We start from the raw sequence: 57,671 nt of genomic DNA on the forward strand, positions 1-57,671 counted from the left end.
TCGCGCAAACGGCCGATCGTCTGGGATTTACCGGCGTTCTCATCCCAACCGGTCGCTCCTGCGAAGATGCCTGGCTGGTTGCTGCCTCGATGATCCCGGTCACCCAGCGATTAAAGTTTCTGGTCGCGCTACGTCCAAGCGTCACCTCGCCGACGGTTGCCGCACGCCAGGCCGCCACGCTCGACAGACTCTCTAACGGTCGGGCGTTATTTAACCTGGTGACCGGTAGCGATCCACAGGAGCTGGCGGGTGACGGCGTATTTCTCGATCACACCGAGCGCTATGAAGCCTCTGCGGAATTTACTCAGGTCTGGCGGCGCCTACTGCAAGGTGAAACAGTGGATTTCAACGGCAAACATATTCATGTCCGCGGCGCGAAGCTGTTTTTCCCTCCCGTGCAACAACCCCGGCCACCGCTTTATTTCGGTGGCTCGTCCGATGTCGCACAAGACCTTGCTGCCGAGCAGGTTGATCTCTATCTGACCTGGGGCGAGCCGCCTGAACAAGTGAAAGCGAAAATTGAACAGGTACGGGCTAAAGCGGCGGCGCTCGGTCGCAAGATCCGCTTTGGTATTCGTCTACATGTGATCGTGCGGGAAACAACACAAGAGGCGTGGCAGGCAGCGGATCGCCTGATAGCCCATCTGGATGACGACACCATTGCCAAAGCCCAGGCCGCTTTCTCAAGAACGGACTCGATTGGCCAGCAGCGAATGGCTGCACTGCACAACGGTAAACGCGACAAACTGGAAATCAGCCCGAACCTGTGGGCAGGCGTCGGACTGGTGCGCGGTGGCGCAGGTACCGCGCTGGTCGGAGATGGGCCTACGGTCGCGGCGCGTATTAACGAGTATGCCGCGCTGGGAATCGACAGCTTTGTGTTGTCCGGGTATCCGCATCTGGAAGAGGCATACAAGGTTGGCGAGCTGCTGTTCCCACATCTGGATGTCGCGATACCCGAAATTCCACAGCCGCAGCACCTGCATCAGCAAGGCGAAGCGGTGGCGAACGAATTTATCCCGCGTAAAGCCGCACAAAGCTAAGGAGCTGGCTAATGGCAACACCGAAAAACAGGTGGTTATTGCGCCTCGCGCCCTGGTTTTTACCGCTGGGTCTGGTGGTGGTCTGGCAGTTCGCATCCACAATGGGCTGGCTCTCCACCCGCATCCTGCCCTCACCGGAGGGTGTTATTGAAGCCTTCTGGACGCTTTCCGCCAGCGGCGAGCTTTGGCAGCATCTGGCGATCAGCGCCTGGCGCGCGCTGGTCGGATTCTCCATTGGTGGATCGATTGGCCTGACGCTGGGACTGATTAGCGGCCTTTCACGTTGGGGAGAACGCCTGCTGGATACGTCGGTGCAGATGCTGCGTAACGTACCGCATCTGGCGCTGATCCCGCTGGTGATTTTATGGTTCGGCATTGATGAATCCGCCAAGATTTTTCTCGTCGCCCTGGGCACGCTGTTCCCGATTTACATCAACACCTGGCACGGGATACGTAATATCGACCGCGGGTTGGTTGAGATGGCGCGCAGCTATGGGTTATCTGGTTTTTCACTGTTTATACATGTGATCCTCCCCGGTGCCCTGCCCTCGATTATGGTTGGGGTGCGTTTTGCTCTTGGACTGATGTGGCTGACGCTGATTGTGGCGGAAACCATTTCAGCCAATGCCGGTATTGGCTATCTGGCGATGAACGCCCGCGAATTTCTGCAAACCGATGTGGTTGTGGTGGCCATTATTCTCTACGCCCTGCTCGGCAAACTTGCCGACGTCAGCGCCCAATTGCTGGAGCGGGTCTGGCTGCGCTGGAACCCGGCTTACCATGTGAAGGAGGCTACCGTATGAATACCGCCCGCTTGAACCAGGGCACGCCGCTGTTGCTGAGCGCCGTGACGAAACAATACGCCGCCAATACGGTGCTCAATCAGTTAGATTTGCATATTCCAGCCGGACAGTTTGTTGCTGTGGTTGGTCGCAGTGGCGGAGGTAAAAGCACGTTACTGCGTCTGCTGGCAGGACTGGAGTCTCCCACCTCAGGCGCATTACTTGCCGGAACCACCCCATTGGCAGATATTCAGGATGATACGCGAATGATGTTTCAGGATGCGCGTTTACTGCCATGGAAGACGGTTATCGATAATGTGGGCCTGGGTCTGAAAGGTCACTGGCGCAACGCAGCCCGAGATGCGCTGACCGCAGTTGGGCTGGAGAATCGTGCTCAGGAGTGGCCCGCAGCGCTTTCTGGCGGACAAAAACAGCGCTTGGCCCTGGCGCGGGCATTAATTCATCGCCCCGGTCTGCTTCTGCTGGATGAACCCCTCGGCGCGCTGGATGCCTTAACCCGCCTTGAAATGCAGGAGCTGATTGTCTCTTTGTGGCAAGAGCACGGCTTTACCGTACTGCTGGTCACCCATGACGTGAGTGAAGCGGTGGCAATGGCCGATCGCGTTTTGCTGATTGAGGACGGAAAAATCGGGCTGGATTTAACGGTGGATATTGCCCGACCACGTCGGATTGGTTCGGCGCGTCTGGCAGAACTGGAAGCAGAAGTGTTGAATCGGGTGATGCTGCGTGGCGAGGCAGAACAGTCAATCCGACTGCATGGATAAACATTCAGGACGTTGTAGGCCCGGTAAGCATGAGCGCCACCGGGCATTTTGCCGGATGACGGCGTTACCGCCTTATCCGGCCTACAACACTACAGGTCAACGTCTCAGGCTAACGCTTTGGTAATTTTCTCGAACAGATCGCCGGAGAGATTTTCCAGACCTTTCAGCTGTTCCAGCGCTGCCCGCATCTTCGCCTGACGTTTTGCATCATAGCGTTTCAGGCGAATCAGCGGCTCAATCAAACGAGATGCCACCTGAGGATTTCGGCTGTTCAGTTCGGTCAACATGTCGACCAGGAACTGATAGCCACTACCATCTTCCGCATGGAATGCCGCCGGGTTGCTACCCGCAAAGGCACCAATCAGCGAACGAATGCGGTTCGGGTTGCTCATACTGAAGGAGCGATGCTTCAACAGGCCGCGTACCGTCTCCAATACGTTATCTGCCGGGCTGGTAGATTGCAGGATAAACCATTTATCCATCACCAGACCGTCATGATGCCATTTGTCGTCGTATTCCTGCATCAGCGCGTCACGACACGGCAACTGTGCGGCGACCGCCGCAGACAGCGCTGCCAGCGCATCGGTCATATTGTTCGCTTCACGGTACTGCTTGCTCACCAGGACATCTGCCAGTTGGGATTCCCCAAAAGCCAGGAAGCGCAGGCAGGCATTGCGCAGCGTACGTTTGCCAATATCAGCATGCTCAACGCGATACTCATCGAGATGATTGGCGTTATAAATCGCCAGGAATTCATCTGCCAGTTCAGCCGCCAGCGTGCGGGTTAACGCTTCACGTACCTCGGCGATCGCCACTGGATCGATAATCTCAAACAGCTCAGCAATCTCGTTGACGGAAGGCAGCGTCAGGATCTCTGCCGCCAGTGCCGGATCGATTTTCTCATCGAGCAGAATCGCCCGGAAGGCGTCAGCAACGTGTACCGGCAGTGACAGCGGCTGCCCCTGCTGATGTCGGGCAACATTCAGCTTAATATAGGTCGCCAACAGGCTCTGAGCCGCATCCCAACGAGAGAAATCATTGCGGGCATGACGCATCAGGAAGGTCAGCTGCTGATCGCTCCATTTATATTCCAGTTTCACCGGCGCAGAGAACTCACACAGCAGTGCCGGAACCGGCTGGAAATAAACGTTATCGAAAACAAACGTCTGCTCTGCCTGGGTCACGTTGAGTACGGAATTCACCGGGTGACCGCCTTTTTGTAGCGGGATCACTTTGCCTTCGTTGTCATACAACTCAAGGGCAAAAGGAATATGCAAGGGCTGCTTTTCAGCCTGATCCGGCGTGGCTGGCGTACGCTGGCTGATAGTCAGCGTGTACTGTTCCGTCGCTGGATTGTAGTCATCTCGCACGGTCAAAATCGGCGTACCGGACTGGCTGTACCAGCGGCGGAAATGCGAGAGATCGACGTTAGACGCATCTTCCATCGCCTGCACGAAATCATCACAGGTCGCCGCGCTGCCGTCGTGACGTTCAAAATAGAGCTGCATTCCCTTCTGGAAATTCGCCTCGCCCAGCAAGGTGTGGATCATCCGAATCACTTCTGCGCCCTTTTCGTACACGGTCAGCGTATAGAAGTTGTTCATCTCAATGACACTATCCGGGCGGATAGGATGCGCCATCGGGCTGGCGTCTTCGGCAAACTGCAGGCCGCGCATGGTACGTACGTTACTAATACGGTTAACGGCGCGAGAACCGAGATCGGAGCTAAACTCCTGGTCGCGGAATACGGTTAACCCTTCTTTCAGGCTTAACTGAAACCAGTCACGGCAGGTCACGCGGTTGCCGGTCCAGTTGTGGAAGTATTCGTGGCCGATCACGCGCTCAATATCGAGGTAATCTTTGTCGGTGGCGGTATCAGTACGCGCCAGCACGTATTTGGAGTTAAAGATATTCAGACCTTTATTCTCCATCGCGCCCATATTAAAGAAGTCCACCGCGACAATCATGTAGATATCGAGGTCATACTCCAGGCCAAAACGCTCTTCATCCCACTTCATGGAATTTTTCAGCGAAGTCATCGCCCACGGCGCACGGTCCAGGTTGCCGCGGTCTACATATAATTCCAGCGCAACTTCACGCCCGGAGCGGGTCGTAAAGGTATCGCTCAGCACGTCGAAATCACCGGCGACCAGTGCGAACAGATAGCACGGTTTCGGGAATGGATCCTGCCACTGCACCCAGTGGCGACCGTTTTCCAGTTCGCCCTGCGCAACACGGTTACCGTTGGAAAGCAGGAACGGATACCGGGTTTTGTCGGCAATAATTTTGGTGGTAAAACGCGCCAGCACGTCCGGCCTGTCGAGATACCAGGTAATATGGCGAAACCCTTCCGCTTCGCACTGCGTACAGAGCGCATCGCCGGACTGATACAGCCCTTCCAGTGCGGTGTTAGCCGCTGGGCTGATTTCATTAACGATACGCAGCGTAAAACGTTCCGGCAGGTGGCTGATGACCAGAGCACCCTCTTCTTCTTTATACTCTGTCCACGGTTCATCGTTCACGTGGATTGACACCAGGGTCAGATCTTCACCATTCAGGCGAAGGGGAGCATCAGACGCACCATGACGGACAGCCTGGCTCACTGCGGTGACCACGGTTTTTTCAGCATCCAGGTCAAAGGTCAAGTCAATATCAGTAATCTGGTAATCCGGTGCACGATAGTCGTGACGGTATTTGGCTTGTGGCTGTTGTGTCATAAAAAACCTTTAGCATCTTTTGTAGAGTCTCGGCTTCAGTCTATTCCTGTTGCGTAAATCGCGCTACGCAGAATGTTCATCTTTTCAGGCACAAACACCCTTTTTGCTACATTTTAATAACACGCGGCACGAAATGCACTCGACCAGAAAGTCAGCTTATGGTGTGATCGGGGTTCAATAAATCGCTAAACAGGGTATACTCCAGCGGTTTTCTTAGTTGTTTATTGTACTAAACGCTCCCGCGAGAGGATGCTACTGCGCACCTATGACACAATTCGCTTCTCCTGTTCTGCACTCGCTGCTGGATACAGACGCTTATAAGTTGCATATGCAGCAAGCCGTTTTTCACCACTACTATGATGTACAAGTAGCGGCTGAATTTCGTTGCCGTGGCGATGACCTGCTCGGTATTTATGCCGACACTATTCGTGAGCAGGTTAACGCTATGCAGCACCTGCGACTTCAGGAGGACGAGTACCAGTGGCTCTCCGGCCTGCCTTTCTTTAAAGCTGATTACCTCACCTGGTTACGTGATTTCCGCTACAACCCGGAACAGGTTCGCGTCACCAATGACAACGGTAAGCTGAATATCCGCTTAACCGGTCCATGGCGTGAAGTCATCATGTGGGAAGTCCCGCTGCTGGCGGTAATTAGCGAACTGGTGCACCGTTACCGTTCACCAGAATCTGGCGTGCCGCAGGCACTGGCTGAGCTGGAAAACAAGTTAGCAGAATTCACTACATTAACGAAAGATGTCGATATGTCCCGCTTCCATCTGATGGATTTCGGCACGCGTCGTCGTTTTTCACGCGAAGTGCAGCAAGCTATTGTTCAGCGTCTGCAGCAGGAACCGTGGTTTGTTGGCACCAGCAACTACGATCTGGCCCGTCGCCTGTCATTAACGCCAATGGGAACCCAGGCGCATGAATGGTTCCAGGCACACCAGCAAATTAGTCCTGAGCTTGCGACCAGTCAGCGCGTTGCCCTGGCCGCCTGGCTGAACGAATATCCCGACCAGCTCGGCATCGCTCTGACCGATTGCATCACCATGGACGCGTTTTTGCGCGACTTTGGCGTTGAGTTTGCAACCCGCTATCAGGGCTTGCGCCACGACTCTGGCGATCCGGTTGAATGGGGTGAGAAAGCCATCGCCCATTATGAAAAACTGGGCATTGACCCGCAAAGCAAAACGCTGGTGTTCTCAGATAACCTCGATCTGAATAAAGCGATTGAACTCTATCGCCACTTCTCTTCTCGCGTACAGCTGAGCTTTGGTATCGGGACACGCCTGACGTGTAATATCCCACAAGTTAAGCCGCTGAATATCGTTATCAAGCTGGTCGAATGTAACGGTAAGCCGGTAGCCAAGTTGTCAGATAGTCCAGGTAAAACCATTTGCCACGATAAAGCATTTGTTCGTGCGCTGCGTAAAGCCTTCGATCTTCCGCATATTAAAAAAGCCAGCTAGCCTTCCCAGGGAGCCACTTTGGCTCCCTTTTCACGTTTATTTCCGAAATCTTTCACTCCAGCTACGAATTCTGCTTGTCTGATTGCAGATGCCAGGTAACATAGGTATCCCCCCATTACGGGTGGACATGTGTTTATATATCCGACTATTAACAGAGAGAATATTATGAGCGTTGTGCCTGTAGCCGACGTACTCCAGGGCCGCGTAGCCGTTGACAGCGAAGTCACCGTGCGCGGATGGGTGCGTACCCGCCGAGATTCAAAAGCTGGCATCTCCTTCCTCGCCGTTTATGACGGTTCCTGCTTTGATCCTGTACAGGCCGTCATCAATAATTCTCTGCCCAATTACAATCAGGACGTATTACGCCTGACGACGGGTTGTTCGGTTATCGTAACGGGTAAAGTCGTTGCGTCACCAGGACAAGGACAGAGCTTTGAAATTCAGGCAACGGAAGTTGAAGTTACCGGCTGGGTTGAAGATCCTGATACCTATCCCATGGCTGCGAAGCGTCACAGTATTGAGTACCTGCGTGAAGTCGCACACATGCGTCCGCGTACCAATATGATTGGCGCGGTTGCGCGAGTACGCCATACGCTGGCGCAAGCGCTGCATCGCTTCTTCCATGAGCAGGGTTTCTTTTGGGTTTCCACCCCGCTGATCACCGCTTCCGATACCGAAGGTGCCGGTGAAATGTTCCGCGTGTCAACGCTGGATCTGGAAAACCTGCCACGCAACGATCAGGGTAAAGTCGATTTCGATAAAGACTTCTTTGGTAAAGAAGCCTTCCTGACGGTTTCCGGTCAGCTGAACGGTGAAACCTATGCCTGCGCACTGTCCAAAATCTATACATTTGGACCGACTTTCCGTGCGGAAAACTCCAACACCAGCCGTCACCTGGCAGAGTTTTGGATGCTTGAGCCGGAAGTCGCTTTTGCCGATCTGAACGATGTTGCAGGCCTGGCTGAAGCGATGCTGAAATATGCATTCAAAGCCGTACTGGAAGAACGTGCGGATGATATGAAGTTCTTCGCCGAACGTGTCGACAAAGACGCGGTTTCACGCCTGGAACGTTTCATTGACGCTGACTTCGCGCAGGTGGATTACACCGATGCGGTAAGCATTCTGGAAAAATGCGGCAAACAGTTCGAAAACCCGGTTTACTGGGGTGTCGATCTGTCTTCTGAGCATGAACGCTATCTTGCCGAAGAACACTTTAAAGCGCCGGTGGTGGTTAAAAACTATCCGAAAGATATTAAGGCGTTTTATATGCGCCTTAACGACGACGGTAAAACCGTTGCGGCAATGGACGTGCTGGCACCAGGAATCGGTGAAATCATCGGTGGCTCTCAGCGTGAAGAGCGTCTGGACGTGCTGGATGCCCGTATGCTGGAGATGGGTCTGAACAAAGAAGATTACTGGTGGTATCGCGATCTGCGTCGCTACGGTACCGTTCCGCATTCCGGTTTCGGTTTGGGCTTTGAGCGCCTGATTGCTTATGTCACCGGCGTACAGAACGTCCGCGACGTTATTCCGTTCCCGCGTACACCGCGTAACGCCAGCTTCTAACGTTGTCGTTTTAATCTTAAAGGCCAGCACTGCTGGCCTTTTTACGTTCAGCGCATTGCTCCTTTTTTCGCCTTAGATGGACTCGCATCCCGCACTAAACTCAACCCGCAAATTCCCCCTTCCTGTTACGTGATGTTTCACTGCAACATTTTAGAACAAAAAATAATCACTATTTTTATTGTGGATTAGCACTTCATGATCAAATAGAGCATTTATTACCCATTCGCACGGCATTCTGGACGTCCAAAATAAGCATTTGTAAAAATGGTTATTTTAAGCAGGGTTAGATAAAAACGTCGTTAGCAAAATTAAGTATAAGAAAATCATATAAATAGATAATGTTGAGCAAAATTCAATCGCAGGGACAGCTGAAATTTGAAGTCGTTCACAAAGTTGCATAAAAATAACACTTTGTTACACATTTTTTCTTTTTGAAACCAAATCTTTATATTTGTAGCACTTTGAGAGTAGCGAAACGGTAGTTTGAATGGAAAGATGCCTGCAGACACATAAAGACACCAAACTCTCATCAATAGTTCCGTAAATTTTTATTGACGGAATTTATTGGCGGCAGTGGCAGGTGTCATATAAAAACCGATGAGGGTAATAAATAATGATGAAGCGCAATATTCTGGCAGTGGTTATCCCTGCTCTGCTGGTAGCCGGGGCAGCTAACGCTGCAGAAGTTTATAACAAAGATGGCAATAAAGTAGACATCTACGGTAAAGCTGTAGGTCTGCACTATTTTTCCAAGCACAACGGTGACAACGCTTACGCACCTAATGGCGATCAGACTTACGCCCGTCTTGGTTTCAAAGGGGAAACTCAGATTAACGACCAACTGACCGGTTACGGCCAGTGGGAATACCAGTTCAGCGGCAATAACTCCGAAGGCGGTGACGACTCTCAGAAAGGGAACAAAACCCGTCTGGCGTTTGCCGGTCTGAAATTCGGTGACGCAGGTTCCTTCGATTACGGTCGTAACTACGGCGTCGTATACGATGCACTGGGTTACACCGATATGCTGCCAGAATTCGGTGGCGATACTGCGGCTTCCGACCAGTTCTTCTCTCAGCGTAACGGTGGCCTCGCGACTTACCGTAACTCCAACTTCTTCGGTCTGGTTGAAGGCCTGAACTTCGCTGTTCAGTACCTGGGTAAAAACGAGCGTGATGACGTTCGTCGCTCTAACGGTGACGGCGTTGGCGGTTCTGTAAGCTACGAATTCGAAGGCTTCGGTATCGTCGGTGCATACGGCGCGGCTGACCGTACCGATGCCCAGCAAAACCCGCTTCTGCGCGGCCATGGCGACAAAGCTGAGCAGTGGGCTACCGGCGTGAAATACGATGCTAACAACATCTACCTGGCAGCGAACTACAGCGAAACCCGTAACGCAACCCGTATCTCTAACGGTTATGCGAACAAAACTGAAGACGTACTGTTAGTTGCTCAGTACCAGTTCGACTTCGGTCTGCGTCCGTCCATCGCCTATACCAAATCTAAAGGTAAGGATATCGAAGGTATCGGTGACGTAGATCTGGTGAACTACTTCGAAGTGGGCGCGACTTACTAGGGGTCCGCTTGGAAAACGGAATCTATGGTCACTCCCGTTTTTGCAACACCGATTTTGACGACAAGTTGGCTTGCTTGAATCTATCCGGCGTCTGAATGGGATTTTATTCCCGCGCCTCGATGAGTTCCGCGCCTGATGAACCTCCAGAAAATATACGGCTTCAATGAGCCTTTCCGTTTTACAGGTTCCTCAACAGGCCGGTGGGCCGTTAGTATCATCAATATCAGTATTCGCAAAACCAGATGAATGATTGTTTAAACTGGTGTATTTCTGCCTTTATGCTTCGTAAGTTTGCTGTCGCGCCGTCAGTGCCCAGGCTATTCTGGCCAGCTTGTTTGCCAGAGCACAGGTGACGACAAAGTTGCTTTTCCGACACAACAACTCCCTGACCCAGTCGGCCAACTTGCCAGACTGGTGTTCCAGTTTTTGTATGAATACCCTGGCACACTGAACCAACAAAGTTCGGATCTTTTTGTTGCCCCGCTTGCTAATCCCTAACAATGTCGTCCGACCTCCCGTGCTGTACTGTCGGGGTACCAGCCCTGTTGCCGCCGCAAAGTCACGGCTGCTGGCGTACTGCTTCCCGTCGCCAATCTCAGTTGAAATAGTACTGGCAGTCAGCGTTCCAACGCAGGGAATACTCAGCAAGCGCTGTCCAACCTCATCTTCGTCCAACTTTCGTTTCAACTGAGATTCCAGATCTTTAATCTGCTCAACAAGATAGTGATAATGCTGTTGTAATTTCAGCAGTAACTGGCTGAGATAAAGAGGCAAACTACTGTCCTCAAGAAGGGTACTCAGTCGACTAATAACGGCAGCACCTCGCGGAACGCTGATACCAAATTCCAGCAGAAAAGCATGCATCTGATTAGTTGTTTTCACCTTATCCTGAACCAGGGATTCACGGACACGATGCAGAGCTCGCATTGCCTGCTGAGATTCGGTTCTGGGCTGCACGAAACGCATAGATGGACGTGATGCTGCTTCACAGATAGCTTCAGCATCAACGAAGTCATTTTTGTTGCTTTTAACGAATGGGCGGACAAATTGCGGTGATATCAGCTTTGGAAAATGCCCTAACTCTGCCAGCTTGCGTGCCATAAAGTGAGAACCGCCACAGGCTTCCATCGCGATGGTTGTTGCCGGGCATGTCGCCAGAAATTCGATTAGCTTTGGTCGGGTGAATTTTTTACGGTAAACGGCCTTCCCACGATGATCCTGACAATGAATATGGAAAGAGTTCTTACCCAGATCGATACCAATAAGCGCAATGTTTTCCATGATGGTTCTCCGAATGAAAGCCTGTCCTCAGCATAGTACTGGGAAGGAGGGAGTGACCATCTCATTAAATATCCTACGCTAAGCCTATTTTTCGTACAGATTACTTCATGGGTCTATGGTGATAGCTAAAAAATCACCAATACTACCTCACGAGTATGTTGATAGCTCATCGTACCCCGTATCAAGTTTGCATATACCAAGGAAGCGGAGACGAAAGACCACCTATTACTGAGGGATCCCCAGTAATGGGAGGGTAAAATGAAAGGTATAGTGCTACCAATTACTCACCGTCAGTCACGTATCGCTGGATTAACTACGGCATTCGCAGCGAGATAAGTATTCCCCATGTTAAGCCAATAGCAATATAATTATCCATTTTAATTTCGGGCTAGCACCAGTGAATTTTTTTGTTTTTACGAAAACTTTCAGTAAAAAGAAAATATCACTAAGGCTATATACACCTTTTATTAAATCTTTATATGCTATTTCTCTAACAAATAACCGCCTGATTTTTTCTTTGTCCCTCACCTTTTTTCTATATAAACCTAGAAAGTGTCTAGCCTCATACAGGGCATGCCTAAACAGCGATACGCTCAAATCATTATTTTTTATCGACTTTGCGTGACCGATGGTTTTAGATATTACATCAATATAGCATTCTGCTCGGACGTCGAAATAATCACCGCGATTTGTGATGGATTCATTATTGTACTTGTAGGTGTAGTCCATATCTTTTGATATGTAGAAACGCCCATTTGCCAACGCCAATTCCATCGTCCATAAAATATCTTTATGACTCCGGCCATCATGAAATGACAGATTGTTATTCCTGATATAGTCAGATCTAACTATCTGTAACCAAAGGTAATGTGGCCATTCCCTGACTTTTACTGCGTGACTCATCCACGCATTGCCGGATAAAACCTCATCATAAGGCTGGTTAGTATGCACGGGTTTTTTATTATCGCCTTCATGCCAAAGCTTCCAGGCATTGGACAAAAGCACATCAGCATTATGGCTGGAAGCCTGGATATACCTGTTATAAATGAATCCTTCAGACACATCGTCATCGGCATCCAGAAACATGACCCACTGGCCTTTATGCTTGTCTAATCCATTATTTCTGGCCGCGTATACACCTTTATTATTTTGTTCAATCACTTGAACCCTGCCATCCTTTATGGAGTTAATTATCGTTGACGTGTTGTCTGAGGAGCCATCGTTAACGATAATAACTTCAATGTTGATCCTGTCTTCTATCAAGATATCTTCGATCAAGGATTTGATGGTTTTTTCTGCGTTGTAAACGGGGATTATTACACTCACCGCAATTTCATGTTTCATGTTCACTCCAGTAAATTGAACGTATTTATTTGTCCCCGGAGTTATTTCCGGGGACAAAAATCACCTCAGCATTAAGAGTGGAATTTGTGTTTTTTCCAACATGGCGGTGGTGTTGCTGCCGATAAAGAATCGCCGCAATGGCGAATGGCCATAGGCACCCATCACAATCAGGTTAATGCCGTTTTCATTAGCGTAACGGCAGAGCGCATCAGCAACGGATGTACCTTCCAGTATGTGGCTTTCGGTCGTAATGCCAGCCTCTTGCAGCACATTCTGTGCTTCCTGCAAGGTTCGTGTATCCCCCTTAACCATCACGATGTGGCAAACCAGACCATTGAGTAGCGGGCTAAGTGTCAGGCGCGTCAGGTTTTTGCGACTCTCATCGCTGCCATCATAGGCGAACATAACTTTGGTCGGTGTAGAATAAGCCTCCGGCACGATAAGTACCGGTTTTTTCTGCAGCCGAATAATTCTTTCTAGGTGGCTGCCAACCGGGTTCTGCGTTCCACGGCGGCCCAGCACCATCAGGCGAACATCCCCTAAATCAGCCAGGATTTCATCCAACGCGCCATGTTTTTGCAGTAATTGAACATCAGCATGACCGGCATCATTCAGCAACTCCGCACAGCCAGCCAGTATGGCTTTGCCCTGCGCCATTAATAACCGACTACGCTCTCCTTCAACTTTCACCAGCTCTTCGGTGAGATGAGCCTGGCTATCAATGCCGATGCTTCCGGTCAAATCTGACACGGCAGGATGCGCATCTTTCTCCAGTACGTGCAGCAGCGACAGAGGTGAATCCAGCAGAGCAGCGGCCCATGCCGCGTATTCACAAACCGCTCGGGTCGACGGCGAACCGTCAACGCAGGCAATAACGGTATTATTCATTATCTGTTCTCCTGACTGTTAATGGCCGCCCATTAATTTTTCCACTTCTTCGGGTTTGTCATGCACCCCAAAGCGGTCAATAATGGTGCGGGTAGCCTGATTCATGCCACGGATTTCTACATCCGTACCTTCACGGCGGAACTTAATGACCACTCTGTCGAGTGCGCTGACCGACGTAATATCCCAGAAGTGGGCGTGCGAGACGTCAATGATCACATGCTCCACCGCTTCACGGAAATCGAAGTGGCTCATAAACCGATCGGCAGAGGCGAAAAACACCTGGCCGGTTACGGCGTATGTCCGCGTTGACGCTTTGAGTTCGGATGACACCGCCATAAAACGGGACACTTTGCTGGCAAAGTTCAGTGAGGCGATCAGCACACCAGTCAATACGCCATACGCCAGATTATGCGTTGCTACCACCACGACTACGGTAGCCAGCATGACGACGCTGGTTGACAGTGGGTGGCTGCGCAAGTTGGTAATAGAGCGCCAGGAGAAGGTGCCAATAGAAACCATGATCATCACCGCTACCAGGGCCGCCATTGGGATCTGCGAAACCCAGTCACGCAGGAAGACCACCATACAAAGCAGGACGACGCCTGCGGAGAGTGCGGAGAGACGCCCACGCCCCCCGGATTTCACGTTGATCACCGACTGGCCGATCATCGCGCATCCGGCCATACCGCCAATAAATGCAGCGCCAATGTTGGCAACCCCTTGAGCCTTACACTCCCGGTTTTTATCGCTCGGCGTATCGGTCATGTCATCCACAATGGTCGCGGTCATCATCGACTCAAGCAGCCCCACCACAGCAAGGCCGGCGGAATAAGGCAGAATGATTGATAGGGTATCGAAATTAAGCGGCACATCGGGTAACAGGAAGACCGGCAGACTGTCCGGCAACTTGCCCATGTCGCCGACGGTGCGTACGTCCAGATGCAGCCACATGGAGATCCCGGTCAGCACGACGATACAGACCAGCGGCGAGGGGATGGTTTTATTGAGGTACGGGAACAGATAAATAATGCCTAGACCGGCCGCCGTCATGGCGTAAACGTGCCAGGTGACGTTGGTCAACTCCGGCAACTGCGCCATGAAAATCAGGATCGCCAAGGCATTGACAAAACCGGTAACCACCGAGCGCGAAACATAACGCATCAGACTGCCAAGCTTTAAATAACCAGCAATAAGCTGAATCACACCAGTAAGCACAGTAGCGGCCAATAGATACTGTAGGCCGTGGTCTTTCACCAGCGTCACCATCAGCAGTGCCATCGCGCCGGTTGACGAAGAAATCATTCCTGGACGCCCACCGCAGATAGCGATTATCAGCGGGATACAAAACGCAGAGTAGAGCCCGACTTGCGGGTCAACGCCGGCGATGATGGAAAAGGCGATCGCTTCAGGAATAAGCGCAAGCGCGACAACAATACCGGCCAGTACGTCACCACGGACGTTACCCAGCCAGTCCTTACGCGTCGAGGACAGCAACATAGTATTTTCTCAGTTTTAGAATACAGTCAGCCCGTAAAGGGCAAAAAAATTTAGATACGATAAAGCACATCCGCAGACGGGATGTTAAAGAGTGCGTGCTGAGGGTTACTCAGAACGACAGAGAAGGGGAAAACTCAGGGTGGCGTCATACGCATGGTCGTTTTTATTACTCCTTGATGGTCGGTGTGTACACCTTCAGGGATCAGATAAACCAGATGAAGATATTCAAGGCTGGCCGCGGAGTCTGCCAAGGCAAACCGCGTATTACTATAAACGAAACTGAAACAGGGTCAATCATGGATTAAATGTGCCATTAATGTATACCTCAATGTCATAGCCTAAAGTGCCGCCATTTTCCCCTTGGATCATCACCTATCTGTCACGTACATTATGATCATCACTTAAACGTCATAAATGGGTGAAAAATGTACATTCACGGTTACCTCCGCGCATCAACAAAAGAACAGGATGCTCTCCGAGCAAAAAATAGGATGAAAGCCTTTGTTGAAGAAAAAGGATTTCGACTGGCCAGTTGGTACACCGAAAATGTATCCGGGGCATCACTTCAACGGCCAGAACTTTTACGGCTACTTGATGATGCTGCACCTGGTGACATTATTCTCATCGAGCAAGTTGATCGCCTTTCTCGCCTGGATGAAGAGGGCTGGCAAAAATTAAAGCATCTTATCCAGGAAAAACACCTTGTGGTTGTCAGTCTTGACCTCCCGACGAGCCATATGGCTCTTGCAACACATGCTGGCGATGATTTTACCCTTGCAATGCTTAAGGCTATTAACGGAATGATGCTTGATATGCTGGCCGCCATAGCTCGCAAAGACTATCAGGATCGTCGCCGGCGCCAAGAGGAAGGGATAGCGAAAGCCAAGGTAGCCGGTAAATTTCGGGGACGTCAGGCAGATCATCAATTGCATGAAAAAATCATAGAGCTTCGGGTTAAAAATAGACAGAGCATCCGTGATACCGCGAGGTTGTGTGGAGTTTCAGAACGAACGGTTATACGCATTGTTAAACTTAAAGCATGTTCTTGATGCGTATACTTTGAACGTCCAAGCGGACAGTGTCCGTATGCAGGGAGTGCATTTATGCCACGGCGACAGATACTGAGTAGTGATGAAAAAGAACGCTTACTGGTTGTGCCGGATGATGACATCCTGCTAACCAGGATGTGTTTTTTAAGTGAGCAGGATCTGGTTCTCATCAACAAACACCGGAGACCCGCTAACCGCCTGGGCTTTGCCATTTTACTCTGTTATCTGCGGGGACCGGGTTTTACTCCAGACAAAAACAGTCTCCCTCACGATGGCGTTATGTCCAGGGTGGCAGAGAGATTGAAACTTCAACCTGATTTATGGCGAGAGTACGCAGCGAGGGAGGAAACCCGTTGGGAGCATCTTGCCGAACTCTATCGCTACTTGCGATTAGCGCCTTTCAGCAGGTCACTGCAAAAAACATGCATCCGCCATTTATATCCGCATGCCATGCGGACCGACAAAGGCCTGATTCTTGCTGAAGAGATGCTCGCCTGGTTGCACAACAACAACGTTATTTTCCCTTCCGTTGATGTGATGGAGCGAACCCTTGCTGAAGCCGCAACACTTGCCGACAGAGCCGTATTTTCTACACTGACGACGCAACTGGAACAACGACATAAAACAGCACTGGATAATCTGCTTGCATCAGGTGATGAGCAACTTTCCCGTCTTGCCTGGATGCTTCAGCCCCCGGGTAAAATTAACGGTAAAAACGTGCTGCAACATATTGATCGGTTGAATGCCATTGAGGGGTTGGCACTGCCGGAAGGTATTACGCTTTCCGTTCACCAGAACCGACTGCTGAAACTGGCACGCGAAGGTCGGAAAATGAGTAGCAGGGACTTGGCAAAATTCTCAGGCACACGTCGTTATGCCATGCTGGTTTGTATTATCTCAGAAGCAAGGGCCACGCTTACCGATGAAATCATCGAACTACACGAACGTATCCTGGGCAGCTTGTTCAGCAGGGCAAAGCGCACACAAGCCGAACGGCTTCAGAAAACAGGAAAACTCATCCAGAGTAAGTTAAGGCAATATCTTACTGTTGGCCAGGCGCTGCTAAACGCACGGGAGTCAGGAGAAGATCCCTGGGCGGCGATAGAAGACGTACTTCCCTGGCCGGAATTTATCACCAGTCTGGAGGAAACACAGTTTCTGGCTCGAAAGGATAATTTTGATCCACTTCATTTGCTCACCGAAAAATACAGCACGCTGCGTAAATATGCGCCCCGTATGTTGTCTGCATTGCAGTTCAGTGCAGCTCCTTCAGCACTGCCACTCGGTAATGCGCTGGATACCGTCAGAGAAATGTACCGCAAACAACTCCGCAAGGTTCCGTCAACAGCGCCAGTAAAGTTTATCCCTGAGAGCTGGAAAAAGTTGGTAATAACGCCATCGGGTATCGATCGCCGGTATTATGAATTCTGTGTACTGAATGAGCTGAAAGGCGCATTGCGATCTGGTGATATCTGGGTTAGAGGATCACGACGCTACAGGAATTTTGACGATTACCTCATTCCTCCTGCTGATTTTGAAAAATCACTCAAAGAGAAACAGTTACAGCTTGCCATTCCGACAGACTGCCAGGAATACCTTCACTCCCGTATGACACTGCTGGCGTCGCGACTGGAAGAGGTCAATGCGATGGCGATTGCCGGTGATTTGCCTGATGTTGATATATCGGACAAAGGTGTGAAGGTCACGCCTCTTGATAACAACGTTCCTTCGACTGTATCACCGTTTGCCAACCTGGTTTACGGCATGCTGCCGCACCCAAAAATTACCGAGATATTAGATGAGGTGGACAGTTGGACGGGATTTACCCGCCACTTTACTCACCTCAAAAATAATCACGTCAGACCAAAAGACAAAAAGCTGTTACTGACCACCATCCTGGCAGATGGTATCAACCTGGGACTGACTAAAATGGCAGAATCCTGCCCAGGAACCACAAAAGCGTCGCTGGAAGGCATTCAGGCATGGTACATCAGGGATGAAACGTATGCAGCCGCGCTTGCCGAACTGGTGAATGCACAAAAAAAGTGCCCACTGGCAGCATCATGGGGGGACGGTACAACGTCATCCTCCGACGGCCAGAATTTTCGAGTCGGAAGTCATGGCCGCTATGCCGGACAGGTGAATTTAAAGTACGGTCAGGAACCCGGCGTGCAGGTTTATACACATATATCAGACCAATACAGCCCATTTTATACCAAAGTGATCAGCCGGGTCAGGGACTCTACCCATGTGCTGGATGGGTTGCTCTATCACGAAAGCGACCTGGAAATTACGGAGCATTACACCGATACAGCGGGTTTCACTGAACATGTTTTTGCGCTAATGCATCTACTTGGGTTTGCATTTGCACCAAGGATCCGGGATCTCCATGACAAACGGCTATTCATTCATGGAAAGGCGGAAAAATATTCTGGGCTTCAGTCGATCATATCCACGACCAGTCTGAATCTCAAAGAAATTGAGACACACTGGAATGAGGTACTGCGCCTGGCGACCTCGATCAAGCAGGGCACGGTAACCGCCTCGCTGATGTTAAAAAAGTTGGCCAGCTACCCCAAACAAAACGGCCTGGCAAAAGCGTTACGGGAAATTGGCCGTATCGAGCGAACGTTGTTTATGCTGGACTGGTTTCGCGATCCGGCCCTGCGTCGTCGTGTGCAAGCCGGTTTAAATAAGGGTGAAGCCCGCAATGCGCTTGCGCGGGCCGTTTTTATGCACCGGTTGGGTGAAATAAGAGACAGGGGGCTGGAAAATCAAAGCTATCGCGCCAGTGGGCTGACGCTGTTGACTGCGGCGATCACGTTGTGGAACACGGTGTATATAGAAAGGGCCATCGAATCACTAAAACGAAAGGGGCTCCAGATTAATGAGCCGTTGGTTTCTCACCTGTCCCCTCTGGGCTGGGAGCATATCAACCTGAGCGGAGATTACATCTGGCGTAATAATCTTAAGCTGGGATCCGGTAAATATCGACCGTTACGCACAGTTGATGTCAGTCTGTACAAAAAACAGGCTTAGCGTAGGATATTTTCCGTTTTCCAAGCGGACCCCTACTACTTCAACAAAAACATGTCCACCTATGTTGATTACATCATCAACCAGATCGATTCTGACAACAAACTGGGCGTAGGCTCTGACGACACCGTTGCAGTGGGTATCGTTTACCAGTTCTAATAGCAGACCTCTTTGCTAAATGCCTAAAAAACAGGACTTCGGTCCTGTTTTTTTATCTCCGCCAGCGGATTCTTGCGTCTTCAAAAAACACCCCTGCTTTTCGTCACTAACGGTTGGCATTTTGTAAATCTACCGTTAACCTGATAGCGGACTTCCCTTCTGTAACCACAATGGAACCTCGTCATGTTTGAGAACATTACCGCCGCTCCTGCCGACCCCATTTTGGGCATGGCTGATTTGTTTCGTGCCGATGACCGCCCGGGGAAAATAAACCTCGGAATCGGTGTATATAAAGATGAGACAGGCAAAACGCCGGTATTGACCAGCGTTAAAAAAGCCGAGCAATATATCCTGGAAAATGAAACCACCAAAAACTATCTTGGCATTGACGGTATTCCAGAGTTTGGTCGCTGCACTCAGGAATTACTGTTTGGTAAAGAAAGTGCACTGATTAATGACAAGCGCGCGCGTACAGCACAGACCCCTGGTGGTACGGGTGCCCTGCGTGTGGCCGCTGATTTCCTGGCAAAAAACACCAGCACAAAACGCGTGTGGGTCAGCAACCCAAGCTGGCCGAACCATAAGAGCGTATTTAATTCTGCTGGTCTGGAAGTGCGTGAATATAACTATTACGATGCGGCAAACCATTCACTGGACTTTGACGCGCTGCTGGCAAGCCTGGCTGAAGCACAAGCTGGCGACGTCGTATTATTCCACGGCTGCTGCCATAATCCGACCGGCATTGATCCAACGCTGGAGCAATGGCAAACGTTGGCTCAGTTGTCCGTCGAAAAAGGGTGGTTACCACTGTTCGACTTCGCCTACCAGGGCTTTGCTCGTGGTCTGGAAGAAGATGCAGAAGGTCTGCGCGCATTCGCCGCACTGCATAAAGAGCTGATTGTCGCCAGCTCCTATTCCAAAAACTTTGGTCTGTACAATGAGCGTGTAGGCGCCTGTACGCTGGTCGCTGCCGATGCAGAAACCGTTGACCGTGCCTTTAGCCAGATGAAATCGGTCATTCGTGCGAACTACTCCAACCCACCGGCACACGGTGCTTCAGTTGTCGCGACAATTCTGAGCAACGATGCGCTACGTGCTATCTGGGAACAAGAGCTGACTGACATGCGCCAACGCATTCAGCGCATGCGTCTGCTGTTCGTCAATACGTTGCAGGAGAAAGGGGCAAACCGCGATTTCAGCTTTATCATCAAACAGAACGGTATGTTCTCATTCAGCGGCCTGACGAAAGAACAAGTTCTGCGTCTGCGTGAAGAGTTTGGTGTTTATGCTGTTGCTTCCGGACGCGTGAACGTAGCAGGAATGACGCCAGACAACATGGCGCCGTTATGCGAAGCGATTGTCGCTGTTCTGTAATCTATCGCACACACAAAAAAGGCCGCATCGCGGCCTTTTTATTTATCTGTCGTGTTACCAAACCGGCATTTCATCCTGCAGGAACGGATTATGCTGCCGCTCGTAACCCAGCGTAGAGAGTGGTCCGTGACCCGGAATAAACGTCACGTCATCACCCAACGGTAAGAGTTTACGTTTGATAGCGTCAATCAATTGGCTGTGATCCCCACGCGGGAAATCACTGCGCCCTACGCCACCTTTGAAAATCACGTCGCCGGAAATCAGTAACTTTGATTGTTCATCAAAGAAGACGACATGCCCAGGCGTGTGACCCGGGCAATGCAACACCTGTAAGGTTACGTTGCCGACGCTAATCCGATCGCCTTCGTTTAACCAGCGATCGGGCGTTAGCGGCTCACAATCACCCAGGCCAAACATACGGCTTTGTGCAGGCAGCCCCTGCAGCCAGAACTCATCTTCTTTTTCCGGCCCAATAACCGGTACACCGTAATGCTGTGCCAGTTCTGCCGCCGCACCAACATGGTCGAGATGACCATGAGTAAGCAGGATCTGCATGAGCGTCAGACCGCTGGCATCGACTTCCTGTTTGATTTTCTCGGCATCACCGCCGGGATCGACCAGTGCGGCCAGACGCGTCTGCTCACACCAGATTAGCGAGCAGTTCTGGGCGAATGCAGTGACCGGAATAATACGATAGTTCATACAGCTCCTGTTTCATTAAGCTTACGGATCACCAGTGCCGTGCGGGCCCGGTGTCAATATGCACAAAGTTACTGCTGGGGTAGTATCCTACACCACCTGCGCGCATAGATAACGCAGCTTTGCGAATATTACTTAATGCGATGCCTTCAATATGGAAATCCATGGCCTGTCCTTTCGTATGGTAGCTTTTCTTTGCTACACCACGACTACGTGCACGGAGTTCGTTATTGGTATCGATGGAGCGATAGCCAGAGATCAGTTGTACGGGTTTACGCGTACCCAGCAGTCCCTGCAGACGGAAGAGTTGATCAAACAATCCCGGGTCAATGGATTTCACTTTATTGGCCCGAAAGTCACGGAAAAAGTGATTAAGTTTTGCTAATTCGTCCTGAATATAGCCCCTGCCATCAAAAAACTCTGCTTTAATTGACTCACCGGTATGCAGGTTATTCAGCGTCAATATACGCGGACGTGGGGTGGAGAGTGTTGCAAACGCAGGCGTGGGCAGGATGGCAGCGCCGAGGGCAATGCCACCAAGCGCCAGCAATTTGCGGCGATTAGCGTCAAATTTGTCCATGGTATTAAGGTCTACAGGTCAATGTTATCGTATGTATGCTCTAGCGCACGCGGGAAACCTTATCTGGCTAAGTAGTCCACGTCAAGGCTCCCAAACCCAGGAAATACGGGGCTTACAGCCATCCTGCCCCGTTTTCGTCATAACTTACGACAATCATTTTCCTCGAACTGCTTCATTTATCTGATTAATTGCTCAGCTTTCGACATGATTTGTGCGCTGGATCGCGCTGTCTGATCGTAATTGTAAATATCTGTTCGATACTGCGTACGCCCATCGCTTCCCACAAACGCTGTCAGATAGTACAGGTTGACCGGAATATTCTGGCGAATATTGACATACCGCGTATCCCCTTGCTTCAGGGCATCCGAGATGCGCGTATCATTCCAGCCTGCATCCTGCAGCAGCATATTCGCCAGTTCCGAGGCCTTATTCACGCGCACACAGCCAGAACTTAGCGCCCGAGTATCCTTCTGGAACAAATTATGGTTTGGCGTATCGTGCAGATAGATGGCGTCAGAACTCGGCATGTTGAATTTATAGCGCCCCAGCGAATTGCGCGCGCCCGGAGCCTGTTGGAAGCGGAACGGCAGATTCGAGGCGGTGATTGTAGCCCAGTCAACCTGCCACGGATCTATCGTCTCTTTGCTGTTCCAGCCGCGCATTACAGTATACCCGTGACGCTCAAGGTACCCCGGATCGTTCCACAATTTAGGCAGTATATCCTTACGCGCCAGCGTCGGCGGCACGTTCCACGGTGGGTTTACAACCACGTTATTCAACGCGCTGCTCATCATCGGCGTTTTACGATCGGGACGTCCGACGATAACACGGGAAGCCAGCACCTGATTGCCATTCTGGTAATAGACCAACGAGTACGCGGGAATATTCACCATGATGCCGGTAGACAACTCACTCGGCAGCAGGCGCAAACGCTGAATATTAAGCGCCAGCACGCCTGCGCGCTGAGCAGGCGTGACATTCAGCCAGTCGCGCGTTGCCGGACCAATCGTGCCATCGGCCCCCAGCCCCTGCCATGTCTGAAAACGTTTCACCGCGTCAACAAGTTCGCGATCGTAGGCGCTACGCCCTTCTTTGGCAGACGTGCTGACACCGGCGTTCAGCATCCCGGTGCGGCGCAGAATTTCGCGCAGCGCCGGGATATCATTACTCCATTCACCGGGGCGCAACGTCGTGGTGCTGGTTAACCGTGGCCAGGGTCGCGAATCCCCCACCAGCTTCAGCAGCGACTCATGCATCACGGTATACTGTGGATGCTGAGGTGTAAGGCTGGTGATAAATGAAGTTAGCTGACCGTTGTCCAGCGCCACCTGCCATTGATTAACAACGGAGAGCGGTGGCGTTGCCAGTGCATAAGGCTTATCGCTATAGAGCCAGCGGCTACCTTTGACGGGGATATTTGCAATGAAGTGGAGATAGCCCATCATCGCATCAGAAAGCACAGTATCACGAGCCAGGCCAGTGACTGCCGGGTCAGTCAGTAACGCGACCCAGGCGTTAAACTGCGGCTGAAAACCGGCAATCGCCACCTCGGCTAACTGTTGTTGAAAGGCTTTTACCGCATCACGATTTTCCCACATCGGTTTCATTTCGCGTGCGGCATACAGCAATTCCAGCTGGCTCATATAAACCGGCGTATAGCCTGCTGGTAGCTGAGATTGCAACTCAGCGCGGGCTTTGTCCACAGATGTGCCATTGGGCAGAGACTGAATTCCCGCCATCACACCTGTCGCGTAAGATTGTACCTGCGGTTGCGATAACGCTGTAGGCTGTTCGCTGACGGCCGCAGAGCTGTCGCCAGGAATCATTTCAGGCTCATCAGCCTGCGCGTTGAACAGTGGAGCGAATGTTACGGCCAGGCACAAACTGATTGCCGACAGCCGACGACCACACATTTTATTAAGCAACATCCCTTGCCCCCTGTTTTCTTTATCATACTTTGAGTAGCCAGACCGCCTGTATTCCCCGTTATTCTCACGGGAGCGGGCCTGTAAAACGCCAATACATTCTGAAGTATGACGAGCAAGCCCGGTGACGCGTTAGGCTTACCTTCAGTATATAAACATCAAATCATTTTTGCCTAACCTAATGTAAAGAAGTCTAAAGAAATTACACCAGGTATCATGTGCATGTCGGAAAAGAAAAAGGCGGCTTTAGCGCCTAATGCTGTTCAGTTAACATTTCAGTTTCAGAAAGCATCAACATGTGTTGGCGGGGTAATGAACATGCTCTCTCAGAGAAAGGGTTCCGTTCACCTCATGTTCATCGCTTCTCTATACACTGAACGCCAGTGAACGTGTTAAGGGTGCTATCGCCGCACCCTTAACAATCCCGGCTCCCGGCAGGAAAATTGTTGCTGCGCAATCCCCTCCGCTTATTCCTCCAGGCTACCGGGCCGGGCGCGATGCAACGTCCCTGTCACACGCACCCTGAACCCGCATCCCTGCGGGTTCTCCCGGCCTTACGGAAACACGTCGGCAATTTTCAGCCGGACCAGCCCACATCTGACCATTTCCGCCGTTTTTTCAGACAGCGAAACCGAAATACCTGAAAGTCAGAGAGTAGAAGCGATATCCTTGGTCCGGCTGAAAATCGATGAGACGTTGACGGCTGACCGGGGCTGCCCGCAGGGATGCGGGCAGAGGGGACGGCCTGCAGGGACGCAGGCTCGGCCCCGACCCGACAGGCAGACGGCATAAGACGAATAGCTCGCGCAGCGACGATTTTCCCGCCGGGAGCCTGGGTTGCAAGGGAGGCGGCGGCGAGCCTCCCTTGCACGTTCACAGGTATCTGTGATTCAGAGAAGTGATACTGCTGAGGTGAACGGAACCCTGAGCAAGAATCACATATTCACCCTACATGCTTAACTGACAGGCATTAGGCTTGAGCGCCGCCTTTTTACTTAGCTTGCCTGCGAAGAGGCATCTTCTATCCCAGGTAACGGCTCAGGTAACTGAGGGGCAAAACCACGCAGACCCACCACGTGAACGTGTTCGGTGTTCTGGAAGACTTTACGCACCAGTTTGTAGGTTGTGCCTTTCTCTGGGCTGATGTTTTCCGGCGCTGCAATAATCAGCTGCATCTGCAAACGCTCGCACAGTTCAAACAGGGTTGCGATGGAGCGGGCATCGAGTCGTGCGGCTTCATCAAGGAACAACAGGCGGCATGGCGAGATATCTTTCCCACGCAGTCTGCGTCCTTCATCTTCCCAGCTTTGAACAACCATCACGAGGATTGACATCCCGGTCCCGATCGCTTCCCCTGTAGACAGCGCGCCCGATTCGGCACGCAGCCAACCGTCAGAACCACGGTTAACCTCAACTTCCATTTCCAGGTAGTTGCGGTAGTCGAGCAGTTCTTCACCAATGGTTTGTGGCGTACGCTGTCCCATGTCGATCTGCGGATTAAGACGCTGATACAACTTCGCCAGCGCTTCAGAGAAGGTCAGACGGTTGCTGTTAAACAGATCCTGGTGCTGTTCATGCTGCTCGGACAGGACGTCCAACAAAGTCGCGTGTGTTTCACGCACATTTACGTTCAGACGAACGCTGTTTACCTGACCGAACGACACGCTTTGCAGACCCTGGTTCAACATACGAATACGGTTCTGCTCACGCTGAATAGTCTTACGGATGATGTTCGCCACGCTGCGCGAGCTGATCGCCAGCTTCTGTTCACGGGAGGTTAACTCTTCCGTCAGACGGCTCAATTCAATCTCCATCTGCTCGATGGCTTCGACCGGATCGTCTGTACGGATGATATCCTGACGAATACGTTCACGCAGATGCTGGTAGACCGCCACGAAGAACTGGATTTTACGTTCTGGTCGTTTGGGATCTTCAGACATGCGCAGCACATCGCGCAGATGCTCGTTATCCGCCACCGCCAGACGCAGCGCACCGAGCGCCTTATCCGACATCGAACGCAGCTCATCACCGGAAAGATAAGCCAGCTCGCGACGGTGCAGGCGACGTTCAACACCGTTGTCTTTTACCATCCGCATCACGGCACACCAGCCGGCTTTCGCGGTCACCACCTGCTCACGCATTTCATGGTAATCGCGCTCAAGCTTGCTCAATCTGCGGGTCAGGTTTTCCATCTCTGCTTCGCAGAAGGTTAGTGCTTTTTCCAGTTGATTACGGCGAGCACGGTTATTACTGAGCTGCGCATGCAGTTCATCACGACGAATACGCGCACGTTCTTCCGCACCGCTATCAGCACGAACGCCGATATCCTGCAGTTCGCGTTGTAAATCGTTCAGCAGCTCTTTCTTGGTGTCATAAGAGCTTTTCAGCGAGGCCATAACCTGATTGTACTGACTCAACTGCGCGGCATGGCTGCGCAAAGCTTCACGAGCACGGGTACGCTCAGCCTCCGCGTGTTCCAGACGCTCACGCAGTTTCTCATTCAGATCGCTGTTACCACTGAGCATTTCGGCGGAGTCGGAATAACTAAAATGCGCCCGACGCTGAACGACTTCAGTGAGCGCAAAGGCCTGCTGACGTGCATCACGCTGCATCTGCTGAGAATACGCGTAGTCTTCTTTCAGCTGTTCAAACTGCTCCGGGTCATTTTGCAGAACGGAAACCATCGGTTCCAGTTTGGCCAGCTGATTACCATGTTGTTGAATAAAACGCGCCGCTTCCTGCGCTTCATCCAAGCGTTCGCGAATTTCGTCCACGCGATCGGCTAATGTGTCATCCGCCAGCAAATTTAAACGCGGCAGCAGGCGGTTCAGGGCAGAAACACCTTCTTTCGCTTGTTCAAACTGCGTACGGCTTTGCTGGTTATCATTTTCATGGTTGGTGAGCGCACGTTCGAGTTCAACGCGACGGCTGTTCAACTGACGAATTTCGGCTTCTGGATCGGCCTCAAACGCTACCGACAGATGGCTGCCGATAAAGCGACTAAATGCCTGATGCAGACGCTGTGTTTTCTGCACGTCGAATGAAAGCGTCGCAAAACGTTCAGACAGCCCCTCACGCTCAGCATGCAGCGTTTCGATACGGCTTTCACGCGCGGCACGACCAAAAATCGGCACCGTTGGGAAGCGGGAGTAACGCCACTGGCGCTCGGCGGTTTTCACCACCACCGCTTTTTCAAGTTCATCGACGCTGAAGACGCTGTCATCAAACGACTGCGGGTCCCCTTCGATGAAGTAGAGGTCTTCCGGGCAATCCGTCAGCCCATCAAGTTGCTCAGTAATCAGCGACAAATCCGGCACCACGATAGCATGGCGTGAAGGACCGTACAGCGCGGAGAAGTACGGCGCATCTTCAAGGCTAACGTCGTCATAAATTTCTGACAGCAGCACGCCGCCGAAGCGTTCCGCCAGTGCGTTCAGACGCTGATCTTCCGCCCCGCCCGGCTGACTTAAACGTTCAATTTCTTCATCAACCGCGTTTTTGCGTGCGCCAACTTCATCACGCTCAACAATGGCTTCACGCTCGCGCTCCAGCAATTGCTGCAAATACTCGGTCACGTCCTGGCTGGAGGTAAACTCTTCGCCGCACTGTTCGCTCAGTTGATTCAGGCTATTTTGCGCAGCCAGCCAGACCGGCGCGCGTTGCATTAAATGCTGAATACGGGATTGCAGCTGTTCCTGTTCCTGACGCAGCGCCATCCGCTGTTCGCTGGCAGACGATACGCTGTCAGACAAGGCGGCAATGCGCGCTTCCAGCTCCTGATGCAGAGCCTCAAGCTCATCGATATCGAAATGCTTACCCTGACGTTTGCAGAATTCAGCCAGCAGACGCTCGGCTTCCTGCTGTTCGCGCAGACGCTGTTCCAGCTCGCTCAGACGCATGCGCAATGGCTGAACTTGTTCCGCCAGATGACGTTGTTCAACACCTTCACGCAGCAGCTCACGTGCGACGCTCCAGGCATCACCACGCGCCAGTGGACCATTAATAGCCGCCACCAGCTGATAAGCCTGCTCGAACTGGCTGTGCGCAGTTTGCGCCACGCTCATTTTTTGTTCCAGCGTCAGCAACTTCTCGGTCGCTTCCTGCTCTTTGGCCTGGAAGGTTTCCAGCCATTCCGCGGCACTGTCTGCGGTGAGATCCGGTAAATGGCAAAGCTCTTTGGCCCGATTTAGGGCCTGGATTGCCTGGGTATACTGGATGGCTCGCGTCTGCTGGACGTCCAGCGCCTGCTGGTAATCGGCCAACTGGCTTTTCAGCTCATCCACTTCCAGCTCAGCGGCTTCCGCACGGGCTTCGTTTTCATCCTGGCGGTCAACGGCTTCCGCGACCACCTCATTTTGTTCTTCGAGACGGACCTGCAGTTCTTCGAGATCCGCTTCATAGCGTTCAATCTTTTCCTGCTGACGCAGCGCAGTTTGCACCAGATTCAGGTGATCGCTCGCCGCCTGGTAATCAGCTTCCAGATCGCCTTCCGCACCGTTGTGCTCACCCAGCTCGCGCGCCATATCCACGTGCTTATACTGCTCAGCCGCCAGCTGCTGGCGCGAGGTGTACAGTTCACGACGATATTCCAGCGCTTTGTCGAGGTGAATACGACGTTCATTAGCGTGGCGCATATAGTCTGCTGCCACATAGTTAGTCGCTTCGCTGATCAAATGCTTAAACAGGTCACGATCTGACTGGGTGACGCGAATGGCTTCCAGCGTCATACGGTTTTCACGCAGCGCTGCTTCCATATCCTGGAACGCTTTACGCACGCCGCTGTTTTCTGGCAGCAGGTAATCGCGCAACGAGCGGGTAATGGCGCTGGAGATACCGCCGTACAGTGAGGCTTCAATCAGGCGATAGAATTTACTCCGGTCGGAGGCAGAGCGCAGACGACGGGCAATGATGCCCAAATCGAACATCAACGAGTGATAATCGGTGATTGAGTTAAACTGCTTAAACTGCACGCCTTCCATCTCATCAAGTTTCTCTTTCAGCTCGGCGAGAGACAGGACGCGAGCCTGGCGTTCATTCAGGGTTTCCGTAACCAGTTGGGTTGGTTGCACCGACATCGGCAACCCCTGAATCGCAAACGGCTTGATGTCCACTTTACGATCGCGCCCGGCAACCTGCTGCAGACGCACGCCGACGACCACACGCTGATGGCGCGAGTTGAGCACGTCAAGCATCGAGTAACAGACACCTGCTTTCAGCTTTCCGTGCAGACCTTTATCGCGTGAGCCGCTGGTTGCACCGGCTTCGGTGGTATTACGAAAATGCAGCAGGGTTAAATCCGGGATAAGCGCTGTAACGAATGCCGCCATGGTGGTGGATTTACCCGCCCCATTCCCACCCGACAGCGTGGTAACCAGCTCATCAAGGTCAAACGTACGGGCAAAAAAACCATTCCAGTTAATCAGCGTAAGTGAGCGAAATTTACCGCGTTCAATCATTATTCTTCCTCTCCACTGTCCGGCTGATTATCTTCTGGCTCATCATTGAGCTGCAGGTGGTTCTCGACCGACATCGCCTCACCATCACGAATTAAGCGACGCTGCGCTTCGCGTGGATCGTCGCCGCTGCGCACATCCGCGCCAAAGCGGAACACGGACTCCGTAATACGGAATTTGCTGCTGTCGTGGCCCATAAACCACACCATGCCTAAACGGCGCAGGCGGTTAAGTGAAGAGCGTACCTTTTCCTGTAGCTTCTGGCGGTCAACGTCTGAACCGGTTGAACGGTTATTCACTAGCTTCAGCAATTTGGCTTCATCAGCCAGCGTTAGCAGCTCGTCGTACAGCTCTTGCTGGGTAAAGATCCCTTCATTCGCCAGACGTTCCGGGCTGAGATAGAGATAGCAAAGAATTTTCCCGACCATCATGTCCAGTTCAGACAAGACCGAGCGCGGAATAAGCGTGGTTGAACGTGGGCGTAGATAGAAGAACCCCTCCGGTGCACGAATCAATTCCACGTTATAGCGGCTGTAAAACTCTTCAAAATACTCCTGAAAATCCATCAGGAAGGCATGATTATCCAGTTCATCCAGGCCGATATGGCGACCCGAACGTAAGGCGCTATCCAGCGCCGGAAATAACGGATTCGCCAGCGCCTGCGCCAGCTTAACCGGCATCACTTGTTCAATATTTGTCAATGACATGCGCCTGTACCTTGGCTCCGTAATCATTAATCGGCTGCCATTTGGCTGGCAGTCCGGTGAAGTCTGCTTGCGCTACGCCAAGACGTACCGCCTGATCGATAACAATACGCGCAACGTCGAAGTGACGCGCACGTGGGTATTGCGCCAGATACTCGCGCACGACCAATCCGAGATCCAGTGGCGTTTGTCTGGATTTATAGATAGCCAACTGTTCTTCGATAATTGCCGCCAGCTGTTCGCGGATCTCATTAAATTCTTCATATTCCAGGTCAGCGGGCAACTCGCCAGTGACCTCTTCATCACGCAGCACCATCTCTTCATCACGCATATCCAGCAGACGATCGGCATTGGCGTAGGTCAACGCCCACGGATCGTCAAAATAGCTCTGGACAGACTGACGTAAACGCTGGGCAAAGACGCGATTTTTGTCCATATCAATAGCGGTACGGATAAACTTGTGCACGTGACGATCGTAGCCGATCCACAAATCGATGGATTGCTGACCCCAACTGATAATACGGTCGAGCTTGCTTTGCAGGTCGAACACCAGCCTGTCGACGAAATGCAAATCGTCATGTGCCATCGTCGCGTCCTGAATGCGTAACAGGTTCGCCTGCAGCTTATCGCCTGCGGCTTCCAGCGTATCCTGCAGCTCACGCAGCGTACCAGACGTTTCAGACAGCAGCATTTCACAGCTGGAAATTGCCGCCCGCCAGTCTTTGTTCAGCAACTGTGCGATATCGTCTTTTACCTGCTGCTGCTGCTCATCCATAATGCGCTGAGTCAAATCGATACTGTCGAAAATTTCCGCTACCGAATACTTCAATGGCGCATAGACGTTGCGGTGCCAGTGGAATTCATCACCACCTTCCGCGGCGGCATCTGCCGCGCGCTTCAGCTCACCAGCAACAATCGACAACTGCATCGACAAACGCAATGTCGAGAATTCACGCTGGCGAATATAGTAATCCGTGATGCCAATCCCCAGCGGCGTTAAACGATAAATAGCGTTACCTTCCGCCTGCTCGCTGGTAAAGCGGTTCAGCAGACGTTGACGTACCATGTCGTTAATCGCGTTATTGGCGCGAACACCGATGGTTTCGCTGGTTTGCTCAAACGCATCACTCACATGGCGGAACGCATCCACCAGCTCGCCTTCGCTCATCTCACCGTCAAGTCGCTCACCGTTCAGCGTGGCTACCGCCAGCAGGAACGAAAGTCTGTCTACCGGCAGAGAGATGGAGAAGTCATTTTTTCTGGCCCAGGCAACCAGTTCGGGGACTGTCTGGGAAAATTCACTCATAGGTTATCCTTGCATCTGCGGTTTGCGCGCGGTGACATGAATATAGCGGCCAAGGCTGATATACGGCTCCTGGCGGCAATAGCGCGTTTCTAACTCAAGTAACATTTCATAACCGTCACGCTGTTGATGCTTATCTCGCAGATAATCATGAAACACGCGTACGCCTGTCTTACCGGTTATCTGCCAACCGATTTCTTCCAGCCACTGATAAACCTGTCCTGGTTCACGCGGATAGTCTGGTGAAAGCGTACGTTTTTTACGTTTTGGCATCCCAACCTGCACATAGTCAAAATTCCCTGCGACCATGTTGTGCATCAGCAGACCGTTAGCATTGTAGAACATTAGCGATAACACGCCGCCGGGGCGTAATACCGACCACAGGGTTTGCAGCACGCAAACTGGTTCAGCCACCCATTCCAGCACAGCATGAAACAATATCAGATCAACCGGGCTTTCCAAATGCGCAGCAACATCCTGAGCGGCGCATTGTATGAAATGCATGTTTCCGCTCACACCTTTTGCCTCTGCTGCCTGTTGCGCACGGGCGATCATCTCACCGGACAGATCGCATAATGTCACGAAGTGACCGCGCTCCGCCATTTTGATGGCCGTTTGCCCTTCGCCACCCCCCGCATCCAGAATATGTAATTTCTGTTCACCGAGCGTGGGCAGTATGCGATCCAAATCCTGCCAAAGAATAGCCTGTCTTAATTGACCTTTGGTGGTGCCGTAAATGTTACGGGAAAACTTCTCTGCAATGTCATCAAAATTGCGATCCCGCATCGGGCTCTCCACAGGCTGGCTTTAGGGCGACTAAGTAAAACCGCTATTTTGTCACACCCACGCCGAGAATGAACCTTCCTGGTGTAATATCGCTGCAGATCCCCTGCTATATGGTTAAAAAAGGAACCAAAAAGGATGCTTTTTACGCTGAAGAAAGTGATTGGCGGTATAATGCTGCCGCTTCCGTTGATGCTGCTTGTGATGGGCATCGGCCTGGGGTTGATCTGGTTTAGCCGCTTTCAGAAAACGGGGAAAGTGTGTATCAGCCTGAGTTGGCTCGCACTTTTGCTGCTTAGCCTGCAACCTGTCGCCGATCGTCTGCTGAAACCGCTTGAGGACAGTTATCCTACCTGGCAGGATACGCAAAAAGTGGAATACATTGTGGTGCTGGGCGGCGGGTATACCTGGAATCCGCAGTGGGCACCAAGTTCTAACCTCATCAATAATAGTCTTCCGCGCCTGAATGAAGGTATTCGTTTGTGGCGAGCGAACCCCGGATCGAAACTGATTTTTACCGGCGCTGCCGCGAAAACCAATAACGTCAGCACGGCTGAAGCTGGCGCTCGCGTGGCGCAGTCGCTGGGCGTCCCCCGCAGCGAGATCATTACGCTGGATAAACCTAAAGATACCGAAGAAGAAGCGACCGCAGTAAAACAGGCTATTGGCGATGCGCCGTTCCTGCTGGTGACATCCGCATCGCACTTACCGCGTGCGATGATTTTCTTTCACCAGGTCGGACTGCATCCTTTGCCTGCACCCGCTAATCAACTGGCCATCGATTCACCGCTCAATCCGTGGGAGCGAGTAATTCCTTCGCCTGTCTGGCTGATGCATAGCGATCGGGTTGGTTACGAAACGTTGGGGCGCATCTGGCAGTGGCTGAAGGGAGCAGAACATTGACAGAAATGCTGCCTGATGGCGACACTCACGCGTCTTATCAGGCCGGCGTGTTCAGTGCTCAATTATAGGCCGGATAAGGCGCTCACGCCGCCATCCGGCAAGGCCGCAACCGGATATTCAGGCAAGCCAGGGCAGCAGAGACTTAGTCGCCAGATCAAAGTTAGAGCGGCTAAAACGCCCGGTATTGACCAGTTGCGCAACCTCATCCCACAACACATATAGCCAGCGTCGCCAGATAAATGATTCCGCCACCGGCGCACGTTGTAAATACTGCCACAACAGGCTTTCCGCCAGCGCATTGTCCATTAAGCGGAACAATTCATACTCTCTCGGCGCCCACAGCATTAAGCCTGGCCCCACCATCGCCAGAAGCTGATCGCTACGGGCATCTTTGAGCATACTGCGTAAACTGAAATTACCGTGGATCAGTACGCAATTATCATTAAAGCCTTCAAACAAGGCGGGTAAGCATTCTCGGGTACGAAACAAAATCCGCTTGTCCTGCATCGTCAGTCCGGTGTTGTTGAACTGGTTTAACGTGCTCCATAGCACTTCAACACGCTGCCGATACCAGGATGGCCAGAGGTTCTCTTGCGTATTGTCCACCGCCCCCACACAGCCACGACTGTCCTGACGGTGCCACGACAATAAGCCTTCCACGATCTGATCTTTTAAATGCTCCCAGCGTTCCGGGGTTCGGGCAGGCGCTTCTACCGGCACACCGCGTAAACGTTCAAGCAACAGGACATCAGGGCCGGGGTGCTCTTCGTGCGTTAAGACCCCATAAATGACAGGCATACGCACCGTCCCGCTGCGTGCCAGCATGGTGCTTTTCCATGCTAACTGCTGCGCCATCCCCGGTGTGGTGAAACTTCTCGCCATCAGTGGCATCGGATTTCCCTGGCTGTCATACAGTGACCACAGGGCCGTATCCACTTTTTCATTTACGCATTCAATACGACTGAGTTTTTCACCCAGCAGATGGCTGAGTTCGGCACGCAACTGTTCCATTTCAGATTGCCCTCATAAATGCTACTGCTTTCATAATGAGCGTCGTGCAGACAGATGTCACCCGGATGAGATCAATTGATGAAAAGAAAAGTGGAGGAAAAGCGTAACGATACGATACGCCTCCCAAAAATACGCGTCATACTTCAAGCTGCAGGTGGGTAAAGCCTCCTGCAACTTACATTATTCAGCGTATCTTGATGGAGAATCGTGAGAAAAACTAACGCATCTCAGCGCGAACACGCTCAAGATCTTCAGCGGTATCAACCCCTGTGCCAGGAACTTCCTTAGCCACGGCGACGTGAATTTTTTCGCCGTACCACAGCACACGCAGTTGCTCCAGCATTTCAATATGCTCAAGCGGACTCGGCTGCCAGTTTACATAGCGGCGAATGAATCCGGCGCGATAACCGTAAATGCCCAGGTGACGCAGGAAGGTATCGCCCACCGTTTCGAGGCTTTTGGCAAAACGGTCGCGATCCCATGGGATCGTCGCACGAGAAAAATAGAGGGCATAGCCTTCAGCATCCAGCACAACTTTTACCGCATTCGGATTAAACGCTTCTTCCGCACTATGAATGGGGGCTGCCAGCGTCGCCATTCCAACCTGACGTTGCGCCAGATTTTCTGCCACCTGACGAATAATGACCGCCGGGATCATCGGCTCATCACCCTGTACGTTCACGATAACGGTATCATCGCTAAAACCACATTTCTCGACGACTTCCGCCAGCCGCTCCGTGCCAGATTGGTGATCGGCACGTGTCATGCACACTTCGCCCCCCACCGCTTCTACCGCACGGGCGACATCTTCATGATCGGTGGCAACAATAATACGCTCAGCGCCAGATTCACGCGCTCGCTCCAGCACATGCACAATCATGGGCTTGCCGTTGATATCCAGCAGCGGCTTACCCGGCAAACGCGTGGATGCATAACGCGCAGGAATAATGACCACAAAACTCATGATTTACTCTCATCAGCAGTCAGAACACGGGCTTCGGTTTCCAGCAAAACGGGAATGCCATCGCGCAGTGGGAAAGCAAGGTTATCCAGTTTACAAATCAGTTCCTGTTTTTCCTGGTTAAACCAGAGTTTTCCATTGCATACCGGGCAGGCAATGATTTCAAGCAGACGATGATCCATAGTTCCTCCAGATGGACCGGATTGTGAATCCGTAAATATTAACATAATCAATTAAGAGGCTGGGTCTATTTCCCAACCGTGCCGAGAGTCAGCAAATAAACCGTCCGGGCAAGTCCCCAATGTCACTCGCGTCGCCTGCTGCCAGCGAGCAAAATCACTGATGGCCTGGAGCAAGCCTTTTTGCAGCGTCACCCCGGCCCTAACGCCATCCTGTAACCACAGTGAAATGACTTCCAGTACAGCGGTTTTACGGTGCATCTTGGCATCTATACGTCCAACCAACTGGCCGCGATGTAACAGAGGTAAGACAAAATAGCCGTACTGACGTTTGGCCGCTGGCGTGTAGCATTCCAGTCGGTAGCTAAAATCAAACAGCTGTTCAGCCCGTTTACGATCCCAGACCACCGGATCAAACGGGGATAAAACAGCGCTGTGAGTGGCGGTCAACTTTCCAGCCAGAGCAAGTTCCAGTTGCGGCCGAAGGTTGCTATGCAGCCACAGGGTGCCCAGCCCTTCTACATCAACAGGAATTATATGTCGCTGTTCCCTTCGCATATCACACCAGTTTTTTAACGCCGGACGCTTCAGTCGATAGTAGTCCGCCAACCACTGCTCACGGAAAATACCCAAACTACGAGCGCTATTATCCAGCATCACAATTTCGGCTTCATCCTGCGACAGCCGGTCACGCTCGTCATCCCAATGAGGCATGACGCGATGCGTTAAATCATACACTCGCTGAAAATTACGTCGCTCCACCACCATCACTTTCCCGGAAGTAAAAAGCCCTTCCAGATGCCGCTTTTGTGGTTTCCATTCCCACCAGCCGCTGGCGCCCTTGCGCGGATGCTCGAAATCGGCTGAACGTACCGGCCCATTATGTTGGATATGCTGTAACAGCTGCTCAATTTCATGCGCATGTTCTTTCATCCACGACGCTTTGTATTTCCAGCCCATTTTTTCCGGCGCCAACATCCGATGGCGTATCAGCATAAAGTCGCTGCGCGGTAAAAAACAGGCTTCATGCGCCCAATACTCCATCAGTTCGCCCCGCAGTAAGGCATCATCGAGCCATTGGGGGGAATAGTCGCCCAAACGACTAAACAGCACCAGATAGGGACTGCGCGCGACAATATTGATGGTATCGATTTGCAATAGGGACATGCGAGAAATGGTCGCCAGAATATCCGCCGGCGTTGCCCGACGACGTGTTTTTTTCAGCAGACCTTGTGCAGCAAGGTGAAGATGACGGGCATCCGTCAAAGAAAGGTGCGGCAACGACATTTATGGCCTCATAAATGATCCGCTGCCGCAGCTTGAATCGGTTAGCGAGTCAGCGAGATTAAGCTATTCAGCAATGCATCAGGCCGTTCGCCTGACAGATGTGCGTCAACGGGTAAATACCACCAGTTATCATCAGCAAATGCGCGGCATTTGACGGCATCTTTTTCCGTCATCACCAGCGTTTGTCCTTCGGCTAACAACGCACTGACGTCACTGTAGGTCAGAGACTGATGATCCGCCAGCGCGACACATTTTTGTGGCCTGGCACCACATGCCTCAAGCGTGGCAAAAAAACGGGGTGGATGGCCGATACCCGCCATGGCAACAATATCAGACAGTTGCGCGACATCGCGGCGTTCACCGGTACGTAAATTAACGGCCAGCCCCGGCTCAAGATGCATGGGAATTTCACCCGGTCGCGCAACGCCGCCATTAACGATCGTGGCATCCACCGATTTCAGCCGACCAGCACGCTCACGCATTGGGCCCGCAGGGAGCCACCAGCCGTTACCAAACCGACGCACACCGTCAATCACCACGATTTCCACATCACGTGCCAGACGATAGTGCTGTAACCCATCGTCTGTCACAATAATCTGCACGTCATGGTGAGCAAGGATCGCTTTTACCGCATCCGATCTTACCGGAGATACCGCTACGGGTACGCCGGTACGTTGAAAGATAAGCACAGGCTCATCACCCGCTTCTGCAGTAGTGGTGTCTGCCGTTAGCAATAGCGGATAGGCCGCTGCTTTCCCGCCATAGCCGCGAGACACTACGCCCACACGAATACCGCGTTGCTGCAGCTGTTCAACCAGCCAGATGACTACTGGTGTTTTACCATTGCCGCCTGCTGTCAGATTACCGACTACCACCACCGGTACTGGCGCACGCCATGCACGTTTAAGCCCAAGCTTGTAGCATAGACGAATCCCGCCACTCACCAGACCATACAGCCAGGAAAGTGGCAGTAATAATCGCCATAACGGCGATTCACCGGACCAGATACGTGCGATCATTGACCAAATTGCATTTTATGTAATTGTGCATAAACCCCACGCTGCTCAAGCAGTTCGCTGTGGGTTCCGCGCTCAACAATCAGCCCGTCTTCCACCACGATTATCTCGTCTGCCTGTTCAATGGTAGAAAGGCGGTGAGCAATAACCAGAGAGGTACGGTTTTTCTGTAGCTCGTCAAGTGCAGACTGAATCGCGCGTTCGGATTCGGTATCCAGCGCCGACGTAGCTTCATCGAGGATCAGGATCGGACTGTCGCGCAGCAAGGCGCGAGCGATGGCGATACGCTGGCGCTGACCACCTGACAGCAGCACGCCGTTTTCGCCAATCACCGTATCCAGACCATCATCCATCTTGTTGATGAAATCCATGGCGTAGGCCATCTGCGCGGCTTTTTCGATCTGCTCACGGCTATACATATCGGTACGTGCGTAGGCGATATTGTTGGCAACCGTATCATTGAACAGGTGGACGTTCTGCGATACCAGCGCCACCTGATCGCGCAGAGATGACAGGGTGTATTCACGCAGGTCGTGCCCATCCATCAGAATCTGCCCTTCATCAATATCGTAGAAGCGCGTGATCAGGCTGGCGATAGTGGATTTACCAGAACCAGAACGTCCAACCAGGGCAACGGTTTTGCCCGCCGGAATATTCAGGTTGATGTTACGTAACGCAGGAATGTCACGGCCCGGGTAGGTAAAGGTGACATTACGGAACTCCAGATCGCCGGAAGCACGCTCAATGACGCGTTTACCTTCATCTTTCTCTTGTTCGCTATCCAGAATCGTAAATAAGGTCTGGCATGCCGCCATACCGCGCTGGAACTGGGCATTGACGTTAGTCAGTGACTTCAGCGGACGCATCAGGGCGATCATTGAAGAGAAGACAACGGTGATTGTCCCCGCCGTCAGGTTTTCCATCACGCTTGGGAAGCTGGCCGCATATAGCACGAAGGCCAGAGCCAGAGAAGCGATCAACTGGATGATAGGATCGGAGATAGAAGAGGCAGAAACCATCTTCATACCCTGCAAACGCATCTTGTTGCTGACTTTGTCAAAACGCTTGGTTTCAACGTCCTGACCACCAAAAATCAATACTTCTTTGTGGCCTTTCAGCATCTGCTCTGCGCTGGTGGTAACCTGCCCCATGGTGTTTTGCATGTTTTTACTGATGCTACGAAAACGCTTGGAGACCACACGAATGGCCACCGACACGATAGGCGCCAGCACAATCAGGATCAATGACAGCTGCCAACTGTAGTAGAACATCATGATAAACAGGCCAATAATTGAGGCCCCTTCACGTACCACAGTGATCAATGCGCCGGAAGACGAAGACGCGACCTGCTCTGAATCATAGGTAATACGAGACAGCAGCGTACCAGTAGACTGTTTATCAAAAAAGGCGACAGGCATGCCCATCATATGACCAAACAGGCGGCGACGCATGGTCATGACCACTTTGCCAGACACCCATGAAATACAGTAGCTGGAGACATAGCTCGTAATACCACGAACTATCATCAGCCCAATGACCACCAGCGGCATCCACAGCAGCACAGAGCGATCGGTTTTACCAAAACCATCATCCAGTAATGGCTTGAGGAGCGATAACATGAAGGTATCGCTGGCCGCGTTAAGGACTAACGCTATACCCGCCACGATCAGACCCGATTTAAAAGGCGCTATGGTTGGCCATAGTCGGCGAAACGTCTGCCACGTAGAGAGATCTTTATCGTTATGCATTCAAAAAACCAGCATTTGTTAGAATAGCCGCATATTCTACCCGTTATCCTCCACCACGCCAAACCACTGATGATACCAACGGGGTAAAATCTGATCCCGTAAGCTGCGTATTCGCCAACTTTTTTGATAAATATCCAGCGTGATTTGCCCCTGGTGGGGTGTGTCCAGCCACTGATAATTTTGTTGCCGGTAACGCTGTCGGACTTTCCATGACGGTAGACGCCAGGCATTGTAGCGGGATGCTGAGGCTATTGCGGCCTGCCCGCCAACGCGTTGTATCAGCGCCAGTGAGGATGACGTGTTACTCCCATGGTGTGGAACCTGCACAAACGTAGCCTGCAGATGCTGCCAGTAGTGACTTAGCATTTTTTGTTCAGCGGAGGATTCAATATCACCGGTCAGAAGAATACTCTGATTTCCGTCATCCACCTTTACCACACAGGAATGGTTATTCCCCTGCTCTTTATTTCCACTGACTGGCCAATGTGCGCTAAATGTTAGTCCCTGCCATTGCCAACGCTCCCCGCGAAAACAAGGGAGATGCCCTTTCCAACCCAACGGACTTCTGATCCACAGTGACGGCCAGGCTTGCTGTAGTGATTGCAGCCCTCCCCGGTGATCCAAATGTTCGTGGCTTAGAATTACCCCTTGCGGTTCCAGGTTGTGCCAACGTAGCCAGGGAATGATCAACTGCTGCGCACTATCGCCCTCGGGCCAGGCCAACCCGGTATCATAGAGAATTGCTTTGCCATTACGGGCAATCACTATTGCCAGCCCCTGCCCTACATCCAGCATATGTACCTGCCACAAATCAGCGCGGGGTGTTCTCCAGAACGGTCCACTCAATAACAAAAGTCCGGTAAAACAGGCAACCGGTAGCGTTTTCCAGGCATTTAATCGCCATGCAATAAGCATCAGCCATGGGGATAGTGCAAGCCATTGCCAACGCGCATCAATGTTGAGCCATCCTTCAGGTAAGCTATTGAGTCCCCAAAATAACAGCGCCAGAGAACGGTCGGCAAGATACCACAGCCCTGCCTCAATCATCACTTGACCGGTTAAATGCACGACCATACCCGCTAATATCAGAGGAACTGAAACAAATGTGACCAGCGGTACCGCAAATAAATTGGCCAGGAATGAGCTCAGGCTAACACCGTGAAATAATGCGATTTGGACAGGCAAAAGCAGTACCGTAATTCCCAGTTGAAGATGAGCAAGCGCCAGCACTGCACGTCCGATAGGCGAGAGCGGCCGGTACGGCATCGGCATCCACTGATACCAGAATATCAACGCCGCTACGGCGAAAGCAGACAACCACAGGCTTTGTGAAAGCACCGCGACCGGATCCACTACCACAATTGCTGCCAGGCAGGTAATCCAGACCGCCCAGCCACTCCACTGCCTGCCGCTTAGTTTTAGTATCCCCCATACCATTAGCGCGGTGACCGTGCGTAATGCCGGTGGCTGCAGCCCCGTCAGCCAGGCATACAATGCAGCGCAGAGCACGCCCCCGACTAACGGAGCCTGCCAGCAGATCCAGCGTGTCGGCATAAAAAATTGTCCACCGCGTATCAGTCCGCCAGCGAGGAGTGCGACAAAAGCAATATGCAGCCCGGAAATAGCCATCAAATGTGCGGTTCCGGTATCACGCATTATATTCTTTACCGCCTGCGATACGGACAAACGTTCCCCCATCCCCAGCCCCAGTATGACTTGCTGCCAGGGATAGTCGGCAAGCGTGGTTTTTAGCGAGGAGAGATAACGTGCACGCAGACTGCATTGCGGCGTAATCACTGAAGCCTGCAGAAAACGCCCCGTCAGCGGCTGATGCTGTGCCAAGGCATAGCGCTGGCTATCAAATCCACCTTCATTCAGTTGCCCATGCACAGCGCGAACTTTCAGCGTCATCGCCCATGTCTGACCTGCGCAAACATCGCCGGGTAAGTACTGCCCATACAGTACGACGCCAACGGCAGGAAATATACGTCTCCCCTGAAGGTGTGTAATCTGACCGTAGTGCGTGGTCATATTGTCAGTCCCGGTTATTTGAACGATAGCCTGCTGCGTTTTGGCCGGGAGCGTATCACCAGCCCAGATAACCTCTTTCGCTGCCAGTATTCCCCACAGGAAAAACACCAGGACTAATCCGGCGTAATGCATATATCGATGAGGAATGAGACAGAGCAGACACGCCAGACCAAATACAAAGCTGACACACAGCATGTCGGGTAATACGGGTAATATCGTCAGCGGGAGAATGCCGCATAACGCACACATACTGATTGTTGTTATTTTCATATAACACCTCCCTGTGGCAGGGAGTGTGCAGGACAACTCAGCGAATGTCTGGCAACTGTTTACCGATAAACGAGGTGCATTCCGCTGTTATTTAACTGCGGATGTAACATACAACCAGGTTGGGAGAGAGATTCCAGTACAGAGAGGTAAAAATGAAAAAAGCACCCATACAGGTGCTTTTCTCGGGGCTAAGTCTTGCTGAGGACTTAACCGTAAATATTGGCGCGATCGCGCAGTTCTTTACCCGGCTTAAAGTGCGGAACATATTTTCCTTCCAGATCCACTTTATCGCCAGTCTTCGGATTACGTCCGGTGCGTGGTGCGCGGTAATGCAAAGAAAAACTACCGAAACCGCGGATTTCAATACGCTCGCCCTGCGCAAGAGTCGAGGCCATATGTTCCAGCATCTCTTTTACTGCATCTTCAACCGCTTTCGCGGGAATATGAGGTTGCTGGGTTGCAAGTCTTTCAATCAATTCTGACTTGGTCATGATTCCTCCGGTTCCTTAAAGGCAAAATTAGCTGCTGCATTGATTAAGGGCGGCCGTAGCCGCCCTTTGTCATTGATTACAGGACGAATCCTGTAATCTGTCAAGCTACTCGTCACCCTTTGTGCTGTTAATAGCACAAAGGATTATACCCGTCATACTTCAAGCTGCATGTGCGTTGGCTACGCTCGTTCACCCCAATCACTTACTGAAGTAAGCTCCTGGGGATTCGCTCCCTGCCGCCTTCCTGCAACTCGAATTATTTAGGGTATAGAGTACTCGATATTACTCGCCTTTAGCTGCTTTGAAAGCTTCAGCCATTGCGTTGTTAGAGAAGTTTGCATCTTCCTGTTTGTTAACAGTTGCGATTGCATCTTTCTCATCAGCTTCGTCTTTAGCACGAACAGACAGGCTGATTGCACGGTTCTTACGATCAACGCCAGTGAATTTAGCTTCAACGTCGTCGCCTACGCTCAGAACCAGAGTTGCATCTTCAACGCGGTCACGTGAAGCTTCAGAAGCGCGCAGGTAACCTTCAACGCCGTCAGCCAGTTCTACGGTTGCGCCTTTAGCGTCAACTGCAGTGACTTTACCGTTTACGATTGCGCCTTTCTTGTTCAGTGCAACCCAGTTGTTGAACGGATCTTCTGCGAGCTGTTTAACGCCCAGAGAGATACGCTCACGTTCTGCATCAACCTGCAGAACAACTGCTGCGATTTCGTCGCCTTTTTTGTATTCACGTACTGCTTCTTCGCCTGCAACGTTCCAGGAGATGTCAGACAGGTGAACCAGGCCGTCGATGCCGCCGTCCAGGCCGATGAAGATACCGAAGTCAGTGATAGACTTGATTTTACCTTCAACACGGTCGCCCTTGTTGTGGGTTTCCGCGAACTGCTGCCATGGGTTGTTTTTGCACTGCTTCAGACCCAGGGAGATACGACGACGTTCTTCGTCGATATCCAGAACCATAACTTCCACTACATCGCCAACGTTAACAACTTTGGACGGGTGGATGTTTTTGTTGGTCCAATCCATTTCGGAAACGTGAACCAGGCCTTCAACGCCTTCTTCGATTTCAACGAAGCAGCCGTAGTCGGTCAGGTTGGTCACGCGACCAGTCAGTTTGGTACCTTCCGGATAACGCTTAGCGATAGCTACCCATGGATCTTCGCCCAGCTGTTTCAGGCCCAGAGATACACGAGTACGCTCGCGGTCGAACTTCAGCACTTTAACAGTGATTTCGTCGCCAACGTTTACGATTTCGCTCGGATGCTTAACGCGTTTCCATGCCATGTCGGTGATGTGCAGCAGGCCGTCAACGCCACCCAGATCAACGAATGCACCGTAGTCAGTGAGGTTCTTAACGATACCTTTAACTTCCATGCCTTCCTGCAGGTTTTCCAGCAGCTGATCGCGTTCTGCGCTGTTTTCGGATTCGATAACGGCACGACGGGAAACAACAACGTTGTTACGCTTCTGATCCAGCTTGATTACTTTGAATTCAAGCTCTTTGCCTTCCAGGTGCAGCGTGTCGCGGACCGGACGAACGTCTACCAGGGAACCCGGCAGGAACGCGCGAATACCATTCAGCTCAACAGTGAAGCCACCCTTGACTTTGCCATTGATAACACCAGTAACGGTTGCAGCTTCTTCGTAAGCTTTTTCCAGCGTGATCCAAGCTTCGTGACGTTTAGCTTTTTCACGGGACAGCAGGGTTTCACCGAAGCCGTCTTCTACTGCATCCAGAGCAACGTCAACTTCGTCACCAACCTGGATTTCCAGCTCGCCCTGGGCGTTTTTGAACTGCTCTGCCGGAATGGCGGACTCAGATTTCAGACCGGCGTCAACCAGTACTACGTCTTTGTCGATAGCAACAACAACACCACGAACGATGGAACCCGGGCGGGTTTCGATTTCTTTTAAGGATTCTTCAAACAGTTGAGCAAAAGATTCAGTCATGTTTAATCTTCAGGTTTCATATTTAACGTCCACCTGGCTCCATGCCGGATGGGGTTGTTTAACATACCCGCTGTCAATCCATTGCAACGGGGGTACTGCAAATTCGGTCGCGCTTAAGCGAGTGCCAGTTTTTGGCGCGCGTATTGTAACGCTTTTTCAATCACTTGCTCAATGCTTAATCGGGTTGAATCCAAAACTAAAGCATCAGCAGCGGGAACCAGCGGCGCTACAGCACGGTTGCGATCACGATCATCGCGTTCTTCGATCTCGGCCAAAAGGCGTTCAAAGTTAACACTAAAGCCCTTCTCCTGCAACTGTAGCATACGTCGATGCGCACGTTCTTGCGAGGAGGCGTCCAGAAAAATTTTTACTGGCGCATCAGGGAACACCACCGTGCCCATATCGCGCCCGTCGGCGATCAGACCTGGTGCTTCGCGGAAGGCTCGCTGGCGGCGTAAAAGCGCTTCGCGCACACGGGGAAATGCAGCCACCTGGGATGCGGCATTTGCCACTTCCTGAGTGCGGATTTCACCACTGACATCTTCGCCTTCCAGGATAACTTCCAGATTGCCGTCTGTTGAGATAAAACGCACATCCAGATGCGACGCAAGCGGTACCAGAGCATCTTCAGAAGTCACATCAACATGATGATGCAACGCCGCAAGCGCCAGTACACGGTAGATCGCGCCTGAATCTAACAGATGCCACTGCAATGCTTCCGCCATTGCCTTGCACAAGGTGCCTTTACCTGCACCACTTGGGCCATCAATGGTAATAACCGGGGCAATTGCCGTCATCTTTTTCTCCTTAAACAGGCATACGTTAACGTGAACGCCGCGCATTATACGCGCCAACGTCTACGAACGTTATCTTTGTGTGAAAAATACAGACTCATTGAAGCTGAGTGTAGAATAAATGGGCAATCGGAGATGACGGAATGTGCCGCACCCGAAGATGCGGCAATAAAGTCAGGCAGGTGTGCTGATACGGGCCAGTTGTTCGAAGTAATCCGGGAAGGTTTTCGCGGTACATTTCGGGTCAAGGATGGTAACGGGTGTGTCAGACAGCGCCACCAGCGAGAAACACATCGCCATACGGTGATCGTTATAGGTCGCAATATCCGCAAACTGCAGCTTAACCGGCGGAGTGATACGAATAAAATCATGCCCCTCTTCAACTTCCGCGCCCACTTTCCGTAGCTCTGTTGCCATAGCAAACAGACGGTCAGTCTCTTTGACACGCCAGTTGTAAATGTTCCGTAAAGTCGTTGTGCCCTTTGCAAACAGCGCGGCGGTCGCAATGGTCATTGCCGCATCAGGAATATGATTCATATCCATATCAACAGCGTTCAACTCACCGTGCGTACAGGCAATAAAATCATCACCCCATGTCACGGTCGCGCCCATTTTTTCCAGCACATCGGCAAAGCGAATATCACCCTGCATGCTATGACGCCCAATTCCGGTAACCTTCACCGTACCGCCTTTGATCGCGCCGGCCGCGAGAAAATACGAAGCCGATGAAGCATCGCCTTCTACCAGATAAGCGCCCGGAGACTGGTACTGTTGGTTGCCCTGTACGACAAAACGCTGGTAGTTCTGGTTTTCAATGTCAACACCAAACGTTTTCATCAGGTTCAGCGTGATGTCGATGTACGGTTTTGACACCAGATCGCCTTTAATCGCGATTGTCGTATCCTGCGGCGCCAGCGGTGCTGTCATCAGCAGCGCGGTCAGGAACTGGCTGGAAACGCTGCCGTCTACCTCAACCTGTCCCCCGGTGAAGCCACCGCGTAGACGTAAAGGCGGATAGTTTTCCTGCTCCAGGTATTCAATATTCGCTCCGCCCTGGCGCAGTGCGTCAACCAGGTGGCCAATCGGGCGCTCCTTCATGCGCGGTTCACCCGTCAACACGATATCATTGCTGCCCAGGCACAGAGCGGCGGCCAGCGGGCGCATTGCGGTTCCGGCGTTGCCAAGGAACAGCTCTACAGCGCCTTCGGCATGCAGCGGACCACCATTCCCCGTAATTTCACAGCGGGTACGATCGGCCGAAAGGGTATAGCTAATCCCCAACGCATTAAGCGCATTCAGCATATGGCGGACATCATCACTGTCCAGCAGGTTTGTCAGGACAGTGGTGCCATTTGCTAATGCAGCCAGCAGCAAAGCGCGGTTAGAAACACTTTTGGAACCAGGCAGATTGATGGTGCCATCCACCCGCGCAATGGGTTGTAACGTCAGGGATTCCATGAAACTCAACTCTCAAAAACAGACATAAAAACCCCACAGGCTGGCTGTGGGGATGAAAAGTACAGCAGATTAGCCGCGGCGACGCTCGAAATCGACCATGAAATCGGTCAGTGCTTTTACGCCTTCCAGCGGCATAGCGTTATAGATTGAAGCCCGCATCCCGCCAACTACACGGTGTCCCTTCAGTGCATGCAGACCCGCAGCAAACGACTCTTCCAGGAAGAGTTTATCGAGCGCGCTGTCAGCCAACTGGAACGGGACGTTCATACGTGAACGGTTCGACTTCGCCACATCGTTGCGGTAGAAATCGCTGTTATCAATCACGCCGTACAGCAGTTCTGCTTTTTGCTGGTTAATTTTATCCATTGCGCTGACGCCGCCCTGTTTCTTCAGCCATTTAAAGACCAGGCCAGACAGATACCAGGCAAAGGTCGGTGGCGTGTTAAACATGGAGTCGTTGTCATTTAGTACGGTATAGTCAAGAATCGACGGGCAAGACACGTGGGCTTTGCCCAGTAAATCTTCGCGTACGATGACAATGGTCAGCCCCGCAGGACCAATATTTTTCTGCGCCCCGGCATAGATAACGCCATAGCGGCTAACATCAAGCGGCGCGGAAAGAATGGTAGAAGACAGATCCGCCGTCACCACCACATTGCTGGCAAAATTCGGCGTTTCATCAATCGCGATACCGTCGATGGTTTCGTTCGGGCAATAGTGCAGATACGCCGCGTTGTCAGAAAGCTGCCATTCGCTCATCGGCTTCACAGCGCGCAGGCCGTCAACGGTGACTTTGGCATCAATAACGTTTGGCGTGCAGTATTTTTTCGCTTCTTTAATTGCACTAGCGGCCCAATAACCGGCATCGACGTAATCCGCGGTGGTTTTATCACCCAGAATATTTAACGGGATACCCGCGAACTGCCCGCGACCACCGCCATGGCAGAACAACACTTTATAGTTGGAGGGGATGCTGAGAAGATCGCGAAAATCCTGCTCCGCTTCCTCTGCAACCTGGATAAACTCTTTGCCTCGGTGGCTAATTTCCATCACCGACGTGCCAAGACCGTTCCAGTCACAAAGATCCTGTTGAGCCAGTTTAAGTACTTCCGCCGGAAGCATTGCCGGACCTGAACTAAAATTGAAGACCTGAGCCATTTCCCCTCACCACGTTGTGTTGTTATCCAATCAACATCCTGTCGTTTACGATAATTCCTGTGACAGACATTGGTATAAGTTATTCCTGTGGATATCGGTTTTATCATTCAGTGACACGCGCCGCAATGGGTAAAACTGGCCAGGGAAAAAATGAGCGATGCGTCACACAACAGAATCTATCGGATTGACGGATAAAAACCGAGATTTTCGCTATCAGGAGGCGCATTTCGCCCAGCCGACCTTCGACCATTCTGGTTTTGCATAGCGCAGAGATAGATAAAGAAAGAACCCCCTCTTCCCTTCAGCAGATAGTCCGCAGACATTCGACTGAACACGCTACGGTGTGAATCAAAGGCTTTATTTACGCCGAGGCTCCGGCGGCGATAGCGCCATTCATTGAAAACCCGTATCATTGCGCGCTTTCCGTACGACAAAAGTGATTTTCATGACGCAAACATTTATCCCCGGCAAAGATGCCGCACTGGAAGATTCCATCGCTCGCTTCCAGCAAAAATTACTCGACCTCGGTTTTCAAATTGAAGAAGCCTCATGGTTGAACCCCGTTCCTAACGTCTGGTCTGTACATATTCGCGACAAAGAATGCGCGCTGTGCTTTACCAACGGTAAAGGCGCGACGAAAAAAGCGGCGCTGGCCTCCGCACTGGGCGAATATTTTGAGCGTCTGTCCACGAATTACTTCTTTGCGGATTTCTGGCTGGGCGAAACCATCGCTAACGGCCCGTTCGTACATTACCCGAACGAAAAATGGTTCCCACTGACTGAAGATGATGACGTACCTGAAGGTTTGCTGGATGCGCGTCTGCGCGCATTCTACGATCCAGACAATGAACTGACCGGTAGCATGCTTATCGATCTGCAATCCGGCAATGAAGAACGCGGCGTTTGCGGCCTGCCGTTTACCCGTCAGTCAGATAATCAGACCGTTTACATTCCGATGAACATCATCGGTAACCTGTATGTATCTAACGGTATGTCTGCGGGTAACACACCGAATGAAGCCCGCGTTCAGGGGCTGTCTGAAGTTTTTGAGCGCTATGTGAAGAACCGCATTATCGCGGAAAGCATCAGCCTGCCGGAAATTCCGGCTGAAGTGATGGCGCGTTACCCGGCAGTCGTTGAATCCATTGCAAAGCTGGAAGCCGAAGGATTCCCAATCTTCGCGTACGACGGTTCGCTGGGCGGCAAATACCCGGTTATCTGCGTTGTCCTGTTCAACCCGGCTAACGGCACCTGTTTTGCCTCTTTCGGCGCGCACCCGGATTTCGGTGTTGCACTGGAGCGTACCGTCACGGAACTGTTGCAGGGCCGTGGTCTGAAAGATCTTGACGTCTTCACGCCCCCAACCTTCGACGATGAAGAAGTGGCTGAGCACACTAACCTCGAAACGCACTTCATCGATTCCAGCGGTCTGATCTCCTGGGATCTGTTCAAGCAGGATGCCGATTACCCGTTCGTTGACTGGAATTTCTCCGGTACAACGGAAGAAGAGTTCGCCACCCTGATGGCGATCTTCAAAGCGGAAGATAAAGAAGTCTACATCGCCGACTATGAGCATCTGAGCGTTTACGCTTGCCGCATTATCGTTCCGGGTATGTCTGACATCTACCCAGCAGAAGATTTGTGGTTAGCCAACAACAGCATGGGAGCGCACCTGCGTGAGACCATTCTCTCTCTGCCAGGCAGCGAATGGGAAAAAGAAGACTACCTCAACCTGCTCGCACAGCTGGATGAAGAAGGATTTGACGACTTCACTCGCGTACGTGAGCTACTGGGTTTGGCGACCGGTGCGGATAATGGCTGGTATACCCTGCGCATTGGCGAGCTCAAAGTAATGCTGGCTCTGGCGGGGGGTGACCTTGAGCAGGCACTGATCTGGACGGAATGGACGATGGAATTTAACGCATCCGTCTTCAGCGCTGAACGCGCCAACTATTACCGTTGCCTGCAAACTCTGCTGCTGTTGTCACAGGAAGAAGACCGCCAGCCGCTGCAGTATCTTAACGCATTTGTTCGTATGTACGGTGCAGAGGCAGTTGAAGCAGCAAGTGCTGCAATGAGCGGAGAAGCGCCATTCTACGGATTACAAACGGTTGATAGCGATCTGCAGGCTTTCCCGGCACATCAGTCTCTGCTGAAAGCCTATGAGAAGCTGCAACGCGCGAAAGCAGCACACTGGTCAAAATAGTGGCAAACAGCCCGCGTTGAGTAGGCTAAACGTATTGTCTGGGCTATATTACGGGGCGCTTTAAGCGCCCTGTTTTTTATTTTTGCCTACTCAAAAATAAATGTAAAAACAAGGTTAAATATTAGTAGTTGATATTAAAAATTTTGGTTTATTAATATCGCTATTTATCTCAATTACTCCATTTTAATTAACCGTCCACCTGGAGGCATAAAGAAAAAATTCAACTCACTTTATAATTTTTAAAATTTATTTTTATATGGATAATCAACAAGTTACACCGTAATTGCATAAAAACCATGCGTCTTACGGGCCTATAAGCCAGGCGAGATATGATCTATATCAAATTCTCATCTATAATGCTTTGTTAGTATCTCGTCGCCGACTTAATAAAGAGAGAGTTAGTGTGAAAGCTGACAACCCTTTTGATCTTATACTTCCTGCTGCTATGGCCAAAGTTGCCGAAGAAGCAGGCGTCTATAAAGCAACGAAACATCCGCTTAAGACGTTCTATCTGGCAATTACTGCCGGTGTGTTCATTTCAATTGCCTTTGTTTTCTATATCACTGCCACAACCGGTACCGGCACAATGCCTTTCGGCATGGCAAAGTTGGTGGGTGGTATCTGCTTTTCCCTGGGGCTGATCCTTTGCGTTGTCTGCGGCGCTGACCTCTTCACTTCAACCGTACTGATTGTCGTCGCTAAAGCCAGTGGTCGTATTACCTGGGGTCAGTTAGCGAAGAACTGGCTTAACGTTTATGTCGGTAACCTGATTGGTGCGCTGATCTTTGTGTTACTCATGTGGCTTTCTGGCGAGTATATGACCGCCAACGGCGCGTGGGGACTCAACGTCCTGCAAACTGCCGACCACAAAGTGCACCATACTTTTGTTGAAGCTGTAAGCCTGGGTATTCTGGCTAACCTAATGGTGTGTCTGGCCGTCTGGATGAGCTACTCTGGTCGCAGCCTGATGGACAAAGCGTTTATCATGGTATTACCGGTCGCAATGTTTGTTGCCAGCGGTTTTGAGCACAGTATCGCAAACATGTTTATGATCCCTATGGGTATCGTAATACGCGATTTCGCCACCCCGGAATTCTGGACCGCTGTCGGTTCTTCTCCGGAGAATTTTTCTCACCTGACCGTGATGAATTTCATCACCGATAACCTGATTCCGGTTACGATCGGTAACATTATCGGCGGCGGTTTGTTGGTCGGGTTGACATACTGGGTCATTTATCTGCGTGGTAACGATCATCATTAATCTGTTGATGCTCATTACACGCAGTAAATAAAAAATCCACTTAAGAAGGTAGGTGTTACATGTCCGAGCTTAATGAAAAGTTAGCCACAGCCTGGGAAGGTTTTACCAAAGGTGATTGGCAGAATGAAGTAAACGTCCGTGACTTCATTCAGAAAAACTACACTCCGTATGAGGGTGACGAGTCCTTCCTGGCTGGCGCAACTGAAGCGACCACTGCACTGTGGGACAGCGTAATGGAAGGCGTTAAACAGGAAAACCGCACTCACGCGCCTGTTGACTTTGACACCTCCGTTGCTTCTACCATCACTTCTCACGACGCTGGCTACATCAACAAAGCGCTCGAGAAAATTGTTGGTCTGCAGACTGAAGCTCCGCTGAAACGTGCGATTATCCCGTTTGGCGGTATCAAAATGGTTGAAGGTTCCTGCAAAGCGTACAATCGCGAACTGGACCCGATGCTGAAAAAAATCTTCACCGAATACCGTAAAACCCACAACCAGGGTGTATTCGATGTTTATACCAAAGACATTCTGAACTGCCGTAAATCCGGTGTTCTGACTGGTCTGCCAGATGCGTATGGCCGTGGCCGTATCATCGGTGACTACCGTCGCGTTGCGCTGTACGGTATCGACTACCTGATGAAAGACAAATACGCTCAGTTCGTCTCTCTGCAATCAGACCTGGAAAATGGCGTAAACCTGGAAGCGACTATCCGTCTGCGTGAAGAAATCGCTGAACAGCACCGCGCTCTGGGTCAGATCAAAGAAATGGCGGCTAAATATGGCTGCGATATCTCTGGTCCGGCTACCAACGCTCAGGAAGCTATCCAGTGGACTTACTTCGGCTACCTGGCCGCTGTTAAATCTCAGAACGGTGCAGCAATGTCCTTCGGTCGCGTATCCACCTTCCTGGATGCTTACATCGAACGTGATATCAAAGCTGGCAAAATCACCGAGCAAGACGCTCAGGAAATGATTGACCACCTGGTCATGAAACTGCGTATGGTTCGTTTCCTGCGTACGCCTGAATATGATGAACTGTTCTCCGGTGACCCGATTTGGGCAACTGAATCTATCGGTGGTATGGGCGTTGACGGCCGTACTCTGGTTACCAAAAACAGCTTCCGCTTCCTGAACACCCTGTACACCATGGGTCCTTCTCCGGAGCCGAACATCACTGTTCTGTGGTCTGAAAAACTGCCTCTGAACTTCAAGAAATTCGCCGCTAAAGTGTCCATCGACACCTCTTCTCTGCAGTACGAGAACGATGACCTGATGCGTCCGGACTTCAACAACGACGACTACGCTATCGCTTGCTGCGTAAGCCCAATGGTTGTTGGTAAACAAATGCAGTTCTTCGGTGCGCGTGCAAACCTGGCGAAAACCATGCTGTACGCAATCAACGGCGGCGTTGATGAAAAACTGAAAATGCAGGTTGGTCCTAAATCTGAACCGATCAAAGGCGACGTTCTGAACTTCGACGAAGTGATGGAGCGTATGGATCACTTCATGGACTGGCTGGCTAAACAGTACGTCACTGCACTGAACGTTATCCACTACATGCATGACAAGTACAGCTACGAAGCCTCTCTGATGGCGCTGCACGACCGTGACGTTATCCGCACCATGGCGTGTGGTATCGCTGGTCTGTCCGTTGCTGCTGACTCCCTGTCTGCAATCAAATATGCGAAAGTTAAACCGATTCGTGACGAAGACGGCCTGGCTGTTGACTTCGAAATCGAAGGCGAATACCCGCAGTTCGGTAACAACGACTCTCGCGTGGATGACATGGCGGTTGACCTGGTAGAACGTTTCATGAAGAAAATTCAGAAACTGACTACTTACCGTAACGCTATCCCGACTCAGTCTGTTCTGACCATCACTTCTAACGTTGTGTATGGTAAGAAAACTGGTAACACCCCAGATGGTCGTCGTGCTGGCGCGCCGTTCGGACCGGGTGCTAACCCAATGCACGGCCGTGACCAGAAAGGTGCTGTTGCCTCTCTGACCTCCGTTGCTAAACTGCCGTTTGCTTACGCGAAAGATGGTATCTCTTACACCTTCTCTATCGTTCCGAACGCTCTGGGTAAAGACGACGAAGTTCGTAAGACCAACCTGGCTGGTCTGATGGATGGTTACTTCCACCATGAAGCGTCCATCGAAGGTGGTCAGCACCTGAACGTGAACGTCATGAACCGTGAAATGCTGCTGGATGCGATGGAACATCCGGAAAAATATCCGCAGCTGACCATCCGTGTTTCTGGCTACGCTGTACGTTTTAACTCCCTGACTAAAGAACAGCAGCAGGACGTTATTACTCGTACCTTCACTCAGACCATGTAATTGGTTTTGACTGAAATCGTACTTTAAAAAGCGTACAATAAAGGCTCCACGTAAGTGGGGCCTTTTTAATAGCCTGCTTTGTCAGCTATCTATACTTATATACTCGATGGATTTCGAGTTGCATTGAGGCAGCAACGGAGTGAATCCCCTGGAGCGTACAGGAGTACGTGACTGGGGTGAGCGAAGGAAGCTAACAAAGATGCAGCTTGAAATACGAAAAGTATGGATAGCAGCCAAAACAGACTCGACACAGTTAATAACTGTGCACTAACACTGGCCCCGGATGGGCCACACCTGGAGAAACACCGCAATGTCAGTTATTGGTCGCATTCACTCCTTTGAATCCTGTGGTACTGTTGATGGCCCGGGCATCCGCTTTATTACCTTCTTTCAGGGCTGCCTGATGCGCTGCCTGTATTGCCACAACCGTGACACATGGGATACGCACGGCGGTAAAGAAGTCACCGTCGATGAATTAATGAAAGAAGTCGTGACCTATCGTCACTTTATGAACGCATCCGGTGGTGGCGTAACAGCATCCGGCGGAGAGGCTATTCTGCAAGCTGAATTCGTCCGTGACTGGTTCCGTGCCTGTAAGAAAGAAGGTATTCATACCTGTCTTGATACTAACGGTTTTGTCCGCCGCTACGACCCGGTGATTGATGAGTTGCTGGAAGTGACCGATCTGGTGATGCTCGATCTGAAACAGATGAACGACGAGATCCACCAGAACCTGGTCGGCGTGTCTAACCATCGCACACTGGAGTTTGCCCGTTACCTGTCCAACAAAGATATCAAGGTGTGGATCCGCTATGTTGTCGTACCTGGCTGGTCCGATGATGATGATTCAGCGCACCGTTTGGGCGAATTTACCCGTGATATGGGCAATGTCGAAAAAATCGAACTGCTGCCATACCACGAATTGGGTAAACACAAATGGGTGGCGATGGGTGAAGAATACAAACTGGATGGCGTGAAGCCGCCGAAAAAAGAGACCATGGAGCGCGTCAAGGGCATCCTTGAGCAGTATGGTCACAAAGTGATGTACTAAGTCTTGTGGTGGGTAACGGACCTGTTACCCACCCTATTTCCCCTTAACGCCCTCTTCTTGCCAGCAGCGGGAAAATCAATCCCAGTCCAACCAGCACAAACGGCGTCACGATGTTCAGCGTGAGCTGGAATGTCCACTCTGGAGTAAAGGCTTCCATTTTCGGAAAGATTCCCGTGAGGCAGGCAAACGCAGTAAACGCAAAACACCAAATTCCCACGGTCATCGCAAGCGTTCGGTTACGAATGAAGACATATTCCGGTTTATATTTCTGCGCCAGACGAATAACGGCAATAAATGCTACAAACACCCACAGATAGCGCAGAGGCATCACCACTGAATTCAGATTCAGTAGCCATTTATACAAATTGTTCATGTCACCGATACCCAGCGTTGGCAACATAATCAAAATGGCCACCAGTACCAGTGTCAGAATATAGCCATTCACCGGTGTCCCAGAGGCATTGGTTTTACACAGGCTTTCAGGAATATATTTGCGATCGGCATCGCCCAGTAAAACTTTAAGCGGCGCATCAATAGAAAACACCAAAGCCGCAATTTGACCTAACGTGTTGGCAACTGCATAAATAACCATCAATGTGTTACCCATGCCGTAATACTCCCCGAGCTTCTGGAAAGCGTAATACTGGCCATTAGTCATTAAGTCATCAGGAATATGCTGAGAGTCAAACATCATCCCCATTGCCAGAGAACCCAGGATCGCACACACCGCCACCATCACCGCCAGAACTAACATCCCTTTCGGAAATTCTTTGCCCGGGTTACGCGTCTGGTTAACGTATGGAGAGATTTTCTCCGCGCCACCGACCGCAAAGACCAGCATCGAGATCGTTGTGATATAGGTAAAATCGATATGCGGGATAAAAGATTCCCAGGTGATATTGGTTGTGGCGATCTGCACATCAGTAATCGCCGGAGCGGTGACGGCCATTACGACATACAGAATGGACATCACAAACATCGCGATCCCCGCAACCGATCCAACGATTTTAAGCGATTTCATGCCACGGGATGCAACCCACATGAAAAAGATAAACAGCGCTAACGTCAGCCCCTGCAACGCCACCACGGTGTACTCTTTAATCAGCGAGCCATCGCCTTTCAGCGCCCATCCCAGAGCAATCAGAATAGCCTGTGGCTTTTGCGCCAGATAAGGGATATGCACCACCCAATAGGTCCACGCGGCGAGATAAGCCAGTCCCGGTCCCATTGTCTGTTTAATCCAGGTACTAACCCCACCTTTACCGTCTTTAAACGTGGAGCCAAGCTGTCCGACAATCAGTGCATAAGGGATAAAATAGAGGGCGAAAATAAATATCCATGAAGAGACAACCACTAATCCCTGATTAGCATAGTTATTTACAACATTACCGAATCCCCATACGGTAATAAAAGACATCAATGCGATGTTGTACCACCGCAATTGTTTTTCCTGCGCACTTGCCATTGGCGATCCTTCGTAGACGCTATTTTTGATAATCAATAAATGAAGCGAGGGATTATGCGCGGTAAAATGGCCAAGCGGAAACGGCAGAATGTAAAACTATAATCTTCTGCACATTTTATTTTCAGGAAAGAATAGCGATACTTAAATAAAACAGGCTCCCATAAAGTATACATAAACAGCATGTATGGGAACCTGTTTTTATCCTGTTAGATCAGATATGCGCCACAGAATTCGGTGTATGTCCTGTCTTACGCAGCAGCATCAGTAAATAAATAAACGATACGCTGGCAATCATGATAAACAGCAAACTGTCAGAATAATTTTGCATCAGCATTGCGGTAAATGACGGCCCAAGCAGGCTACCCACGGTATAGCTTAATAACAATGCCTGGTTCATAGCGACCAACTGATGATGTTCTATTTTCTCGCAGGCCCAGGCCATCGCAACCGGATAAAGAGTGAAACCTGCCGCGCCCAGCATAAACAATGCAGGTGCCATCGCCGCCTGATTTAGCATAGCGATACTCCCGACGATCACCACAAAGACCTGAACGCGCAAAACCAGCAGACGACCTAACTTATCGGCCAGACGACCAATTGGCCATTGTCCCAGAATACCTGCACTGACCAGTACCGCCATCCAGAAACCAATGCTGGCATTGCTGACGCCCTGATGGTTGAGGTACAGCGGCATCAGGCCATACAGCGACCCCAACACAATCCCGGAGATAATGCAGCCATTCACCCCCAGACGAGCCTGGCGAAGCTTCAGCATAGAAACAATGGGGGTTGACTGTTGTTCATCACCCTGCTGATTCACAATGCGGGTAAAGAGCAGCGGTAATACTCCGGCAAGAATAGTGCCAGTCACCCACGGTAGAACATTCATTAATTCTGTCGAGACTTTACTGACCAATAATTGACCTAAAAACGTCCCCACGTAATAGACCATCATATAGGCGGCAAGTAAGCGTCCACGGTTACGCGACGTCCCGCTGCACATCAACGCGCTTTCCACCACCACCCAGATCATGGCACAACCGATACCCGCAATAAAACGCCAGGTCATCCAGCTCCAAAAACCTACCATGACGCCCAGCCCGACACAGCCCGCGGCAAAAATAAGCGACGCGATGTAATAGCTGCGGTTAAAACCGAGGTGTTTAATTAAGTACCCGGTCAGTAACGTCCCAACCAGATTTCCGGTGAAATAAGACGAACTGACCACTCCTACCTGCCAGGTTGGCAGATTTTCATGGGCGAGCCAAAGCGGGACGAGCGTGTTTAACACGGCGATCGCCAGGGTCAACAGAAGCAGCCCGCACAGCAATAGCATAACGGGACGGGTATAGGTGGACATGAATAAAAACCGTGAGGAAGTTCAAATTTCATGCGCATCATGCCACTGCAAAAAACATTGTCAATCGGCGTAATCAGGGGTCTGAGGCGCTTTCAGGAGGATCGATTCGTATTACTGATTCTTAATGCGGATTGATAAAAAATGGGAAAATACATCTATTTGTTTTAATTGATCTAAAACAAAATTGCCCCGCTACGTTCAGTCGAAAAAATTCATGGATAATCGGCATCTTTTATTTGTGGGATGACCGTATTAACGCCTTATCCGACCTACACATTCAGTACTGTAATGTGTAGGCCGGACAAGCGCGATGCCATTCGGCATTTTCAGGTTAGCTGGCGACCGCCATGCCGACGGTCATATGCAGACCATAGAACACGCCGCGGCCAATCAGCTCACCGACTAACAGCAGAATAAACGCGACGGAAAGCAGCGGTATTGCCGGCTGGTAGCCTTTCACCTGCGGAACAATCCAGCAGCACAACGCTAAAGCCAGTGCCACAATCCGCCATGCCATCAGCGAACCGTAATCGGGCACCAGCGCAGATGCCTGCTGAATTGAGCTGTGGATTGTCGCCAGCTCGGCCCCCTGCATCACGGACATGATGCCGCTTACGACCAGCGCAAGCACTGAAATAGCAGGCAGCAATCGCATCGCCCAGCCGTCAATTCCGGCAACGCGTAGTAGCAGATATCCCAGCAGCGGCCCTCCCA

At 51.4% G+C, this 57,671-nt stretch carries 40 protein-coding genes and 2 pseudogenes (2 of these 42 cut by a window edge); 15 read left to right on the plus strand and 27 right to left on the minus strand.

Annotated elements, in window-relative coordinates; translation table 11 throughout:
• The 3 genes in view from ssuD to ssuB are tightly spaced (at most 11 nt apart) and all read left to right on the plus strand, a layout consistent with a single transcriptional unit that may run on beyond the window.
• Positions 1-1,043, plus strand: partial view of an FMNH2-dependent alkanesulfonate monooxygenase gene (gene ssuD / locus HV261_RS17710; RefSeq protein ID WP_202039009.1) — the 3' portion only. 103 nt of this gene lie to the left of the window's left edge; the window shows 1,043 of its 1,146 coding nt (coding positions 104-1,146); the start codon falls outside the window, past its left edge; it ends in the stop codon at positions 1,041-1,043.
• Positions 1,044-1,054: 11 nt separating this feature from the next.
• A complete protein-coding gene (ssuC, locus tag HV261_RS17715) occupies positions 1,055-1,846 on the plus strand; it encodes an aliphatic sulfonate ABC transporter permease SsuC (RefSeq protein ID WP_202039010.1) in 792 nt (263 codons plus the stop codon).
• Positions 1,843-2,610: an aliphatic sulfonates ABC transporter ATP-binding protein gene (gene ssuB, locus HV261_RS17720; RefSeq protein WP_202039011.1), complete on the plus strand. Its 768-nt coding sequence runs from the start codon at positions 1,843-1,845 to the stop codon at positions 2,608-2,610. Before ssuC ends, ssuB begins: the two co-directional genes overlap by 4 nt.
• Positions 2,611-2,714: 104 nt before the next feature.
• Here the strand turns inward: ssuB and pepN are convergent, their stop codons facing one another.
• Positions 2,715-5,327, minus strand: a complete 2,613-nt coding sequence (gene pepN, locus HV261_RS17725) for an aminopeptidase N (protein WP_202039012.1) — start codon at positions 5,325-5,327, stop codon at positions 2,715-2,717.
• Positions 5,328-5,592: 265 nt separating this feature from the next.
• On the opposite strand from pepN, the gene pncB reads away from it, so the two are divergent.
• From pncB to ompF, 3 genes and pseudogenes are all read left to right on the plus strand, one after another.
• Positions 5,593-6,795: a nicotinate phosphoribosyltransferase gene (gene pncB, locus HV261_RS17730; protein ID WP_137382835.1), complete on the plus strand. Its 1,203-nt coding sequence runs from the start codon at positions 5,593-5,595 to the stop codon at positions 6,793-6,795.
• 165 nt (positions 6,796-6,960) lie between these two features.
• Positions 6,961-8,361 carry an asparagine--tRNA ligase gene (asnS, locus tag HV261_RS17735; RefSeq protein WP_202039013.1) on the plus strand — a complete coding sequence of 467 codons (1,401 nt, stop codon included), beginning with the start codon at positions 6,961-6,963 and terminating at the stop codon, positions 8,359-8,361.
• Positions 8,362-8,974: 613 nt separating this feature from the next.
• A pseudogene (gene ompF, locus HV261_RS17740) lies at positions 8,975-9,931 on the plus strand (porin OmpF); the annotation flags it as partial.
• Positions 9,932-10,210: 279 nt separating this feature from the next.
• On the opposite strand, the gene HV261_RS17745 reads toward ompF, so the two are convergent.
• The 4 genes from HV261_RS17745 to HV261_RS17760 all read right to left on the minus strand — a co-directional run bounded on the left by HV261_RS17745 (position 10,211) and on the right by HV261_RS17760 (position 14,944).
• The gene (locus HV261_RS17745; RefSeq protein ID WP_000427614.1) at positions 10,211-11,215 is read right to left on the minus strand and encodes an IS110-like element IS5075 family transposase; all 1,005 of its coding nucleotides are present in this window, start codon (positions 11,213-11,215) and stop codon (positions 10,211-10,213) included.
• A 348-nt stretch (positions 11,216-11,563) separates the two neighbouring features.
• A complete protein-coding gene (locus tag HV261_RS17750; RefSeq protein WP_009652583.1) occupies positions 11,564-12,559 on the minus strand; it encodes a glycosyltransferase in 996 nt (331 codons plus the stop codon).
• 60 nt (positions 12,560-12,619) lie between these two features.
• The gene (locus tag HV261_RS17755; RefSeq protein WP_004207021.1) at positions 12,620-13,447 is read right to left on the minus strand and encodes a universal stress protein; all 828 of its coding nucleotides are present in this window, start codon (positions 13,445-13,447) and stop codon (positions 12,620-12,622) included.
• Positions 13,448-13,465: 18 nt separating this feature from the next.
• Positions 13,466-14,944, minus strand: coding sequence for a SulP family inorganic anion transporter (locus HV261_RS17760; protein WP_008786570.1), 1,479 nt, complete (start codon positions 14,942-14,944; stop codon positions 13,466-13,468).
• 425 nt (positions 14,945-15,369) lie between these two features.
• Here HV261_RS17760 and HV261_RS17765 point away from each other — a divergent pair, with 425 nt between their 5' ends.
• The 4 genes and pseudogenes from HV261_RS17765 to aspC all read left to right on the plus strand — a co-directional run bounded on the left by HV261_RS17765 (position 15,370) and on the right by aspC (position 20,562).
• Positions 15,370-15,993 carry a recombinase family protein gene (locus HV261_RS17765; RefSeq protein WP_004207019.1) on the plus strand — a complete coding sequence of 208 codons (624 nt, stop codon included), beginning with the start codon at positions 15,370-15,372 and terminating at the stop codon, positions 15,991-15,993.
• A gap of 54 nt (positions 15,994-16,047) precedes the next feature.
• Entirely contained in the window at positions 16,048-19,032 is a 2,985-nt protein-coding gene (locus HV261_RS17770) for a Tn3 family transposase (RefSeq protein WP_004207017.1), read from the plus strand.
• 33 nt (positions 19,033-19,065) lie between these two features.
• A pseudogene (locus HV261_RS17775) lies at positions 19,066-19,188 on the plus strand (porin); the annotation flags it as partial.
• A gap of 183 nt (positions 19,189-19,371) precedes the next feature.
• The gene (gene aspC, locus HV261_RS17780; RefSeq protein ID WP_202039014.1) at positions 19,372-20,562 is read left to right on the plus strand and encodes an aspartate transaminase; all 1,191 of its coding nucleotides are present in this window, start codon (positions 19,372-19,374) and stop codon (positions 20,560-20,562) included.
• A 54-nt stretch (positions 20,563-20,616) separates the two neighbouring features.
• Here the strand turns inward: aspC and HV261_RS17785 are convergent, their stop codons facing one another.
• The 7 genes from HV261_RS17785 to cmoM form a co-directional block, all read right to left on the minus strand.
• A complete protein-coding gene (locus tag HV261_RS17785) occupies positions 20,617-21,264 on the minus strand; it encodes an MBL fold metallo-hydrolase (RefSeq protein ID WP_202039015.1) in 648 nt (215 codons plus the stop codon).
• 28 nt (positions 21,265-21,292) lie between these two features.
• Positions 21,293-21,841 (minus strand): peptidoglycan L,D-endopeptidase MepK, encoded by a 549-nt coding sequence (gene mepK, locus HV261_RS17790; RefSeq protein WP_003831948.1) that lies wholly within the window; start codon positions 21,839-21,841, stop codon positions 21,293-21,295.
• A 176-nt stretch (positions 21,842-22,017) separates the two neighbouring features.
• Positions 22,018-23,769 carry a L,D-transpeptidase LdtD gene (gene ldtD, locus HV261_RS17795; protein WP_202039016.1) on the minus strand — a complete coding sequence of 584 codons (1,752 nt, stop codon included), beginning with the start codon at positions 23,767-23,769 and terminating at the stop codon, positions 22,018-22,020.
• Between the two features lie 992 nt (positions 23,770-24,761).
• Positions 24,762-29,222, minus strand: a complete 4,461-nt coding sequence (gene mukB / locus HV261_RS17800; RefSeq protein WP_202039017.1) for a chromosome partition protein MukB — start codon at positions 29,220-29,222, stop codon at positions 24,762-24,764.
• A complete protein-coding gene (gene mukE / locus HV261_RS17805; protein ID WP_137382828.1) occupies positions 29,222-29,926 on the minus strand; it encodes a chromosome partition protein MukE in 705 nt (234 codons plus the stop codon). The genes mukB and mukE overlap by 1 nt, the downstream gene beginning before the upstream one ends.
• A complete protein-coding gene (gene mukF, locus HV261_RS17810) occupies positions 29,907-31,229 on the minus strand; it encodes a chromosome partition protein MukF (protein WP_048212134.1) in 1,323 nt (440 codons plus the stop codon). The genes mukE and mukF overlap by 20 nt, the downstream gene beginning before the upstream one ends.
• Positions 31,230-31,232: 3 nt before the next feature.
• Positions 31,233-32,012, minus strand: coding sequence for a tRNA uridine 5-oxyacetic acid(34) methyltransferase CmoM (gene cmoM / locus HV261_RS17815; RefSeq protein ID WP_202039018.1), 780 nt, complete (start codon positions 32,010-32,012; stop codon positions 31,233-31,235).
• A 135-nt stretch (positions 32,013-32,147) separates the two neighbouring features.
• On the opposite strand from cmoM, the gene elyC reads away from it, so the two are divergent.
• Positions 32,148-32,912, plus strand: a complete 765-nt coding sequence (gene elyC / locus HV261_RS17820) for an envelope biogenesis factor ElyC (protein ID WP_202039019.1) — start codon at positions 32,148-32,150, stop codon at positions 32,910-32,912.
• A 117-nt stretch (positions 32,913-33,029) separates the two neighbouring features.
• On the opposite strand, the gene HV261_RS17825 is transcribed toward elyC, so the two are convergent.
• The 12 genes from HV261_RS17825 to serC form a co-directional block, all read right to left on the minus strand.
• Positions 33,030-33,923: a YcbJ family phosphotransferase gene (locus tag HV261_RS17825; RefSeq protein WP_202039020.1), complete on the minus strand. Its 894-nt coding sequence runs from the start codon at positions 33,921-33,923 to the stop codon at positions 33,030-33,032.
• 217 nt (positions 33,924-34,140) lie between these two features.
• Positions 34,141-34,887, minus strand: coding sequence for a 3-deoxy-manno-octulosonate cytidylyltransferase (gene kdsB / locus HV261_RS17830; RefSeq protein ID WP_016152452.1), 747 nt, complete (start codon positions 34,885-34,887; stop codon positions 34,141-34,143).
• Entirely contained in the window at positions 34,884-35,066 is a 183-nt protein-coding gene (gene ycaR, locus HV261_RS17835) for a protein YcaR (protein WP_003035793.1), read from the minus strand. Before ycaR ends, kdsB begins: the two co-directional genes overlap by 4 nt.
• A 51-nt stretch (positions 35,067-35,117) precedes the next feature.
• Positions 35,118-36,350, minus strand: a complete 1,233-nt coding sequence (locus tag HV261_RS17840; RefSeq protein ID WP_202039021.1) for a winged helix-turn-helix domain-containing protein — start codon at positions 36,348-36,350, stop codon at positions 35,118-35,120.
• Between the two features lie 41 nt (positions 36,351-36,391).
• The gene (gene lpxK, locus HV261_RS17845; RefSeq protein ID WP_202039022.1) at positions 36,392-37,369 is read right to left on the minus strand and encodes a tetraacyldisaccharide 4'-kinase; all 978 of its coding nucleotides are present in this window, start codon (positions 37,367-37,369) and stop codon (positions 36,392-36,394) included.
• Complete coding sequence (gene msbA, locus HV261_RS17850) at positions 37,366-39,114, minus strand: lipid A ABC transporter ATP-binding protein/permease MsbA (protein ID WP_137382820.1); 1,749 nt, start codon at positions 39,112-39,114, stop codon at positions 37,366-37,368. Before msbA ends, lpxK begins: the two co-directional genes overlap by 4 nt.
• A gap of 36 nt (positions 39,115-39,150) precedes the next feature.
• Positions 39,151-41,415: a ComEC family protein gene (locus HV261_RS17855; protein ID WP_202039023.1), complete on the minus strand. Its 2,265-nt coding sequence runs from the start codon at positions 41,413-41,415 to the stop codon at positions 39,151-39,153.
• 206 nt (positions 41,416-41,621) lie between these two features.
• Positions 41,622-41,906 carry an integration host factor subunit beta gene (ihfB, locus tag HV261_RS17860; protein WP_003035780.1) on the minus strand — a complete coding sequence of 95 codons (285 nt, stop codon included), beginning with the start codon at positions 41,904-41,906 and terminating at the stop codon, positions 41,622-41,624.
• Positions 41,907-42,188: 282 nt separating this feature from the next.
• The gene (gene rpsA, locus HV261_RS17865) at positions 42,189-43,862 is read right to left on the minus strand and encodes a 30S ribosomal protein S1 (protein ID WP_003035776.1); all 1,674 of its coding nucleotides are present in this window, start codon (positions 43,860-43,862) and stop codon (positions 42,189-42,191) included.
• Between the two features lie 113 nt (positions 43,863-43,975).
• Entirely contained in the window at positions 43,976-44,659 is a 684-nt protein-coding gene (cmk, locus tag HV261_RS17870; protein ID WP_137382818.1) for a (d)CMP kinase, read from the minus strand.
• Positions 44,660-44,830: 171 nt separating this feature from the next.
• Positions 44,831-46,114: a 3-phosphoshikimate 1-carboxyvinyltransferase gene (gene aroA / locus HV261_RS17875; protein ID WP_202039024.1), complete on the minus strand. Its 1,284-nt coding sequence runs from the start codon at positions 46,112-46,114 to the stop codon at positions 44,831-44,833.
• A gap of 69 nt (positions 46,115-46,183) precedes the next feature.
• Entirely contained in the window at positions 46,184-47,272 is a 1,089-nt protein-coding gene (gene serC / locus HV261_RS17880) for a 3-phosphoserine/phosphohydroxythreonine transaminase (RefSeq protein ID WP_137382816.1), read from the minus strand.
• Between the two features lie 445 nt (positions 47,273-47,717).
• On the opposite strand from serC, the gene ycaO reads away from it, so the two are divergent.
• From ycaO to pflA, 4 genes are all read left to right on the plus strand, one after another.
• Complete coding sequence (ycaO, locus tag HV261_RS17885; RefSeq protein WP_202039025.1) at positions 47,718-49,478, plus strand: 30S ribosomal protein S12 methylthiotransferase accessory factor YcaO; 1,761 nt, start codon at positions 47,718-47,720, stop codon at positions 49,476-49,478.
• A 403-nt stretch (positions 49,479-49,881) separates the two neighbouring features.
• Positions 49,882-50,739, plus strand: a complete 858-nt coding sequence (gene focA / locus HV261_RS17890; RefSeq protein WP_003831909.1) for a formate transporter FocA — start codon at positions 49,882-49,884, stop codon at positions 50,737-50,739.
• 59 nt (positions 50,740-50,798) lie between these two features.
• Entirely contained in the window at positions 50,799-53,081 is a 2,283-nt protein-coding gene (pflB, locus tag HV261_RS17895) for a formate C-acetyltransferase (protein WP_045441256.1), read from the plus strand.
• Between the two features lie 310 nt (positions 53,082-53,391).
• The gene (gene pflA, locus HV261_RS17900) at positions 53,392-54,132 is read left to right on the plus strand and encodes a pyruvate formate lyase 1-activating protein (RefSeq protein ID WP_003035751.1); all 741 of its coding nucleotides are present in this window, start codon (positions 53,392-53,394) and stop codon (positions 54,130-54,132) included.
• Between the two features lie 43 nt (positions 54,133-54,175).
• On the opposite strand, the gene HV261_RS17905 is transcribed toward pflA, so the two are convergent.
• From HV261_RS17905 to HV261_RS17915, 3 genes are all read right to left on the minus strand, one after another.
• Positions 54,176-55,597: an amino acid permease gene (locus tag HV261_RS17905; protein WP_202039026.1), complete on the minus strand. Its 1,422-nt coding sequence runs from the start codon at positions 55,595-55,597 to the stop codon at positions 54,176-54,178.
• A 211-nt stretch (positions 55,598-55,808) separates the two neighbouring features.
• Positions 55,809-56,957, minus strand: coding sequence for an MFS transporter (locus tag HV261_RS17910; RefSeq protein WP_202039027.1), 1,149 nt, complete (start codon positions 56,955-56,957; stop codon positions 55,809-55,811).
• 331 nt (positions 56,958-57,288) lie between these two features.
• Positions 57,289-57,671, minus strand: the final stretch of a protein-coding gene (locus tag HV261_RS17915) for a dimethyl sulfoxide reductase anchor subunit family protein (RefSeq protein ID WP_202039028.1). The gene runs 481 nt beyond the window's last position; 383 of the gene's 864 nt are visible here — the last part of the coding sequence; its start codon lies off the right edge, out of view; the stop codon is at positions 57,289-57,291.

Source organism: Citrobacter sp. RHBSTW-00671, from assembly GCF_014103415.1.
Classification (GTDB): domain Bacteria; phylum Pseudomonadota; class Gammaproteobacteria; order Enterobacterales; family Enterobacteriaceae; genus Citrobacter.

What these genes read in the sequence shown, in the direction of transcription:
- ssuC (WP_202039010.1), top strand. Translation starts at nt 1,055, where the DNA reads ATGGCAACACCGAAAAACAGGTGGTTATTGCGCCTCGCGCCCTGGTTT.
- ssuB (WP_202039011.1), top strand. Translation starts at nt 1,843, where the DNA reads ATGAATACCGCCCGCTTGAACCAGGGCACGCCGCTGTTGCTGAGCGCC.
- pepN (WP_202039012.1), bottom strand. Translation starts at nt 5,327, where the DNA reads ATGACACAACAGCCACAAGCCAAATACCGTCACGACTATCGTGCACCG.
- pncB (WP_137382835.1), top strand. Translation starts at nt 5,593, where the DNA reads ATGACACAATTCGCTTCTCCTGTTCTGCACTCGCTGCTGGATACAGAC.
- asnS (WP_202039013.1), top strand. Translation starts at nt 6,961, where the DNA reads ATGAGCGTTGTGCCTGTAGCCGACGTACTCCAGGGCCGCGTAGCCGTT.
- HV261_RS17745 (WP_000427614.1), bottom strand. Translation starts at nt 11,215, where the DNA reads ATGGAAAACATTGCGCTTATTGGTATCGATCTGGGTAAGAACTCTTTC.
- HV261_RS17750 (WP_009652583.1), bottom strand. Translation starts at nt 12,559, where the DNA reads ATGAAACATGAAATTGCGGTGAGTGTAATAATCCCCGTTTACAACGCA.
- HV261_RS17755 (WP_004207021.1), bottom strand. Translation starts at nt 13,447, where the DNA reads ATGAATAATACCGTTATTGCCTGCGTTGACGGTTCGCCGTCGACCCGA.
- HV261_RS17760 (WP_008786570.1), bottom strand. Translation starts at nt 14,944, where the DNA reads ATGTTGCTGTCCTCGACGCGTAAGGACTGGCTGGGTAACGTCCGTGGT.
- HV261_RS17765 (WP_004207019.1), top strand. Translation starts at nt 15,370, where the DNA reads ATGTACATTCACGGTTACCTCCGCGCATCAACAAAAGAACAGGATGCT.
- HV261_RS17770 (WP_004207017.1), top strand. Translation starts at nt 16,048, where the DNA reads ATGCCACGGCGACAGATACTGAGTAGTGATGAAAAAGAACGCTTACTG.
- aspC (WP_202039014.1), top strand. Translation starts at nt 19,372, where the DNA reads ATGTTTGAGAACATTACCGCCGCTCCTGCCGACCCCATTTTGGGCATG.
- HV261_RS17785 (WP_202039015.1), bottom strand. Translation starts at nt 21,264, where the DNA reads ATGAACTATCGTATTATTCCGGTCACTGCATTCGCCCAGAACTGCTCG.
- mepK (WP_003831948.1), bottom strand. Translation starts at nt 21,841, where the DNA reads ATGGACAAATTTGACGCTAATCGCCGCAAATTGCTGGCGCTTGGTGGC.
- ldtD (WP_202039016.1), bottom strand. Translation starts at nt 23,769, where the DNA reads ATGTTGCTTAATAAAATGTGTGGTCGTCGGCTGTCGGCAATCAGTTTG.
- mukB (WP_202039017.1), bottom strand. Translation starts at nt 29,222, where the DNA reads ATGATTGAACGCGGTAAATTTCGCTCACTTACGCTGATTAACTGGAAT.
- mukE (WP_137382828.1), bottom strand. Translation starts at nt 29,926, where the DNA reads ATGTCATTGACAAATATTGAACAAGTGATGCCGGTTAAGCTGGCGCAG.
- mukF (WP_048212134.1), bottom strand. Translation starts at nt 31,229, where the DNA reads ATGAGTGAATTTTCCCAGACAGTCCCCGAACTGGTTGCCTGGGCCAGA.
- cmoM (WP_202039018.1), bottom strand. Translation starts at nt 32,012, where the DNA reads ATGCGGGATCGCAATTTTGATGACATTGCAGAGAAGTTTTCCCGTAAC.
- elyC (WP_202039019.1), top strand. Translation starts at nt 32,148, where the DNA reads ATGCTTTTTACGCTGAAGAAAGTGATTGGCGGTATAATGCTGCCGCTT.
- HV261_RS17825 (WP_202039020.1), bottom strand. Translation starts at nt 33,923, where the DNA reads ATGGAACAGTTGCGTGCCGAACTCAGCCATCTGCTGGGTGAAAAACTC.
- kdsB (WP_016152452.1), bottom strand. Translation starts at nt 34,887, where the DNA reads ATGAGTTTTGTGGTCATTATTCCTGCGCGTTATGCATCCACGCGTTTG.
- ycaR (WP_003035793.1), bottom strand. Translation starts at nt 35,066, where the DNA reads ATGGATCATCGTCTGCTTGAAATCATTGCCTGCCCGGTATGCAATGGA.
- HV261_RS17840 (WP_202039021.1), bottom strand. Translation starts at nt 36,350, where the DNA reads ATGTCGTTGCCGCACCTTTCTTTGACGGATGCCCGTCATCTTCACCTT.
- lpxK (WP_202039022.1), bottom strand. Translation starts at nt 37,369, where the DNA reads ATGATCGCACGTATCTGGTCCGGTGAATCGCCGTTATGGCGATTATTA.
- msbA (WP_137382820.1), bottom strand. Translation starts at nt 39,114, where the DNA reads ATGCATAACGATAAAGATCTCTCTACGTGGCAGACGTTTCGCCGACTA.
- HV261_RS17855 (WP_202039023.1), bottom strand. Translation starts at nt 41,415, where the DNA reads ATGAAAATAACAACAATCAGTATGTGTGCGTTATGCGGCATTCTCCCG.
- ihfB (WP_003035780.1), bottom strand. Translation starts at nt 41,906, where the DNA reads ATGACCAAGTCAGAATTGATTGAAAGACTTGCAACCCAGCAACCTCAT.
- rpsA (WP_003035776.1), bottom strand. Translation starts at nt 43,862, where the DNA reads ATGACTGAATCTTTTGCTCAACTGTTTGAAGAATCCTTAAAAGAAATC.
- cmk (WP_137382818.1), bottom strand. Translation starts at nt 44,659, where the DNA reads ATGACGGCAATTGCCCCGGTTATTACCATTGATGGCCCAAGTGGTGCA.
- aroA (WP_202039024.1), bottom strand. Translation starts at nt 46,114, where the DNA reads ATGGAATCCCTGACGTTACAACCCATTGCGCGGGTGGATGGCACCATC.
- serC (WP_137382816.1), bottom strand. Translation starts at nt 47,272, where the DNA reads ATGGCTCAGGTCTTCAATTTTAGTTCAGGTCCGGCAATGCTTCCGGCG.
- ycaO (WP_202039025.1), top strand. Translation starts at nt 47,718, where the DNA reads ATGACGCAAACATTTATCCCCGGCAAAGATGCCGCACTGGAAGATTCC.
- pflB (WP_045441256.1), top strand. Translation starts at nt 50,799, where the DNA reads ATGTCCGAGCTTAATGAAAAGTTAGCCACAGCCTGGGAAGGTTTTACC.
- pflA (WP_003035751.1), top strand. Translation starts at nt 53,392, where the DNA reads ATGTCAGTTATTGGTCGCATTCACTCCTTTGAATCCTGTGGTACTGTT.
- HV261_RS17905 (WP_202039026.1), bottom strand. Translation starts at nt 55,597, where the DNA reads ATGGCAAGTGCGCAGGAAAAACAATTGCGGTGGTACAACATCGCATTG.
- HV261_RS17910 (WP_202039027.1), bottom strand. Translation starts at nt 56,957, where the DNA reads ATGTCCACCTATACCCGTCCCGTTATGCTATTGCTGTGCGGGCTGCTT.